The following is a 56,884-nucleotide window of genomic DNA, read 5'->3' as shown; positions in this document are numbered from 1 at the left end:
TGGTGGCGGGCAGCGACCTGGCGGCCGATGGCGACAAGACCATCGATGCCAGCGTGACCAGCACCGACGCGGCGGGCAACAGCGCCACCGCGACCGACAGCGAAGGCTACGGGGTCGACACCACGGCCACCCGTGCGCCGACCGTCGTCATAGTGGATGACTCCAACAACGACCAGCTGCTGACCAAAGGGGAGATCGGCAATGATCAGATCCAGGTGCGGGCCGGGGTCAGCAATAGTGACCTGGTTGCAGGTGGCAAGGTTACCTTGACCATCAACAATGGTGGCACCGAGAGTACGGTCGAGCTGAAGCTGGTCAATGGTGTGCTGATGTTGGCAAGCGGGCAGCCTGCAAACGGCTTTGTTTACAACAATGGGACCATTAGCTGGACGGAGACGACCCCGGCCAATGGTAAGGCGTTGGCGGTGACAGCGACCCAGACCGACAAGGCCGGCAATGAATCCCTGCCGGGCAGCGACATGGCAACCATTTTGAATGAAGCCCCAGAGACGGCGGACAAGCAAGCCAGGGGTCTGGAGGATGCTGCCAGCATCGCCATACCTGCGCTCTCTGGCAGTGACATCGATGGTACTGTCGTGAGCTTTACCATCAAGAGCTTGCCTGCCAATGGTGTCTTGCTGCTTGATGGCGTGCCAGTGACGGAAAATCAGAGTGTTCAGGCTGTGGATGCCGGCAAACTGACCTTTGTACCGAGTGCCGACTGGAATGGCGACACCAGCTTCAGTTATGTAGCCGTAGACAATGAAGGGCTGGCCGACGCAACTCCTGCCACCGTGACCATCAGGGTAGAAGCGGTCAACGATCTGCCGACTCTGGGAATTTCCAATGGTGCGATTGTGTCCGAAGAAGGCTTGCCCAACGGCATCGCCGATGACAGTGGCAACCCGGATACCACGGATGCCAAGAGCATGTCCGGCACTATCTCCGTCGGTGATGTGGACAGCAGCAGCGTGGCTGTTTCACTGGGCGGACCGGCAGGGCTGACCTCTGGTGGCGCCGAGGTGAAGTGGAGTTGGGACGCCGGTAGCAAGACGCTGGTTGGCTATACCGGTACCCTGGGAAGCGACGGCTACAAGGCGGTGGTCGAGGTCAAGCTGACCGCACCGAACGCCAGTGGCAAGGGTGATTGGGCCTATGATCTGACCCTCAAGGCGCCGCTTGACCACCCGGTCAAGGGCCAGGAGGATTCCCTGTCGTTCCAGCTGGACGTCAAGGTCTCCGATGGCAAGGGCACGACCACAGGTAAGCTGAATGTCACCGTCGAGGATGATGCGCCGATCGCTGGCGATGCCGCAGCAGTCTCTGTTGTCAAGACAAATATTCCAGATGTGCTGATCGGGGTATTTGATCTGACCAAGTTCAGTGGCAACAGGGCCCTGGTCGATTTGGCTGGCTTTACCATCACAGCTAAGGGGTTCACCTCTGCAACAAACTCAACTCTGATTGATGCCAGTGTCAATGGTTCCAATGCAGGGTTGGGGGTATCCAGCGTGGCCGGGCCGTACCACAACATCGCCAACGAGATAGACTTCCGTCACTTCGCGAACGGAACCTCTGCCTCCGAGCAGTTAATTGTGAAGCTGGATCCGGGCACCGTTGCCTATGGTGCAAACATCAAGTTCAGCCAGATGTTCGGTGGTGAGCTGGAGAGCGGCGTGGTCGAGTTCTACCGGGCTGGTGTGCTGATCGGTACTCAGACCTTCAGCTCTAATGCGACCAGTGGCGATTACGCCGAGAACTTCCAGGTGCAGCAAGGCGGCTTTGACACCATGGTGATCAAGGCTACCAATAACGGCAACACCAATACCTCGGACAACAGCGACCTGACGGTGAAGAGCATAGAGTTCCTCGGTGCCACCACGGCACCGGCCATCGCTTACGGTTCGGGCACTGTCACTCCGCAGTGGGGGGCTGATGGCAAGGGCTATATGCAGCTGCTCGGCTCCAACGAGACTGGGTTGACCACGGCCACCGGCAAGCTGATCACCACTACCATGGAGTCAACCAATACCCTGATAGGTAAGGCCAGCGATGGCACCCTGGTGTTCCGTCTGGAATTTACCCCGGCCACCGGCAAGTGGGAGTTCTTCCAGTACCAGAACATGTCCAGGCCACTGGGTGACGGTGATATCGACTTCCAGATCAAGGTGGTGGATGCGGATGGCGATTCCAGCCTGGGCTCTTTCGCGACCAAGCCGCTGTTTACTCCGATAGTGCAGTCGGTTTCCAGCGAGAGCGCAGCGGAAGGCGGCAATCTGCTGCATACGGTGGTGCTGTCTGACGCGACCCAGGAGGCGACCCAGTTTGACTTCGCCATCAGGGGCAGCGGTACCAACCCGGCTTCCAACCTTGATTGGGGCACTGCCCAATTTAGCAATGGGGTTATCTACAACAGCGCCACCGGCAAGATCACTGTACCGGCCGGGGTATCCGGCTTTACCGTGACCATACCGACAGTGAACGATCGCCTGGTCGAGGCGAACGAGACCCTGACGGTGACCGTGGGTGGCCAGAACGGCACAGGTACCATCATCGACAACGACCGTGCCCCTGTGACCACGGGTGGACACGGTGTCGGGACGGAAGACACTCCGCTGGTACTGAAATGGTCCCAGTTTGGTGCCAGTGATGATCAGGCTGCGTCTGATCTGAGCGTGCAGATCAATACCTTGCCGCAAAATGGCAAGCTGGAGTATCTCAATGCGGCCGGTCAGTGGATTGCCGTGAAGGCAGGAGATCTCATCTCCTACGCCGATATCGACAGTGGCCATCTGCGCTTTGTGCCCGGTCTCAATGAATCCAGCACCAGTACCGTCAATGGCAACAGTGCGACGACGGGCAACCAGCAAGGGGACTACGCCAGCCTGGGTTACCAGATCAGCGACGGTGCCAACCTGAGCAACTCAGGCAAGCTGGTGATTGACATCGCTGCCGTGGCTGACAAGCCGGTGGTGGATATCAGCCTGACCGGCAATGGCGTGCCGCTCTATACCCAATATCCGTCGTCCGGTATCTCGACCGGTGCGTTCCAGAGCGGCAACTTCAACAAAGGCAGCTTCGGGATCAACAATAGCCTGACCGACAGCACCGCCAGCCAGGATCAAGTGGTTGGCGGCAATGGCAACGACTACATCGTCAGTGTGAAGGGCGGCGGCGACTACTTCGTCGGTGGTCTGGGAAATGACGTACTAGTCGGTGGCAATTCTGTCTCGGGCGATACACTCGATGGCGGCGTGGGTAACGATATTCTGGTCGCCGGACTGGGTGGCGACACCCTGTATGGCGGTGCCGGTACCGACCTCGCCGTGCTGATGGGCTCGCGCGCCAACTATGTCATCGAGCGCAGAAGTGATGGTGGCTTCAACTTCCTGGTGAAGGAGAATGGCACCACCATCAGCAAGTCGCTCTACGATATCGAGCTGGTTCAGTTTGATGACGGCATCTACCAGTTCAATCAGACCGATGGCACCCTGACGGCAGTTCAGCCCAGCGTGGTGGATTATCCCCTCGAGATCAGTGCTTCCCTTACCGATCGGGATGGCAGTGAACAGCTCGACAGCCTGGTGCTGAGCGGCATGCCCAGTGGGGCGACCCTGTATCAGGGCGGCACTGTGTTGGGCACCGTTGGTGCGGATGGCAAGCTGACGCTCACCGGCCTCTGGAACCAGAGCTCACTGGACGTCAAGCTGACCGGTCTGACCCTGCGGGTGCCGGGCAGCAATGCGGGTCAGTTTGACCTCAAGGTGGAGGCCATCGCCAAGGAGGTGGTGACCGACCAGGCCAGCAGCGCATCGGATCAGGATTCGATCCGCATGAGCTACTTCCTCTCCACAGAAGGGGAGCCGGGCGATCAAAACCGTGTTTACGGCAGCGAGCACAATATCGTGGTCGGCGACCTGGACGGCAGCGTGGTGTTGTCAGGCCAGAACTACAACATCGCCTTTATGGTCGACAGCTCGGGCAGTATCGGTGCTACCGCCATGAATACCATCAAGGCCCAGTTGGCACAGGTCTTCTCGAGCCTCAAGGCGAGTGCCGGTACCGATGGCGCCGGGACGGTCAATATCTTCCTGGTGGACTTCGATACCCTGGCCAACAAGTCGGTCAGTGTGAACCTGAAAGACAGCAATGCCCTGAGCCAGCTGCAAGCCATTCTCGACAGCATGGATGGCAGCTCCAGCAATGGCGGCGGCACCAACTATGAGGACGTGTTCAAGACCACGGCCAACTGGTTCAACGGTTCGACCGCTCAGGGCAACAGCAATGCCAAGAACCTGACTTACTTCATTACCGATGGTAGGCCGACTTACTATTTGGGCAGTGAAGGCTCCAATCCGCTGGTTGATGACTACACGAACAACAGCAAGGATGTGTATCTCAATCAGCTGCTGCAAAGTGGCTATGTACCCGGTCAGGTATACAAGAGTGGTAACTTCACTGTGATTGATGCACAGGGCATCGTGTACAAGAGCGATACTTCAGGCAAGGTATCCGCGATTGGTTACATACGCCCTGATGGTCTGGGTGGTTATACCTACTCGACTCTGGACGGTGATGGCCGAAATACCTCCAGTACTACGATTACCAACTCCGTCGCCGGTTTTGCCCTGCTGACGGGGATGGGGGTCACGGTGGAGGCGATCGGCCTGGGAGCCAATATCTCCTACAACGACCTGAAGTCCTATGACTCCGATGGCGTGATTCAGACTGGGGTCAACGCCTCTGATCTGGCCAACGCCATCCTGGGTACTTCCGTCAACAACCTGCCGGGCAGTGACAGGATCGATGGCGGTGCCGGTGACGATATCCTGTTCGGTGATGCGGTTCACTTCGCGGGCGTCAACGGAGAAGGCTACGCGGCCATCAAGCAGTACGTGGCTGGCAAGCTGAGTGCCGGTTCGGTGACCGATGCCCAGGTTCATGACTACATCACGGATCACGCCAGCGAGTTCGATCAGTCCTCCACCAATGACAAGGCGGATGTGCTGATTGGCGGAGAAGGCAACGATATCCTGTTTGGTCAGGGTGGTGACGACTTCCTGTTCGGTGGTGCCGGCAACGACATCCTGTTCGGCGGTAGTGGCAACGATACCCTGTATGGTGAGAGTGGCAACGATACCCTGTACGGCGGTAGCGGCAACGATACCCTGTATGGTGGTGCCGGCAACGACACCCTGAGTGGCGGTCTGGGCAACGACATCCTGGTCGGTGGTCTGGGCAACGACATCCTCAAGGGGGATGCGGGGGCCGATATCTTCACCTGGCAGCAGGGGGATACCACGGCAGGCTCCATCGCCAAGGATTACGTGGTTGACTTCTCCAAAGCTGAGGGTGACAAGCTGGATCTGAGCGATCTGCTGGATCACGATGGTTCCCGCAACCAGAACGATCTGAAGAGCCTGCTCTCTGTGTTCCAGGACAGCGAGGGTGTGCATCTGCAGGTCAAGGAGACCAGCACGGCTTCGGTGACTCAGGAGATAGTGCTGATGAACCACACGTTCGACAGTCTCACCGGCAGCGCGGCGTCTACCTCTTCTCAGGTGATCGACTACATGCTGAGCAACAATCTGCTGGATATCGACAAGTAATCCCGTCAGGGCAGGGCAACAAGCGGCAGAGCAATCTGCCGCTTTTTTTATGTCTGGCCATGGTGGGACTGATGGCTGGGGTTTTGCCACGGATATCAAGGATGTGGCTCACACAGGCAAGCCGGGGTGCGATCGAGTGGCCAGTTTGCTATTGATAAGTGTGCAGATAGCCCAGCCTTGAGCCGAATCTCGCTTTTTTTCATCAAGTTCCGTCATCATCTTGCCGACATAGGATAAGAATACGGGTCGTGTTGGGATTCTGACCCTTCTATACTATGGCGAGACTCGGAAAACGGACGTAAGGGCTTTATATGGCGAGCATATTGGATTCAGTGGATCAACGTACCCAGCTGGTAGGGGAGAACCGTCTGGAGTTGTTGATGTTCCGTTTGGGATCCCGACAGCTGTTTGCTATCAACGTCTTCAAGGTGCGGGAAGTGGTCAAGCTGCCCCATCTCAACAAGATGCCGGGGGCGCACCATAACATCAGCGGGGTGGCCAACATCCGTGGTACCTCGATTCCGGTGATCGACCTGCGCAGCGCCATCGGCATGCGCGCCATGCCTATCGACAGCGAGTCCAACCTCATCATCACGGAGTACAACCGCACCATTCAGGGTTTCCTGGTGGGGCAGGTGGCCCATATCGTCAACATGACCTGGAAGGACATACTGCCGCCGCCGCGCTCCGCCGGGCGGGCCAACTACCTGACTGCCATCACCCGCATTCCCGAAGATGGTATCGACCAGATCGTCGAGATCATCGACGTGGAGAAGGTGCTGGCCGAGATCATCACCTACGACATCCGTATCTCTGAAGAGGTGTTGGATAGGGAGATACTGCCCGAAATGCATGGCCGCAAGGTGCTCATCGTCGATGACTCCAGCACGGCCCGCAATCTGGTGCGGGAAACCCTGGCCCAGCTGGGTCTTGAGGTAATCGAGTGCCAGGATGGCCTGCAGGCGCTCAATCTGCTCAAGGGGTGGTGCGATGCGGGCAAGAAGGTGACCGACGAGATCCTGTTGATGATCACGGATGCGGAGATGCCGGAGATGGATGGCTACCGCCTGACCCACGAGATCCGCAGTGATGCCCGCATGTCCGATCTCTTCATCACGCTCAATACTTCTCTGAGTGGCAACTTCAACGAGGCCATGGTCAAGAAAGTGGGGTGTGACCGCTTCATCTCCAAATTCCAGCCAGACCTGCTGGTCGGGGTGGCTCAGGAGCGGTTGCGCCAGATACTGGAACGCTGATGGTCATGGAAACAAAGATCCCGCCTCGGCGGGATCTTTGTTTTGGGCCGGCAGGGCCCTCTTCTGCGTATGGCTATTGGGGCGTTATTGGGTCAGCAGGGGCTCGATAAAGCTGGCGACCCGGTCGCGGATCAGCGGCTGGGCCGCGGCCGTGGGGTGGATTCCATCGTTCATCATGAGTTCAGGGCGCAGCGCAATATCATCCATGAAGAAGGGCATTAGCGGCAGCTGGTTGGCAGCCGCCAGCTCAGGGAAGATCTGCTCGAACTGGCGCAGGTAGCGGGCTCCGTAATTGCGGGGCAGCTGGATCTGGGTCAGCACGGTTTTCACCTGCTGCGCCTTGGTCAAGGCCACCATGCTGGCCAGGTTGTCACGGGTGATGGCGGGTGCGAACCCGCGCAGCCCGTCGTTACCCCCCAACTCGATCAGCACCCAGTCCGGTTGATGCTCCTTGAGCAGGGCGGGCAGGCGGGCCAGGGCCCCCTGCGTGGTCTCACCGCTGATGCTGGCGTTGACCAGCTGATGCTTGCCGCCCTGCTGCTGCCATTTCTGATTGAGCAGGGCTGGCCAGCTCTGCTCCGCTGGCATCTGATAGCCTGCGCTCAGACTGTCACCCAGCACCAGCAGGGTCTGGGCCTGTACCGATGAAACCAGGCAACACAAGGCGAACAGGAAACGTGTCATGTATTCAACTCCCATCATTCATTGTCATCAAGGGTCCGGGCAAACGGGATATGTGTGATGATGCCAACACCCAGCATGCATTGTCATTCAATGCCCGGGTGAGCAGGATATACATCATGGGTTCAATCCCCACTTTTTGGCTCGGGCAAACAGGAAACGCATCATGAGTTCAACTCCCATCATTGTCGTCAAGGGTCTGGGCAAAACCGTTCGCCTGGGCCAGGAAAGCCTCACCATCCTTGAAGGGATCGACCTGCAAGTCAATACCGGCGAGACCCTGGCGCTGGTCGGCGCCTCCGGCTCCGGCAAATCCACCCTGCTGGGGCTGCTGGCTGGGCTGGATCTGCCGAGCCAGGGGGATATAGAGATCCTCGGCCAGTCGCTGGTGCAGCTGGACGAGGAGGGCCGTGCCCGCCTGCGTGCCGAGCAGGTGGGCTTCATCTTCCAGTCCTTCCTGCTGCTGCCCACCCTGAGCGCGCTGGAGAACGTCATGTTGCCTGCCGAGCTGCGTGGCGAGACCCGCTGCGAGCCGAGGGCGCGCGAGTTGCTGGCGGCGGTGGGGCTCCGCGAGCGCCTGCACCATCTGCCGCCGCGCCTCTCCGGCGGTGAACAGCAGCGGGTCGCCATCGCCCGCGCCTTCATGACAAGGCCCAGCCTGCTGTTGGCCGATGAGCCGACCGGGAATCTGGACAGCAAGACGGGGGAGACGGTGATCGAACTCTTGTTCCAGCTCAATCGCGAGCACGGCACCACGCTCGTGGTGGTGACCCATGACCACGAGCTGGCCCAGCGTTGTCAGCGGCAACTGGTGATGGCGGCGGGACGACTGGAGACGGATACGGCGGCATCCGGTGCCGTTGCGGCCTCCCGAGTCCGGGAGCCGCTATGAGTCGGTGGCGATTGGGAGTGAAGCTGTTGCGGCGGGAAGGCTTCAATGGCGAGCTGCGCTGGTTTGTGCTGGCACTGGCATTGAGTGTGGCCTGTGTGCTCAGCGTGGCCCTGGTGGCGGATCGGCTGGATGCGGGGCTCAAGGCCTCGGGGCGTGACTTTATCGGCGCCGATCGGGCGCTGCGCTCAGCCACACCGGCACCGGCCGCCTGGCTCGAGCAGGCGGAAAAAGCGGGCCTGTCAGTGCAGACCACGGTCAGTTTCAACAGCATGCTGTTTCATGGCGATGCATTGCAGTTGGCCTCTATCCGGGCCGTACCGAGCGATTTCCCCTTCTACGGCAAGTTGGCCCTCAGCCCCCAGCGCGCGCCAGCGCCTGGCGAGATTTGGCTCTCGGCCCGGGTGATGCAGTTACTGGAGGCGAAAATTGGTGATGAACTGGAGGTGGGCAACACCCGGCTCAGTGTCGCGGGCGAACTGGGTCAGGAGCCGGATCAGGGCTTCAGTCCCTTCCTGCTGGCACCCAGGGCCCTGATCCACAGCGCTGACATAGAGGCGACCGGTGCCCTGCTGCCGGGCAGTCGCCAGCAGTGGCGCTACCTGTTCAAGGGGACACGTGAGGACGTTGCCAGCTATGAGCGTTGGCTCAGGCCCCAGCTCAAAGCGGGGCAGAAGCTGATCAAGCCGGACGATCAGGGCTCCCAGGTGGGGCGTTCGCTGGCCAATGCTGAGCGCTTCTTCCGGCTCGCCTCTCTGGCGGGGGTGTTGCTGGGGGCGCTGGCCATGGGCATAGCGGTGCGCCACTTCGCCGAGCGTCAGACCAACATGGTGGCGCTGCTCAAGACGCTGGGGGCTTCCCGTCGCACGCTCTGGCAACTTATGGGCACCCTGCTGTTCTCCCTGACGTTGGTGGGGGCGCTAATCGGTCTGGTGGCGGGCAGCGCCATGCAGTGGCTGACCCTGCATCTGCTGGGCAACTTGCTGCCAGCCGATCTGCCACTGCCGTCGTGGCGACCCTTTGCCCTCGGTCTGGCGGTCGCCTTCTTCATCACCCTGCTGCTGGCCTTTGTGCCCTTCCTGCGCCTGCTCAAGGTGCCACCGCTGCGGGTGCTGCGCCGTGAGCTGGAAGCAGGGATCCCGCCCTGGCTGGCACTGCCGGTCGCGCTGCTCGGCCTGTTTGGCCTGGTGTGGGGTTTTACCGCCGATGCGACACTGGCGTTGGGGCTGATCGGCGGCATGGGCCTGCTGATGGGGCTGCTGGCGCTGCTCGCTTCCCTGCTGCTGCGGTTTGGTCGCCGGGTCAAGGGCCCTCATGCGCTGCGCCTGGCCATCAGCCACCTCTCCCGCGAGCGCGGCAGCGGCTTGTTCCAGCTGGCCGGCTTTGCGTTGGCGCTCATGCTGTTCGGTCTGCTGTGGGCGGCGCGGGTCGACCTGCTCGACGAGTTTTCCGCTCGCCTGCCGGCGGATGCCCCCAACCGCTTCCTGGTCAACATAGCCGACCACGAGCGGGAGGGGATCCTGGCCGATTTGCGCAGTGCCGGCGCCCAGACGTCAGATTTCTATCCCATGGTGCGGGGCCGGCTGGTCAGCATCGCCAGCGAGGCGGTGCGAGACAGCGACGAGGATGGCCGTGAAGGGGTGAACCGCGAGCTCAACTTCACCACCACAACCAGCCTGCCGCCGGACAATACCCTGACCGAGGGGCGCTGGCTGGATGGCCCCGGGCAGGTGTCGGTGGACAAGGAGCTGGCCAAGCGGCTCGACATAGCGCTCGGCGACACCCTGGGCTTCACCATAGAGGGGCGTAGCTTCAAGGCGCAGGTGACCAGCTTGCGGGCCATCAAGTGGGACAACATGCGGCCCAACTTCTACATGATCTTCTCGCCGGATGTGCTGGCCTCCTTCTCCCAGACCTGGCTCGGCAGCTATCGGCTGCCGGAGCAGGGGCGGGTGGCGGAGGTGGAGTTGATCCGCAGACACCCCACAGTGAGCCTCATCGATGTGGACGATCTGATCGTGCGGCTGACGGCTGTGTCTGAACAGGTGAGCCGGGCGTTGGGGCTGATGCTGGGGCTGGTGACAGTCGCGGCCTTGCTGGTGCTGCTGACCCAGACTCAGGCCAGCATGGCCCACCGCCGCCGTGAGCTGTTGCTGATGCGTACGCTGGGGGCCAGCAGCGAGCTGCTCAAGAAGATGCTGCGCTGGGAGCTGGTCGCCAGCGGCTTGCTGGCGGGGTTGTGCGCCGCCATTGTGGTCGAGCTCTGCTCCTTGGGTCTGCAATGGTGGTGGTTTGAGGGACAGTGGCAGTTCCACTGGGCCATCTGGGGTGGTTTGCCCTTGCTGGGAGCCCTGCTGGTGACGCTGGCGGGGCAGGGCATGCAGCGCCAGTTGCTGGCGGGCACTCTGAGCGATCGGCTGCGTGGTCTGGGTCAGGGCCTGCTGTAATCACACCATGCTGCGCTGATGCAGCAAGGTGCAACAACGGATCAGCCCGGCCAATGGCCGGGCTGATTGCTATCCGGTTGTCTGACTAGCGGGGAGCGCTCAACAGATTGGCGAGGGCCTGGGGCAGGTCCGGGTAGGTGAAGTGAAAGCCGGCCTGTTGCAGGCGGGCGGGTAATACCTTCTGGCCGGTGAGCAGCAGGTCCGCCGCCTCACCCATCAGCAGTTGCAACAGGGGTGCCGGCACGAAGAAGAGGTGTGGTCGATGCAGGGTGCTGGCCAGGCTCTGGCTGAACTCGCGATTGCTGACCGGCTGTGGCGCCGTGCCGTTGAAGATGCCGTCACACTCGTCGTGTTCCAGCAGGAACAGCATGGCGCGCACCAGATCCTGAATGTGGATCCAGCTCATGATCTGCTGGCCCGTCCCCATGGGGCCGCCGAGACCGAGTCGATAGGGGGGCAGCATCTTGGGCAGTGCGCCGCCATCGGTGCCGAGCACCAGCCCGATGCGCACTATGCAGACCCGGGTGCGGTTGCTACGGGCCTCGCGGGCCAGGGTTTCCCACTGCTGGCAGAGTTGGTGAGTGAACTCGTCGTGGGGTGTCTGGCACTGCTCGTCCAGCGGCACATCCCCCTGCCTGCCATACCAGCCGATGGCGGAGGCATTGATCAGCACCTTGGGCGGCGTACTGGAGAGCTTGATGAGATCGACCAGCTGTTCGGTCAGCAGCCAGCGGCTGTCACACAGCAGCTGCTTGCGCTGCTCGCTCCAGCGTCCCGCGGCGATGGGCTCTCCCGCCAAGTTGATGACGGCATCCACGTCGTTGAGGTCGTCGAGTCCATCCAGATTGTCGAGCAGTGTGATGTCGTGGCCGAGCAGCTCATAGGCGCGGCTCCCCTGACGGGTCAGCACCACCACCTCGTGATTCACCTTGAGATGGGCCACCAGACGGCGGCCGATAAAACCGGTTCCTCCCGTGATCAGTATTTTCATGTCCAGACTCCCTGAAGCTGTTGGCTCTACTCTAGTGGGCTAGAGCAAGATGAACAAGCAACTGTTTTTGCAAAGATTATAATCTTCACAGTACAGGGGGAAGTGAGGCTTGGACCGCGCCGGGGAGTGAGGGTGGCGAGGTAAAGATGTCAGGCTCCAGAGCCGTTGATGATGCGGCTGCAAGCCCTGTTTCGACGAGGTTCGGTGCTAATCAGGCCAAGCCTTCTTGCTGTTGTTTGTGTTAGAATGACTTGTCAGGGGGCGGAGAGTCGTCGGGTTGCCCGCTTGTTCGCCGTTGCCGTGAGGATGAGCATGCCGTTTCGTCGTTTAAGGTTACGCCAGTTCTACACCCGGCTGGGGGCATCCCTGCTGGCGAGTCTACTCCCCATGTTGCTGGGGGCCTTGATCATCTCATGGCAGACCTTCTCTGGTATGAAGCAGGATGCTGAGGAGCGGCTGCTGCATGCCAAGCGCATGTTTGACCGTACCCTGGACAATGCCCACTATGCTGCGTCCAGGGTGCAGGGCTATGTGGGACGACCTTGCGCCGAGGTGGTACAGGGACTGCGGGACCAGGTGGCGACTGTGCCGGATGTGCGCACCGTCAACCTGGCCAGGGGAGAGACCCTTTATTGCTCGTCCCTCTACGGCGACTATAGCGGTGCCTTCACCCTGGCCGACTATTCCGGTGGTCAGCTCAACCTGATGCGGGGCAACCCTCTGACGCCGGATAGGCCGCTGGTTGTCTATCGGAAGGTGGTGGGGGATTACAGCGTGCTGGTCGGGGTGGATGGCTACTATCTGCACAATACTCTCGACATGCTGAGCCGCAATTCGCCGCTGGCGCTGGTGGTGGGATCACAGGTCATGCTGGCCAGCGGCATGGTCAGCGAGGAGATCCCGCCCAAAACGCGAGGCTATCTGGAGCAGGTATCGGAGAAGTATCAATACCGGGTGGTCACTGATCTGTCTCACGATGAGTACGGCAGCCACCTCTGGCACTACTCCAAGGCCAGCATCATCATCTATCCCCTGCTGGGCATACTGGTAGGGATTGGCGTGTTCTGGCTGACTGGCCGCTCGACATCCCCTTCACAAGAGCTGCGGCGCGCACTGGAACAGGGGGAGTTCATCCCCTATCTGCAACCTGTGGTGACGGGGGATGACGCGCACTGGTGTGGCTGCGAGGTGCTGATGCGCTGGCAGCACCCCCGTCAGGGGCAGATCTCGCCAGATCGCTTCATTCCGCTGGCGGAAGACAGTGGCCTGATCGTGCCCATGACCCGGTTGCTGATGGAGCAGGTGCGCGATCAGTTTGCCGGCGCTGTGCATACCTTGCCCAGGGGATTCCACTTCGGCTTCAACATCAGTGCCAATCACTGCAAGGATCTGAGCCTGGTGGCGGATTGCCGCGACTTCATCAACGCCTTCAGGGAGAACCCCATCAAGCTGGTGCTGGAGCTGACCGAGCGCGAGCTCATAGTGGCGGACGAAGTGACAGACCGGCTCTTCGCCGAGCTGCATCAGCTGGGGGTCTTCATCGCCATCGATGACTTTGGTACCGGCCACTCCAGCCTCAGCTATCTGCAGCAGTTTCAGGTCGACTTTCTCAAGATCGATAAAAGCTTCGTCGGCATGATCGGCTCGGATGCGCTCTCCAGCCACATAGTGGAGAACGTTATCGACCTGGCGACCCGGCTCGGTCTGTTGCTGGTCGCCGAGGGCGTGGAGAACGAGGTGCAGGCGGCTTATCTGCGGGCGCGTCAGGTGACCTTCCTGCAGGGCTATCTCTATGGCCGCCCCATGCCGATGAAGGAGTTCGCCAGAGCACTGAGCGCCTGAGAAGTCCGGTTTTCCCGCAGTGGGACATAAAAAAACCAGCGACAGATGTCGCTGGTTTTTTTCATGCGGTGGCTCGTCAGAGCATGCGGGTGAGGGCGCGAGTCAGTCGCTTGACCCCCTCCTCTATGGTGGCCTCGTCCACGCAAGAGAAGCTCAGCCGCAAGGTGTTCTGGATCTCGGGGCGGACATAGAAGGGGGCGCCGGGCACGAAGGCCACCTTCTCCTTGATCGCCTCGTCAAACAGCGCCATGGCGCTGACGCTGGCGGGCAGGGTCAGCCAGAGGAACATGCCCCCTTCCGGTCGCGTATAGCTGACGCCGGGCGGGCAGTGGCGGGCCAGAGCAGCCTCCATGGCGGCACGCTGGCGGCCATAGACCTCCTTGATCTTCTCCAGATGGGCATCCAGCGAGTTGTCGATCAGGAAGCGATGCAGCACCTGCTGGCTGAAGGCGTTGCTGTGCAGGTCGGTGGCTTGCTTGGCGATGGTCACCTTCTTGCGCAGCCAGTCCGGCACCAGCATCCAGCCCAGCCGGAAGGCAGGCACCACCGTCTTGGAGAAGGAACCGAGCAGTACTGTATTGTTCGGGGCCAGCTTGGCGATAGGGGGCAGGTGTTCGCCCTCGAAACGCAGCTCGCCATAGGGATCGTCTTCGACCATCAGCAGCTCGTGGCGGACCAGTCGCTCGGCCAACGCCTCGCGGTTGGCACGGCTGTAGGAGACGCCGCTCGGGTTCTGGAAGTTGGGCACGCCGTAGAGCAGCTTGGCGTTGGAGCCGCTGGCCAGCAGCGCATCCAGCGCCGCCAGATCCAGCCCCTCTTCTCCCAGCGTGATGGGCTTGAAGGCGGGCTGATAGACGGAGAAGGCCTGGATGGCGCCGAGGTAACCCGGCTCTTCGATGATGAGATCCTGACCCTCGTCGATCAGCACCTTGCCCAGCAGATCCAGCGCCTGCTGGGAGCCGCTGGTGATGAGGATGTTGTCCGGGTTGACGCGCATGCCGTGGCGGGCCAGATAGCGGTCGGCTATGTACTGGCGCAGGGGGGCGAAGCCCTCGGTGGCGGCATATTGCAGTGCGGCGGCACCCTGTTCGCGCAACACGTCCTGGCAGGCCTGGTCGATGGCCTTGACCGGGAACAGGTGCGGGTTGGGCAGGCCACCGGCAAAGGAGATGATCTCCGGATTGGCGGCGACTTTGAGGATCTCGCGAATAAAGGAAGGCTCTACCTTCTCGAAGCGCTGGGCAAAAAACGGCTGCATAGGATTCTCTCTGGCATGGTGAGCGGTCGCTCCATTCGACCGCCAAGTTATCCGTTTGTATCAGATTTAAAAAAGGAGGCAATGGCTGTAACAAAAATCAATAAAAAAGGGCAAGTTTGGCACCTGCCCGAATTTTATCGGCCGAGGGTGGCCGTGGAGCGCCAAAAGCCCTGAATTGGTCCGGGATCAGCGCGCGTCATTGACGGCTTGCCGGCGTTACAAGCCTGGCTCCTTGAGGAAGCGGATCATCAGATCCGTGTTGGCGCTGAGTTGCTGCTCCACCCGGCCCGGGAACAGCTCGGCCATCGTGTCGAGGCGGTCATACTGGGTATGCCAGATTTTGCCCCACTGGGTCTCGCTGCCCCGGTCGCAGGCACTCTTGCTGGCGTCGTCGTAGCAGTCCCACAGCGCCGGATTGGTGGTCTGGGAGTAGCCGTCATAGCCATCCGCCCCGTTGATGGTAAAGTTGGTGGCCTCCACGTAGGCGATGGGTACCCCCAGGCAGGCAAACGGAGCATGATCCGACCAGCTGCCGGTTTCCCCTGCCGGATAGCCGGCGTAGCTGGGGTGGATGGCCAACGGGGTGGCGGTCAGCTTGGAGATGGCCAGCAGGCGATCCCGCACCTTGGGATCGAAGCTATAACGGCCCGGTTCGGCGCAGTTGTACTCGGTCACGTCGGAGTGGGCGGAGTGGACGTAGACGACATCGCCACCGGCTATGGTGTCGTAGTTCACCATGGCCAGCAGGCGGGCAATGGCGGTACTGTCCAGGCTGGTCGCATAGGCCCTGGAGCCGTTGAGGCCGTTCTCTTCTGCACCGAAGAAGGCGAAGCGTACCGTGTAGGGCAAGGTCTGCCCCTTGAGCGCCTCGGCGACCGCCAGCAGGGCCGCAACGCCGGCGCCGTTGTCGGTGGCCCCTTCAGAACCTTTTTTGTCGCCCGTACTGTCGTAGTGGGCGCCGATCAGGATCACCTTGTCACTCTGCCCCTTGAGCTCGGCGATGAGGTTCTGGGAGCGTTTGCTGGCACCGCTCTTGGTGTAGGTGAACGGCTGGTTTTGCACCTCGTAACCCCAGCCGGCCAGATGATCCTGGATCCAGGCGGCGGCACGGGTCTCGGCCTCGGAGCCCGTGGGTCTGGCCCCAATCCCTTCGGCGGTCGAGCTCAACTGCACCAGATACTCATAGGCCTGCTCGGCGGCAGTGGGGGCCTGTGAATCATTGGTAGAGGTGTTGCACCCTGCCAGCAGGGCTGTGATGGCAAACGCCAATGCTGTGTGTTTCATACTGCAATCCTTTGTTGTATATGGTTTTATTTGTGCAGGCCAGCATGCGCCCGGCGCCTGGCAGATTCTGTGAACGGGGTGGCATTTGTCAATCGTGGTGGCTGAATTGGTCCGGGTCGGGGGATTTGTTTCGCGAAACACTTGCGCCTTGGGCCTATCTTGGGATAATTCGCTACCCAGTTTCGCGGATGGATGACATAACGCGCCATTCATCCACGAGATCCGTGATCCGGGGTGATGAGGTAACGAGTCATTCATGCATGTCGTCAGTGACCCTGGGTGATGAAGTAGCAAGCAATCCATTCATGTCGTCTGTGATCCAGACCGATGCAATAACGAGCAATTTGATTATGCCTGTGACCCAAGATGTATTTAAAGAAGACGGCAAGTTCATGCGCAAGATCCGCAGCTTTGTCCGTCGCGAAGGCCGCCTGACCAAAGGGCAGGAGAAGGCTCTGGAAGAGCTCTGGCCGGTCATGGGTATTGATTTCGCGCCAGCGCCCCTCGATCTGGCCGCCCTGTTTGGCCGTGAGGCCCCGGTGGTGCTGGAAATAGGCTTCGGCATGGGCGCCTCCCTGGTGGAGATGGCCAAGAATGCCCCCGAGAAAAACTTCATCGGTATCGAGGTACACTCGCCGGGCGTCGGTGCCTGTCTCGGCACAGCCGAGGAAGCGGGCGTCACCAATCTCAAGGTCATCTGCCATGACGCGGTCGAAGTGCTGGAGCACATGATCCCGAACGGCTCGCTTGCCTGCCTGCAGCTGTTCTTCCCGGATCCCTGGCACAAGAGTCGCCACCACAAGCGCCGCATCGTGCAGAGTGCGTTTGCCCAGGATATCCGCCAGAAGCTGGCCATCGGTGGCGTGTTCCACATGGCAACCGACTGGGAAAACTATGCCGAACACATGCTGGAAGTGATGAGCGTCGCCGAGGGTTACGAGAACACCTCGGCCACCGGCAACTGGGTGCCTCGTCCCGACTGGCGTCCGCTGACCAAATTCGAACAACGGGGCCATCGTCTGGGCCACGGGGTTTGGGATCTGATTTTCAAACGCGTTAACTAATTTAACGAGTCAACTAACCTAAGGAGCTATCATGGCCAATCGTAGCCGCCGTCTGCGTAAGAAACTGCGAGTCGATGAATTCCAGGAAATGGGATTCGACATCAGTTTCAACTTCCCGGTCGGCACTGCCGAAGCGACCATCGATACAGTAGTCGATGCGATGATCGATGAGGTTGTTGAACCCCGTAGACTGGCTTTCGCCGGTTCAGGCCACCTGGCCTGGGAAGGGATGATCTGCACTCAGCAACTGGGCAAATGTACCGAAGAAGACCGCGCCGTCGTCAAATCCTGGCTGGAAAGCAAGGGGATGGAAGCCGTGGTGGTCACCGAGCTGTTCGACCTCTGGTACGGTGAACCGGCCTGAGACTCGGCCGCCTGTTGCAGGCGCCTTGTTGTGGGTAGATAGACAAGTCCCGCCGCTGGCGGGATTTTTGTCAGTGGGGATGGGATCTCCACACCCGTTTTAGTCATGGAATCCTTTATGGTGTTGTCATCCGAATTACTGGCCAGCATTCTGGCAGAGGTGCGCCCGCTGCTCGGACAGGGCAAGGTGGCCGACTACATTCCCGCCCTGGCCCTGGTGCCTGCCGACCGACTCGGCATTGCCGTCTGTACTGTGGAGGGGGAGCTGTTCACCGCAGGTGATGCCTTCGAGCCCTTCTCCATCCAGAGTATCTCCAAGACCCTTAGCCTGACGCTGGCCCTCACCCTCTATCAGGAGGAGGAGATCTGGGCCCGGGTGGGCAAGGAGCCCTCCGGCCAGCCGTTCAACTCGCTGGTGCAACTGGAGTTCGAGCACGGTATTCCCCGCAATCCCTTTATCAATGCCGGTGCCCTGGTGGTGAGCGATCTGCTGGAGACCCGGCTCACGGCTCCGCGCCAACGTACTCTGGAGCTGGTGCGTCGCCTCTCTGGTAATCCGGCCATCATGGCGGATCAGGTGGTGGCACGTTCCGAATACCAGCACTCGGCCCGCAATGCGGCCATCGCCTATCTGATGAAGGCCTATGGCAACTTCGAGAATAAAGTGGACAAGGTGTTGCAGAGCTACTTCAATGCCTGTGCCATTCGTATGAGTTGCGTCGATCTGGCGCGAACCTTCCTCTATCTTGCCAATCGCGGGGTGCCGCTTGGCGAGAGCACGCCGCTCTTGCCGGCCCGCACCACCAAGCAGGTCAATGCGCTGCTCGCCACCTGCGGCCTCTATGACGAGGCCGGTGATTTTGCCTATCGGGTCGGTATGCCGGGCAAATCCGGGGTCGGAGGGGGTATCATGGCGCTCATCCCCGGCGAGCTCTGCATCTGTGTCTGGTCGCCCGAGCTCAACAAGGCGGGCAACTCGCTGGCGGGCACGGCGGCGCTGGAGCTGCTGGCCGAGCGACTGGGCCGTTCCATTTTTTAACCTTGTTCACTATGAATCGAGAAATCACCATGAAACGACATCTTCGCTTCCTGCAGGCCGTGCTGGCGACCTTACTGCTCTGGTGCGCGCTGCCCGCCTTTGCCGCCGAATTGCCGCCACTCTCGCTGGCCGATGCCAAGAGCAAGCAGGCGGTCATGTTGGACACCCGTGCCAGCCACTTCTACCAAGGCTGGCCGATGGAAGGGGAGTCGCAGGGGGGGCATGTGGCCGGTGCCGAGAGCCTCTCCGCCGACTGGAAATACAGCAATGACGAGTGGCCCAAGGCGCTCGAGAGCAAGGGCCTGACAGCCGATCGTCCGGTCGCCCTCTATGGCGCCCCGCGGGAAGTGGCCGAAGTGGCCCGTCTGCTGCGCAAGCAGGGCATCAAGCAGCTGTTCGAGCTGCAAGGCTGGCAAGCCGCGCCGCGCGAGCATCTGGTGCGCTGGCAGCAGCTGGTCTATCCGGGCTGGCTGGCGGATCTGCAGGAAGGCAAGCCGGTTGCCGCAGCGCCGAAAGGGGACTGGAAGCTGTTCGAAGTGGATTGGGGTTCACCCAAGGCCTACCTGCTGAGCCACATCCCGGGGGCTGGCTACATAGATACCAACCGTCTGGAAGAGGAGCCGCTGTGGAACAAGGTCTCTGACGAGGCGCTCAAGACGCTGCTGCTGGAGAACGGCATCCGTCACGACACCACTGTTATCCTCTATGGTCGCAACACCATGGCCGCTGCCCGCGCGGCGCATCTGATGATGTATGCCGGTGTACAGGACGTACGCCTGCTGGACGGTGGTCTGGATGCCTGGTTCGTGCAGCACCTGCGCACCGAGACGGGCCTGCCCAACAAGTTCGAGCCGGTGAAAGAGTTTGGTGTGGCCATTCCGGCCCACCCCGAGTACTACACCACACTCGATCAGGCCAAGGCGCTGCTCAAGCAGCCCGACAGTGCCCTGGTCAGCGTACGCACCTGGGACGAGTTCATCGGTAACACCTCCGGCTACAGCTACATCAAGCCGAAGGGCGATATCCCGGGGGCCAAGTGGGGTCGCGGCGGTGTGGATGCCAACAGCATGAGCGATTTCCACAACCCGGATGGCACCATGAAGCCAGCCGGGGAGATCCTCACCATGTGGGACCAATGGAATATCGAGCCGACCCAGCAGGCTGCATTTTATTGCGGTACCGGCTGGCGCGCCTCCGAGGCTTTTTTCTACGCCTGGCTGATGGACTGGAAACGGATCAGCGTCTACGACGGCGGCTGGTATGAGTGGAGTTCGGATCCCAAAAATCCGACCGTGACCGGCGAGCGTCAACCCGCCAAGTAGCAGGCAGTCACCAGAGCAAAGGCCGGACAGATGTCCGGCCTTTTTGTATCCGCATTGGGCTTTCTGCCCTACGGTTTTTTTACATGGATCCCGCTCCGGCAATCCGTTTTTCCCGGGCAATGGGGTTGCGCCAGGCGGCAGTCACCCCTTGGTGGTGAGGGTGAAGAGGGAGACGAAACAGGCGATGAGGCAACTGATGATGATCCCGGTGTGTGCAGTGGGGCTCGTGGCGTGCCGCGCTCAATACATCATGAGTACCGGGGATGGGAAGATGATCACCCCCGACAGCAGCCCAAGCGGGATGAGGGCACCGGCATGTACCGCTATGACGATACCGACGGGGGGGAGGTGATGATCAAGAAGGATGACGTCACCCAAATCATGGGTCGTTGAGGCCCCACCAAAGCACAAGGGCTGCCCGCGAGCAGCCCTTGTTATTGTCGACCTCAGGTTATCTGGGCCACCTGACGATTGACCTGGCCCACGAACAGCTGATGGAAGCGGGAGTGGGAGTTGGCCAACAGGCTGACCGGCGAGCCCTGTTCCACCACGGTTCCCGCCTCCATCACCACGACCTTGTCCACCGACAGCAGCGGCTCCAGATGGTGGGCGATCACCAGATAGCTGGCCTCGGGCCGGTAGCGATAGAGCAGTTCCGCCATCTTGCGCATGCCGCCGTGATCGAGATCTGAGGTCGCTTCGTCCAGCACGATGAGCGGACGGCGCGACAGCAGGATGCGGGCGATCACCAGCAGCTGGGTCTCGCCGGCCGACAGTTGCAGCTTGTCGAGATCCTCGTCCAGCCTGCTGGCGCAGCGCTCGGCCAGACCGACCCGTGCCAGCGCCTGCTCCAGCGCCTCGTCATCCTGCTCGGTCAGCGGCGCCAGGTTGGCGCGCAGGGTGCCGAAGAAGGTGAGGGGCGTCTGGGAGACGGTATCGTAGAGATCGCGCACCGCCTCCGGCGCCAGCGCAGAGAGCGGCTGATCGCCGTAATGGATCCCTCCCTGGGAGGCCGGGTACATGGCCTGCAGCACCCCGAGCAACGAGCTCTTGCCCGCGCCGGTACGCCCGCACACACCGACCTTCTCGCCGGGAGCCAGTTCGAAGTTCACCTTGTGCAGCGCCCACTGGCTGGCTTCCGGGTAGCGTAGCCCCAGGTTGTCGAAGCGCACGCTTGGGTGTGGCGTGGCCAGGGCTTCCCCATGCTGGCGTTCGCTCTCGATTTCGCTGTACTCGCGCACCCGCTCCACTGCGTTCATCACCTGCTCCACCTCGGCGAAGGTGCGAATGAGGGAGTTGAGCATGGCCGAGGCGGTAAAGGCGTAGGTGATGGCCACGGCCCCCAGCAGTGAGCTGTTGCCAAAGGCCACCATCAGCGCTACCGCACCCACCAGGGCGGCGGAGAGCAGGGTCTGGTGCATGCCGAGCCAGCGATTGATAGAGGTGGTGGTGTACCAGCTGCGCAGGTTGTTGTCATAGTGCAGCAGCACCTGATCCAGAGCGAAGCGCTCGGCCCCGGCGAGGCGCAGGGCGGGGGCGCCGCGAATGGTCTCGCTGATGCTGATGTAGAGTGGCGAGCGCAGCACGGATGCCTGGCGCCGCAGCTTGAGCTGCACCGCACGGTAGCGCCGCTGCAGCACGTAGAGCGCCCAGCCCACCAGGGGGGCGATGAGCAGCAGCAGTGGCATGTTGACGCCGATCACCACTACTTGTAGCAGCACCGAGATGAGCATGCCGAACAGCCCCATCAGCATGGACAGCAGTATCTCCTGTGCTTCCCCGAGATCCCGATCGAAGCGGTTGAGGATGCGCCCCTGTGGCACCTTGTCAAAGAAGGCCATGGGGGCACGGCTGATGCGGCTCAGCATGCCGTCGAACAGGGTCCAGGCCAGCTTGAGCCCCAGCTTGTAGTTGATGACCCGCACCACCATGATGCAGGTGAGCGATCCCGCCCCCAGCAGCACATAGATGCCGAGCAGCTCGCTTACTTCGGTGAGGCCGGCCTTGCCGCCGAGCCAGAGATCCGAGGCGATGCGCAGCCCCTCCTGACCCAGGGTGAGCAGCAGGGCGATCAGGATGGCGCCGGGGGCGGCGAGACGCTGCCACATGAAGCCGAACAAGCCCCAGTCCACCTTGCCTTCCACCACCTTCTCTTCATGGAACTGTTCCGCCTCCTGCGGTGCCACCATGGGGGCGGGGAGCGGATGCTGGATGAGATCGGCCAGCTGGTGGGCATCGAGCTCCACCAATTGGCCCTGCTCGATGCGGATCACCCGATCGCAGTGGGCCAGCACGTCCGGATCATGGCTCACCAGCAGCCGGGTCGGTCCCGGCTTGAAGGTGAGCCCCTGCTCCAGCACCTGGGCCGAGACGATGGGATCCAGCGCCGAGAGGGGGTTGTCCAGCAGCAGGATATCGGCCTGGGCATAGAGGGCGCGGGCCAGGGCTACCCGCTGCTGCTGGCCGCCGGAGAGACGGGTACCCAGCTCGCCTACCAGCGTCTGATCGCCATGGCTGAGCAGGGTGAGATCGGCGCTGAGGGCGCAGGCCCCCAGCACCCAGCGATAGCGTTCGCCGTGCCAGGGCTGGCCGAACAAGATGTTGTTGCGGATGGTGTCGTTCATCAGCCAGGGTTTGTGGCCCAGGTGGGCGACCCGACCGTGACGGCGGATCTCCCCCTCGAAACTGTCGTCAAAGCCGGCGATGAGGTGCAACAGGCAGCTCTTGCCGGCCCCGGTGGTGCCCGTGATCCCCACCAGTTCCCCCGGTTGTATGATGAGGTTTGCTCCCTGCAGTACCGGCTTCTACTGGTGCAGGGCGGTGACGGCCTGGATCTGCAGGCTGCCGACGGGCAGGCTGGCATCGGTGAGGTCCCTGTGCTGCTCCGGGCTGTTGAGGAACTCGCATAGCCGGTTAAAGCCGGTGTTGAAGTTTATCAGGGTACGGATAAGGTAAGGCAGCCGCATCATGGGGATCCGCAGCACGGCGAACAGGGCTATGGTGGTGAACACCTGGGGCAGGGTCAGGCTCTGGCCGGACACCAGATAGGTGGTGAAGGTTGCCAGGGTCACCAGCAGCGGCGTGCTCAGCATCAGGCTGTCGTTGATGGCATCGAGCTTGAGCACCCGACCGAGCACCCCCAACTCCTGCTGGCGCTTGTTGTTGGCCGCGCGGGTGAAGAAAGCGCCGAGTCCGTTCTGGCGTACCAGCCGCAGTTTTTTGATGTATTCCGCCAGTATGCCGTTGCGCTCGTCCTGCTGGCGCTTGAGCTGCTGCTCCTGCTGGTTCATTCGCCGCACCACCCGGGTGGAGATGAGCAGCAGCAGGGTGAGCACCGCAAAACCGACCAGGCCCGCGCTGCCCACTTGCCACACCAGCAGGGCTATGGTGCCGAGCAGTTGCAGTGCCATGGTGAACGGCATGGCCGGATCGGCCAGGATCCAGGTGATGTCCCACACATCCCGGTTGATAAGGTTCTGTACCCGGCCACCGGCCCTGTCATCGAAGCTCTTGCCTCCCAACTTCATCACCTTGGCGAGCAGGGCTTCGGCCAGCAGGCGGCGAATGGGAACGTGCATCTTGAGCGCCAGTTGCAGCGAGTGTTCCGCCAGCATGCCGGCGGCCAGCACAGAGGCAAACAGGGCGAACGCCAGCAGCAATTTTTGCTCCGTGGGGGCACCCGCGTCGAGCTGGGTCATGCTGTGGTTGAGCAACCAGGGGCTGGTCAGGGTCGCCAGCATGCCGAGCAGTTGCAACAGGGTGAGCAGGCCAATCCGACCCTTGTAATGGCGCCAGATAAAGGCGGTGATGGGCCAGGGACGCACAGGTGCGCGGGCGGTGAGTCGAAGGAAGGCATCGGCCCTGCCATCGCGTCTGTCTTCCGGCAGCAGGGGATAGAGGTCGTCGAGGCCGACCAGGGGCTCTTTCAGCCCCTTGCGTTGCAGCGGGCCCGTCCAGTGATAGAAGAGGCGGCTCAGCCAGCCGGCCGAGATTTCCGGGTGATCCAATGGGTGTCCTTATTATTGTGCGGCTTCCAAAGGGTGGGGCGACTCATGGGTCGCCCTCGATATTATGTGTATCGCGACGGGCTCGTCGCCCGGCCGGGATCAGCGATCCCGGTTCAAGCGGATGAGCCGGTCCAGGATCTGCTCGCCATCGACCCGCAGGCCGTTGTGCTCATACTCGTTGGTGATCCAGGCACGGCTGTTGCCGAGGCCCTTGAGGGTCTCGCGGCTGTAGTCGAACTCCACATACATGTCTTCGGCATAGACGGCGCAGGCCACCGGCACTGTGTTGCGGGCCAGCTGCGCCGGGTCATAGAGCGGCCCCCAATCGGCCTTCTTGGCCAGCAGGTGGGCGGCTTCCTTCAAGGGGATCAGCTCGCGGAACTGCTCAAACATCCAGGGGAAGATCATCTCGCCGGTGAAGGCGAAATCCTTGCCGGGCGCCCAGGCCAGGGCCGGGTACTCGGCTCTGACCCGCTCGGCCGCCCAGTTGCTGGCGGCCCCTTCGGCGTAGATAGATTCATGCAGTATGGCGAACACCGGATTGGTGTTGAACGGCTGCATGGCTTGTACCTGATAGAGGAAGGCCGGGTTGAGCCGCTCGCCGATGAAGGCGCCTTCCAGCAGGTAGTAGAGCTCCTCGAAGGCACCGCTGGCGCCGAGATCCAGCCCCTGCTGCTGCAACTGCTCCACTGTCAGGCGCTGGCCGTTGGGCAGGCGTACCTCGTGGCGGTGCAGGTGATTAGCCAGCCGGTTGGTGATGGCCTGGGCATGGGGGAAGCGGGCGAAGAAGGCACGATTTTTGTCCGCCACCCGTTGATAGGTAGCGCGGTAGACTTCGTCCGCGCTGCGACCTATGGGGGCTACACCGCCGGTGAGGTAGACCTCGTGCAGGCTGTCCGGGAACAGGGAGAGATAGGTGAGGCTGCAAAAGCCGCCGAAGCTCTGGCCAAGCAGGCTCCAGGGGCGAGCAGGACTCAGGATGGCGCGAACATATTCCGCATCCTATGCTGTCGGCGCGAAAGTGGCTGAGATAATCCGTCTGCTGCCGGGCCGTGAGCTGGGCCAGCGCATCGGCGCTGATGGGGGCCGAGTGACCCGTACCGCGCTGATCGAGCAGCAATACCCGAAACTCCTGCAGGGCCCGCTTGAGCCAGCCGCTGTCGGCGGTCGGGCGCGGGGCACCAAAGCCCGGGCCTCCCTGCAGGAACAGCAACCAGGGCAGCTCATCGTGCAGCCTGTCCTGGCGGCAGAGGGTGCGGCCAAACAGGGTGAGTGTCTCCTCGTCGTCCGGCTGCTGGTGGTCGAGGGGCACGGTGAAGAAGTGAGGTTCGCAATGGATGCCGTCCAGCACGTAACGCAAGGGGCTACTCATCTTGGGTCTCCCGGAGGGTAGGAAAATCGTCGGCCTCATCATAGCCCTGGCGTAGGAATGGGTCACGCCGGTTTTCCAAATTGTTAACATTGTCATGAGTCGGGGTGAGACTGGATTTCTAATGACGTGATTGTCGAAAGGGAGTTGATGCTGGCTGATGGTGACACAAAGATGGCTCGCTTGGCTAAGCCAGGCAGGGGATACGCGCCGCAACAGGGTGAGGTGGGTTTGATGAAGCCTAAGTGGATACGATTCAGGAAACGATCAGAAGAGGTGGATCCGGAAGGGGTGCTGCAAACGGGGCTGTGGCTGTTTAGCGCCACCTGCGGGGCAAGCCTGCTATTGGCGGCCTGCAACGGCAGTTGACCGGCATGAAAAAAGCCCGCTCGATGAGCGGGCTTTTCAAATTTGGCTCCTCCTGCTGGACTTGAACCAGCGACATACGGATTAACAGTCCGCCGTTCTACCGACTGAACTAAGGAGGAATTATTGGTGCCCAGAGACGGAATCGAACCGCCGACACGGGGATTTTCAATCCCCTGCTCTACCGACTGAGCTATCTGGGCAACGGCGCGCATTAAACCCTTTCTGCATTCAGGTGTCAACCACAGGGCGCAGATTGCTGCACCGTTCGCTCGATAACCGAACAATTTGCCCGCTTGTCATCCGTTTTCGCCCTCATTCGTGCTCAGTTGTGCTGTCTTGTCTTGCTACTGCCATGAAAAAGGGGGCCAGAGGCCCCCTGAATGCCAGTGTCATGATTTAATGGCGGCTGACGATGATCCGCCCCGTGCTCATGTCACGGGCCTGGCCGGTGACGCTGATCTTGAGACCATACTCGGGCAGCAGACGACCGGCATCCGGGATCTCCTTGCTCTGGTAGCTGCGAGAATCCTTGAACACCCGGTTCGGGGTGATCCAGAAGTCCTGCAGCAGTGAGCCGCTTGAGTGCTGGAGGTCGAGCGGCTTCTGGAAGCCAAGGCTAAAGGTGGCATCGTGGATTTGATAACGGGTACCGGCTACGGCGCCGTCACTCCACTTCAGGGTGCGCTGGTCTGCATCCACTACCCCGAGGAAACCCTCACCCGGATGGAGACCCACCCAGTTGTTGGCCTGGCTGTTGTCCACGTACCAGAGCAACATGCCCGGCTCGTAGCGCATCAGGTGATCGCCCACATTGATATGGGCCAGCCCGGTATCGACTCCCGCATGGTTGCGCCACTCGGCCAGATAGTAGTGATCCTTGGCCTCACTGCCGTTGCTTTTCACAAAACCGGCCAGGGTGAAGGCGGAACTGCCCTCTGCCCCGTCGCTTATCACAGTCTCACCGTCAGCCAGGATCTGGATCTCGTCCACGAACAGGCCGTCCTCGGCCGTGCCGCCATCGCTTTGGTATTGCAGGGTGAGGGTGATCTGCTGACCGGCCCAGGGGGTCAGGTCGAACTCGGCATCGGTCCAGCCATTGGAGTTGCCCGTGATGCCGACCCCGAAACCGATCCCGTTAGGATCGTCGCTGGTGGTCAGGTTGCCCGCGATGGGCTGGCCGTTGACCAGCACCCTGGCGTAGTCATATCCCTCTTCAATCTGATACCAGGCCTTGAACGTCAGGCTGGCACTCTGCCTGCTGCTCAGATCCAGTTTGAGGTTCATGCGGTTGTCCAGGTTGTTGGCCTTGCCACCGTGGTATTCGTATTGGCCGGCGTAGGGCGGGTTGAGCGGGACCTGCTTGGCGGGCAGGTTGATGCGCACCACGTCGTCGTTTCGCCCCTTGTCGTTGGCCTGATCCAGCATGTAGACGTTGCCACTGGGGCTGAGGTCGGCGAGTTGCACATTGCTGCCATGCAGCCAGTTGCCGCCGAGGGAGGCCTGCAGGAACTCCTTGGCCCAAGCGGAGAAACCGGTCGGCTCGGTGCCGCCAATCACCCCGGCCCAGGAGCCGGATGACATGATGGACCAGCTGGCGACTGGCTCACCCTTGCCGGTGTATTTGGTGTCGTACTCGTCCGGCAGCCCCAGATCGTGGCCATATTCGTGGGCACAGACCCCGGCTGCCGCATCGATGGGCTGAATGGTGTAGTCGTAGGCGGCATACTGGCCGCCGAAGTTCCCGCTCGGGCTGCTGGTGCCCGGGATGGGGTAGGGGGTGCCCAGGTTCCAGCGATGTGCCCAGATGGCATCTTCGCCAAGATCGCCACCCCCCGCCTCTTCTCCCACGCTGGAGTGGAAAATCATCAGGTGATCGATGAGACCATCCGGCTCGTTCCGGTTGCCATTGCCATTGAGGTCGTAGCGATCCTCCTGGTCAAACTCGGACAGATCGATGGAAGGGTCGTTGGCGACCTGGATCAGCGCTTCTTTCACCAATTCCCGAATGGTGGTCGGAGTGGCATTGGATCCGTAGTAGGCGGCATTCTTGTCGGCGGTATACCAGCCCGCCACTTTGCCGCGCACACTGTAGCTCTTGCCGGATTGCTGCTCGTAGAACTGGCGCATCGAGATAAAGTACTCGCCATTCGGGCCTTTATAGCCCTTGTTGGAAAAGAGCAAGTCGTTGTAGTGCTCCGGGGTGTAGTCCGGGTAGTACATCTTGGTGAGGTCAGGGGTGATGCTGTTTTTCGGGTAGTCGGGGAAGTCCACCAAGATGGCGAGGATCTTGTCCTTGCGCATCTTGCCCTGGTAGTGCTCCCTCTCGATGGATTTGAGCAGCAGAGTGGGAACCCGATCACCGGGACCGGCCATGCCGTTGAAGCGGATTTTCTTGAGGATGGTCTCCCGCACCTTGCCTTCTTTCACCGCCAGGGTGCCACTGCTGCCATTGTAGGCCCGTGACTTTTCGCGGTAGAAGCTGGCCAGGGCGGCCCGTTCCATCTCGGGAGAGGCCAGGGTCTGGATGCGGCCACTCTTTTTGAGCATCTCCAGTACCTTCACCTCATCGGCCAGGGCGGCATCGAACGGACCATGCACCGGGGCGGCCATGGCGTGGTTTCCAATCATCAGGGTTGAGCCTATTACCAGGCTCATTATTGTTTTTTTAGGCATTCTCTATGTGCTCCTTCACATGATAAAAAGGGAGCCCTGCTGGCTCCTCTTTCCGTACGGACAGTGTTTCGTCCGCGTCCCTTAATACACCCCCTTAGGATCCTTTGTCACTGTTCACAAGTTGGTTGAACGTGCTGATTTTTAAGTGACTTTCGATTGTGTTATGCCGCTGGCGATCTCTCGAGTGAAGTTCCGTATGGGTCATTTTGTGGCCGGCGGCAGATTACACTTTATTCACCTTTTGTGATGGCACCCCATTTGGGGTGGCCGTGGTGGACCCGCTATCTTGGTTTGCCGCATTGAGCCGGATGCGCTCTGCGGGTATGCTTTGCCGCAACTATGCCGCCCGGGGTGCAGCGAGTCTGAACAGGCACCCTGTGGCCGACGGCATTTGACACCAACCAAGTATCACCTGGGGTTAATATGAGTCTTGATATACAAGGGTGGCGTGCAGAGACCACCGCCATCGTCAACGAGTTGCTGGCCGATGGCAGCAACCCGGATCTGGAATATGACATTGAGCACCACTTCGCCTGCCTGGATTTCGATCAGCTGGAGAAGGCCGCCGTTGACCTGTTCAAGGCCGGTTTTGAAGTGACAGATGCCGAAGAGATGGAGCTGGATGACGGCGCCCCTATCTTCTGCTTCGATGCCACTGTCGAGTGCAAGCTGGAGATCGAGACCATAGTCGCCGACATCGAAAAAATGCTGCCGATCCTTCAGAAATATGGTGTGGACTATGACGGCTGGGGCACCTACTTCCAGGAGTAAGCGGGCTTGACGCACTGCTGATCTGTGTGCCTGACAAGCAACCGGTCACCCTCTGGGGTTAATGCAAGTCAGTGACGAGCATGTGAGTCTTAGCCCGCGAGGTATAAAGGCCAAAGAGTGAGGGAGGCATCATGCCTCCCTCTTTTTATTGGATGCCAGTCAGGGCAAAGGTGTCAGCCAGATTGACGCGTCCACCATGGCACAGTTCCTGTAATTGAACATGTCGACTATTCAGCCACAAAAATGGTTAGCTGACTGGCATTACCCTCTGGGCTGGCCTGTTGGTTGGCTGTCAGGCACAGGCAGCTGGTAGCTGCGGGCAAACTCGTCGGGAGGCAGAGGGCGGCTGAACAGGTAGCCCTGCAGCCGATCGCAACCGGCCTGCACCAGCCAGGCCTGCTGCTCGGGGGTTTCGACCCCTTCGGCGGTGATCCTGATCCCCAGCTCGTGACCGAGACCGATGACGGAACGCACTATGGCGGTGGTGGCCTGATTGGTGGTCAGCCCCTGGGTGAAGCTGCGGTCCAGCTTGAGGGTCGCTACCTGTAGCCTCGGCAGGTAGGCGAGCGAGCAGTAACCTGTGCCGAAGTCATCGATGGCGAGCTGGAATCCCGCTTCGATCAGGTTGGTCAGGTTGCTCTCAATTTCGTCGGCGTTCTCCATCAGCACGCCTTCGGTGATCTCCAGCTCCAGTTGCCAGGGGGCCAGGCCGTGGCGTTCGATGCAGGCGAAGATCTGCGGGCAGAGCTCGGGGTCGCGAAATTGCAGCGGGGAGAGGTTGATGGAGAGCACCAGATCCGGCGCCGCCGCCTGCCAGCGGGCCAGCTGGGCACAGCCTTGTTCCAGCATGCGTTGGCCGAGCTTGCCGATGAGCCCCAGCTCCTCCGCCAGCGGGATGAACTCATCCGGCGAGATCATGCCGAGCTCGGGGTGAGGCCAGCGGCAGAGCAGCTCGGCCCCGTGCAGCTCATTGGTGCGGGTGCTGATGATGGGCTGATAGACAGCGGTGAGCTGGCCCGACTTGATAGCCAGCGGCAGCTGGGCTGCGATCAGCTGACGGCGTTTGAGTTTAGCGTTTAGCTCGGGATCGAACAGGGTGCAGTGCTGCTGCTGACGCTTGCCCTGTGCCAGCGCGGCTTCGGCATGGCTCAGCAGCCGTTCGGCATCGTTGGCCTTGCCGTGGGCTATGCCGAGGAACACAGGGATTTGGATCCTGTGATCTTCGACCAGATAGGGGACCATCAGCTCCCCTTGCAGGCGGCGGCTCCAGTCGGCCAGCGGCTCGGCCAGCTCGGGCAGCAGCATGGCGAAGTCGTCGGCGGCGACCCGGCACACCAGCGACTGGGGCGGGGCCAACTGCTGCAGGCGGCGGGCCACCTGACTCAGCAGGCGATCCGCCACCCGGATGCCGAAGCGGTCATTGATCTCGCGAAAGTGCTGCAGATCGACCAGCAGCAGGCTGGCCTTGCGGGTGCCGAGATGGCGGCTGGTCTGCAGAAAATGGGAGAGCTTGAGCAGGCCGGTCAGGCTGTCGTAGTGCTGTTCCTGCTGCAGCTGGGCCTGGGTGGTGCGCAGCCCCGTGATGTCGCGGCTTAATGTCAGGATGCCGAGGGAGTTACCATCGTCATCCGGCACATCGACCCGGGTGACCTCCAGGTGGCGGCCCTGGCCGCTGGCATCCACCAGACAATACTCTCCCCGACCCATCGGCAGCTCGGTGGAGAGGCGGTGGGCAACCCGCTGGCCCAGTGCCTCGCTCGCCACCATGCCCATGAAGTCGAGAAAAGCCTGATTGCAGTCGATGAGCAGGCCCTGATGGTCTTCCAGCCGGATGGGATCCGGGATGGCGTCCAGCAGGCGGCGCTGCAGCAGCTGTTGCTGGCGGAAGGTCTGCTCCAGCTCCTTGCGCTGATCAATCTCGTTGACCATGCCAAATAGGGCTACCGGCTTGCCCTGCTCGTCATAGAGCGGGATCTTGTGGATCTCCATCCAGCTGGTGGTATCGCCGCTGTGGCAGTACAACTGCTGATAGAGCAGGGGTTTGCCCTCCGCCAGCAGCTGCTGATCCTCTTCCCGAAAGACGTCGCCCCACGGCATGTCCGTATCCGTCTTGCCGATGAGGTCTGCCGGTTGCAACAGGCCCGCTTGCTCCGTAAAGGCCTGGTTGGCAAACAGGTAGCGTCCGGCCGTATCCCGGCAGAAGATATTCATGGGTAACTGATCGATGATCTGCTGAAGCAGAGTCAGGGTGAGCAAGGAATTCACGCAGACACTCACGGGGGAAATTTCGAGCGAATCTATGATAGCAGGCTGGTTTTGTAAAGCTTGGGTTAATGTTGACGCATTTCTGCTGATCCCTGCTGACAGTCTGTGTCGTCAACGCCATAATAGCCGCCGGTTGGCCTATGGCCGGATAATATGGATGAGAGAAGCTGCATGAAAAAGATAATGGGGGTAGCCCTGGCCCTGTTGATAGGCGGTTGTGCCAGCGATAACAATGGTGGCGAGCAATACCGCTATAATCCGCCGGTTGCCAAGGCGACCAACAATACCCAGGAGATGCCGATCCCGGTGGATCTGGTGTGGGCCCGCGCTGAGAAGTGGTTTGGCGATCACGGCCTTAACATCGAAAACAGCCAGCGTGGCTCAGGCCTGATGACGGCCAACGTCGAGAACGCGGCCGATGGCCTGGAGTGGCTGGATTGCGGCACCATGGGTTCCAAAGTAGCGCTGGGCAACCCCAATCTGCAGATCAACCTGATCATCACCCAGAGTGGCAACAACAGCGTTGCGACCGTCAACGTCAAGGGCAACACCCAGCTCTACTTCGTCGAATCCTCCGGCGAGCGCGTGCTGGCACCCTCCGTCACCCCGGTCTGCGTCTCTCGCGGTAGCCTGGAACAGAGCCTGTTCTCTACCTTGAGCAACTGATCTGCCGCTGTCGGCCGCCCGCTTGCCTGGTGGCTTGCACGAAACACCCCGTTGCCTGCAACGGGGTGTTTGTTTTTGGGGATCCGCGAGCATAAAGACGGGGAATGCGCGATCCGCTCACCCAGACGGCCACTCCCGAGCGCCAGCATTGCGGCCAGCCATAAAAAACGCCCCGGCAGGAACCGGGGCGTTGTGATGACATGGGCATAGGCTGGCAATCAGAGGGCGCTGTCGCCGTGAAACAGTGCCTGCTCGCCGGATTTGAGCAGATAACCCTTCCAGAGGAAAAGTTGATAGGCACCGCCCTGCCAGGACCCGTTGCCCTCATCCCCTTGCCGGGTCAGCAAGGTCTGCTCACCGTTTGGCAGAGTCAGTTCGGCCTGGCTCTGGTCGGCATTGAACAGCAGGAAGGCGCTGCCAGTCTCATTCGCCTCGAGGGATTGCAGCCGCACCGCCTGTTCGAACAGTCGTACGCACTGGTTGGTCAGGGCGGACCACTGGTAGCCTGCGCTGCCGATGCAGTCATGGCTGTCACGATCACCACCAACCAGATGTTGCTCAGGTGTGCTGCAGGCCGCCAGCAGCAGGGAGGCGGTCATCAGAGTCAGAGTGCGCATGCTTACCCCTGCTTGTCTTCGAGATTGTCCCGCTCGATGACGATGTTGGAGAAACCCAGCTCCTTGAAGTAGTTCTCCTGATAATCTTTCACGCTCTTCTTGTCACGGCGGCAGACCTGCGCCAGCTGGGCCTCCATGGCGTGGAAGCTGGAAAGATCCAGGCCTTCAGCGGCGGCAATGGCGTCGTAGATGCTGCGGAACTTGTCGTTCGCGTAGCCGAGCTCTTTGGCCTGTTTTTTGTAGGTGTAGGTAATCTTAAACGCCATCTGGCCCTTCCTTCTTCGATTTGGCTTGCTTGCGCTGGACATAGAGATAGAGGCTCTCGACCTTCTCCCGGGCCCAGGGGGTTTTGCGCAAGAACTTCAAGCTGGACTTGATGCTGGGGTCGTCGGTGAAGCAGCGGATGTTTATCTGTTGTCCGAGCTCTTCCCAGCCATAGTGGTCGACCAGGGCGGTGACGATCGCCTCCAGGGTCAGCCCGTGCAGCGGGTTCTTTGGTTGCGAGGTGCCTGGCTGGTCACTCATGCCTTGGCCGCCAATGTGGCAAAGGGTTGACCCATGCGGGTAGTGACACCATTGGCCAGATGCGGTTCGAAGCCGGCCAACATGCCAGGTCCAAACAGGCAGACCACGGTACTTCCCAGCTTGAACAGGCCCATCTCGGCCCCTTTTTGCAGGGTGATGGCCTCATCACCGCGGTAATCCCAGCGCACCACTTCCTTCTGCTTGGTTGGTGCAATATTACCGGCCCAGATGGTCTCGATACTCGCGACGATTGTGGCACCGACCAGCACCAGCGCCATGGGGCCATGGGGAGTGCGGAAGGTGGCGACCACCCGTTCGTTGCGGGCAAACAGGTTGGGCACGTTCTCGGCGGTGAGCGGGTTGACGGAGAAGAGATCCCCCGGCACGAACACCATGCTCTCCAGCACGCCGTCCAGCGGCATATGGATGCGGTGGTAATCCTTGGGCGCCAGATAGATGGTGGCAAAGTCGCCATCCTTGAACGGCGCCACCAGATCTTCATAGCCACCCAGCAGTTCACGGGCGCTGTAGTCGTGGCCCTTGGCCTGGATGATGCGCCCCTGATGGATGGGGCCGAGCTGGCTGACAGTGCCATCCACCGGCAGCGCCAGGGTCATGGCATCCTCAACCAGCGGACGTATCTCCGGCTTGATCTCACGGGTGAAGAACTGGTTGAAGCTCTTGTAGTGGGCCGGGCTCTCGTGCAGCGCCTCGCTCATGTCGACGCCGTACTGCTTGATAAACGCCTCTATCACTTTGGTGGTGAGGTTGCCGGCTTCGGCAGCCGCAAGCTTGCCCACCAGACGGGAGAGGGCGTGTTTGGGCAGGCAGTATTGACCGGCAATTTTCAGGTTGTCAGTGATGCTCATGATCTTCATCGAAATAATAAGTTGAATGGGTCACAGTCGGGCCTGTTGGCGACCGTGGCGGGCTTCCTGCATGGTTTCCAGGATGCGGTGATAGTTGTGGAAGCGATCGGCGCTGATGTCGCCACGGTCGACCGCCGCACGCAGGGCACAGCCGGGATCGTCCTTGTGGGTGCAGTCGCGGAATCGGCAACCCCCCAGGTAGTCACGAAACTCGATGAAGCACCAGGTGATGCGATCGGCTTCCAGATGCCAGAGAGCGAACTCGCGGATCCCGGGGGAATCGATGAGATCGCCGCCGCTCGGGAAGTGATAGAGCCGCGCCGTGGTGGTGGTGTGCGTACCTAGCCCCGAGTTTTCGGAGATCTCGCCGGTCAGCACATCCAGCCCCGGCATCAGGGCATTGGTGAGCGACGATTTGCCCACCCCGGACTGGCCGACGAAGATGCTGATCTTGCCTTCGAACTGGGCCTTGAGTTCATCCAGCCCTTCGCCGCTCTCGCAACTGACCAGGATCACCTGGTAGCCCAGCTTGCGATAGGGGTCGAGCTGACTCTCGATGCGGGCGCGGGCCGCGGCATCCAGCATATCGACCTTGTTCAGCACGATGAGCGGCTGGATCTCCACATCCTCTGCGGCCACCAGATAGCGGTCGACGATATTGGTGGAGAACTCGGGCATCACCGCCGAGACGATGATGATCTGGTCTATATTGGCGGCGATGGGTTTGACCCCGTCGTAGAAGTCCGGCCTGGTCAGCACAGAGTGACGCGGATGCACCGCCTCTATAACCCCTGCGGTCGCGGCATTGAGGCCGGGACGCCAGACCACCTTGTCGCCGCACACCAGACTGCTGATGCTGCTGCGACGCAGGTTACTGCGGTGGATGGTGCCATCGACGGCTTCCACGTCCGCATGCTGACCGAAGCGGCTGATCACCACCCCTTCGATAGCCGGGCCAAACAGGGTGTCATCCACCACTGTGGTGTGATCTTTTTGCAGCCGCCGCTCGCGGTTGGCCTGGACGCGCCTTTGTTGACCCAGATTGAGTTTTGCTTTCTTTGCCACTCGATTCGCCAGTTTATGAACAGATCCAAAGCCAGTATGATACATGCAAATTGGCAAAATTCCGCCATTCCTCCCAATAGAGAGAGCAATCATGACAGTCAGCGCGCAGAACCTGGTATGGATCGACATGGAGATGACGGGTCTGGACCCCGAAGAGAACGTGGTACTGGAGATCGCCACCATCGTCACCGACAAGGATCTGAACGTGTTGGCACAAGGGCCGGTTATTGCCATCCACCAGAACGATGAAGAGCTGGCCAAGATGGATGACTGGAACGTCAATACCCATACCAAGAGCGGGTTGGTGGCCCGGGTCAAGGCGAGTCAGCACGATGAAGCCAAGGCCGTGGCCGAGACGCTCGCGTTTATCCGCCAGTGGGTACCGGAGCGTACCAGTCCGCTGTGCGGCAACAGCATAGGGCAGGATCGCCGCTTCATGGTCAAACACATGGGCGAGCTGGAAGCCTTCTTCCATTACCGCAACGTCGACGTCAGCACCATCAAGGAGCTGGTACGTCGCTGGCAGCCAGAACTGTTGGATCAGTTCACCAAGAGTGGTTCCCATCAGGCGCTGGACGACATCCGCGAATCCATTGCGGAACTGCGCTTCTATCGCAGCCATGTCTTCAAGATCTGAGTGCCAGGCAAGGGGTTACCATCGATTGGTTGCTAAAATCGACAGTTCGGCCAGCTTTTGAGCGAACGCGCGCAACCAGACGAAAAAGCCCTTGCAATTGGAAAGAGTGCTCTTATAATTCGGCTCCCGTGCAGTAGCGCAAGCAACCAAATGCTGCACGATTTGTTTTGATGCCATTTTATGGTGTGTGCGGGAATAGCTCAGTTGGTAGAGCACGACCTTGCCAAGGTCGGGGTCGCGAGTTCGAGTCTCGTTTCCCGCTCCAAATTGTGATGATGAAACTGGTTCAATCCAGCCCGATGCGGGAATAGCTCAGTTGGTAGAGCACGACCTTGCCAAGGTCGGGGTCGCGAGTTCGAGTCTCGTTTCCCGCTCCAATCATCCTCACTGACCACAAAATGACAACGCTGTTGCGGGAATAGCTCAGTTGGTAGAGCACGACCTTGCCAAGGTCGGGGTCGCGAGTTCGAGTCTCGTTTCCCGCTCCAAAGTGTGATGATGAAACTGGTTCAATCCAGCCCGATGCGGGAATAGCTCAGTTGGTAGAGCACGACCTTGCCAAGGTCGGGGTCGCGAGTTCGAGTCTCGTTTCCCGCTCCAATCATCTTCACCAGCGTAAAACGACCATTTATGTTGCGGGAATAGCTCAGTTGGTAGAGCACGACCTTGCCAAGGTCGGGGTCGCGAGTTCGAGTCTCGTTTCCCGCTCCAAATATTTGCAATGTGACATCCTGTTGCGGGAATAGCTCAGTTGGTAGAGCACGACCTTGCCAAGGTCGGGGTCGCGAGTTCGAGTCTCGTTTCCCGCTCCAACACATTTGCAAGTGACATTCTGTTGCGGGAATAGCTCAGTTGGTAGAGCACGACCTTGCCAAGGTCGGGGTCGCGAGTTCGAGTCTCGTTTCCCGCTCCAATTTCTCTCCTTGAAGTACACCAATCCAATATTTCAACTGAATCACCCCGGTTTTTCTAGACACTCAGCTGTTGAACGTTGAATTGCTCATTACATCGCGCTGCGATGCGTTGTCGTATATGGCGTTTATTCAGCGCTTCTCCCCCTCCTCCTGCAAGCAGGAACGGAAGTGCAGGCTCACACGGCGAGTTAAATAGGGAAAGCGGTTGTGACAAGAGATGGCAAATGGCGGGCAAAAAAATAGGAGGAGCAAGTCTCCTCCTACAGGCTCACTGGCGTGGCTTAGAGCAGAGTGACGTTCTCAGCCTGAGGGCCTTTGTTGCCCTGGGTCACAGTGAACTGGACTTTTTGACCTTCAGCCAGGGTTTTGAAACCTGTGCTCTGGATGGAGGAGAAGTGAACGAAAACGTCCGGTCCCTGGGATTGCTCGATAAAGCCAAAACCCTTGGTCTCATTGAACCATTTTACTTGGCCGGTGCGAATGTCAGACATGTGTTAAGTCCTATCTATAACAAAATGAAACTAAGCCTTGTTGGGCAGCATTTGCCTAGAAATCAGGGGTTGAAACATCACTGACCACGTCAATTTGTCCCAGTAGCATGTAGAACAATCCCTGTCTAAAGCACAAACGATTGTACGTGAGCGCGATCCCTTGTCAATTTGGCACTTTTCATTTTTTGAGCAAGCTAAACATATTGTGACGTCAGCGGCTTATTTCATGGCGTCAGGTCAAAAAAACGGGAGGCCAGCGCCTCCCGTTTTGTTATTCCTTGAGGGCGAACCCTTCGCCCTGCCGGTCATAACGGTAGACCGCCTGACCGTAGGAGCGGATCTCTACCCGCTGGATGCGGCGGGTGTCATCCACCAGAATGAAGATGGCGCGGCCCGATTGCAGGCGGGTCAGCGGGCGGTCCGGTCCTTCGATGGCGATCAGGCGACTGAGCTCGGCCCCCGGCAGCTCGAACTTGCGCCAGATGGAGTAGAGGGTCTCGCCGGCTTGCACCTCGTGTTGCAGCCAAGTGCCGTTGACCTTCTCTTCGACCGGTTTGGCTACAGCGGGTGCACTGCCAGCCACGCCATTGCCGACGGTAAGAGCCTGAGCAGGCACGGCCAGCGGCACTTCCAGCGAACCGGACGGGGCCGCTTTCGGGGCGGCAGGCGCAGGTTCCCAGGCCAGCAACAGCAGCCAGATGGGCACCAGTACCAGCAGGCCAATGGTGTGTTTGCGGGGCAGCGGGCTGGTCAGCTTGAATTTGCCTGCTTTGGCATCCTGACGGCGTTGGCCGAGGTTGCTCATCCCTTGGCCAAATCGTTGGCGCAGGGACAGGGTCGCGGCATTGATGCGATGAAGCAGGGATCCTTGTGATTCGTCTTGGCGACGCTGCTGGGCTCGTCTGTTATGGCCTCGTGGGCGACGGTCCGGGGTGGGCACGGCATTTACCTCTCACTACATTGCCTGCCATCAGGCAAATTCGTCGCCTATGGTAAACGGACTCGCCCCCGAGGGGGAGAGTCCTGATGCGGAAAATTATCAGCTGAGACGAAATTGACCCAATAATTGCTGCAATTTGTCGGCCGCCTGACGCAATGCCTGACTGGCTTTGGCCGTTTCGGTCGCATCCTGAGCAATGTCGTTGGCCAGTGCGTTGGTTTTTGACAGGTTGCCGGAGACGGTTTCGGAGACTGAGCTCTGCTCTTCGGCGGCGGAGGCTATCTGGTAGGTCATGTCGTTGATGGTGGAGATCGCCTTGTAGATGCTGCCGAGCGCCTCTTCTGCCAGATCCGCTTCGCTCACCGCCTGATGGGTCAGCTGCTGGCTCTGGGTGATGGCGTTGACCGCATTGGTGGAGCTCTGGCGGATCTTCTCGATCAGCTCCTGGGTGTTCTGTACCGCCTGCTGGGTGTTGCCCGCCAGTTTGCGTACCTCATCGGCCACCACCGCAAAGCCGCGCCCCTGTTCGCCTGCCCGGGCTGCCTCGATGGCGGCGTTGAGGGCGAGCAGGTTGGTCTGATCGGCAATCCCCTGAATCACGGTGAGGATGCTGGTGATCTGGGCGCTGTCGTTGGCCAGCCCTTCGACCACATCAGCCCCTTTACCGGCCTCTGCCGCGACCTTGTGCATCGACTGGATCACCTGCTGGAAGCGCTCCTTGCCCTGATCCGCCGCGCTTTGCGCCTGCTTGGCGGAGTCGGCGGTGTTGTTGGCGTGGGTGGCCACTTCCTGGCTGACATAGGACATCTCTTGCACCGCGGTCAGCATCTGCTCCATCTCCGCCTGGTGATGCTGCAGGTTGGTGTCGGTCTGACGGGCGATACGGTCGGTATCGCCAGCATGGCGGTTCACCTCGCTGGCGGTCTTGAGCACATCCCCCAGCAGCCCTTGCAGCTTGTCGATAAAGCGGTTGATGCCTTTGGCCAGATCCCCCAGCTCGTCCACCGAGCGGGTCGCGAGGCGTTTGGTGAGATCCCCCTCGCCATCGGCGATGTCATTCACCAGGCTGACCATCTGACGGATGGGCCCCGTGATACTGCGGGCTATCACCAGCATGGTGGCCAGCGCCAGCACCAGCACTATGAGTGCACCCACCAGTTGTTGGGTCATGGCGGCCCGGTTCATGTCACCCAGCTGGCTCTCCAGCTGGTCGGCTCCTGCCAGTACCACCTTGTAGGGCAGGGTGACGATGATGGCCCAGTTGCGGCTCATCCCCGGTACCATGATAGGCACAGAGATTCGGAATGATTCATCCAGCTCCTGGCGCTGCACTTCCGGTTTCAGGTATTGCTGCCACTGGTTGCCGAGCAGCTTGTCGGCCCGGCTGCCCAGCAGGCTGGTGTCGCCGCTGGTGCCGGTGATGACGCCAGCGGCGCTGACGATCAGGGTCTCGCCCTGGCCGTCATAGATGTTGCTGTTGAGGGACTGGGCCTGACGGCTGATGGAGTCCACCGCCAGATCCAGTGCGACGACGCCCTTGAATTGACCCGCCACCATGATGGGGGTGGTGATGGTGCTGACCAGCACCTGCTGGCCGTTGATGTCCACCTTGAAGGGATCGATGAGGCAGGAGCGGCCCTCCCGTTTCGGGCAGGCGTAGTAGTCGTTGGCCGGATTGCCAAACTCGTCGGCATCGCTCTTCTCGATGGAGAGCAGCAGGTCTGTGCCTATCTGCTCCTTGTCACGGTAGAAGTAGGGGACGAAACGGCCCTGGCTGTCACTGCCCAGTGCCGTTTGACCGGCGAAGGCGGCGTCCTGGTCGTCGAAGCCGTTGGGCTCGAAGCCGGCGAAGGCGCCATACAGTTGGGGTTCCAGGTTGAGCTGTGCCTTGAGCAGGTCGGTCGCCTGCTGGCGATCCAGTGGCAGCTTGCCCTGCTGCTGCAGGGCGAGGGCACTGGCCATCTGCTGGGTATAGGAGAGCCCCTTTTGCAGCAACTGGTTGATGGTGGCGGCCTCGGCGCGGGCGTTGGCACTGACCTTCTGCCAGGCCTCCTGCTGCAGGGCGGCGCGGCTGGAACTGATGGTCAGTTGCTGGGTCTGTTGACCGGAATACTGGTTGAGCAGGATCAATATGACCAGGGCTGTGGTCATGGCGATCCCGGTCATCACCAGAATGCGATTCTGGATAGAACGGAACTGCATCGTCTCTTCCTTGTGTCGTGAGAAGTAGTGTGAGAGTTATTTGACTGTCGGCCGGAGGAGGCTGCTCTCCAACATGCCCCATAGCAAATCGGAAATGCCGCTTCTGTTTTGCGATCCCCCTCAAATATCAGGTGCTAAGCGGTCACCAGACACATTTAACCCCCTACTTTAGCGTGCCACAACCTCATGGTTTTCCCATCCGGGATTCTGAGTGCTAAAATGCGACGGTTTTTTCTAACGAATTGGCCCAAGGCCCTCTACACAAGGCTTAAAGATGAAAGTCAAAACCCGTTTTGCTCCCAGCCCGACCGGCTTTTTGCATGTCGGCGGTGCCCGTACCGCACTCTATTCCTGGTTGTTTGCAAAGAGCCAGGGCGGTGAGTTCGTGCTGCGTATTGAGGATACCGACCTGGAACGTTCCACTCAGGAGGCGATCGACGCCATCATTGAGGGCATGGAATGGCTGGAGCTGAACTGGGATGAGGGTCCCTACTACCAGACCAAGCGTTTCGATCGCTACAACGGCATCATCGACGAGATGCTGGCCGATGGTCGCGCCTACAAGTGCTATTGCTCCCGTGAGCGGCTGGATGCGCTGCGCGAAGGCCAGATGGCCAACGGCGAGAAGCCCCGTTATGACGGCACGTGCCGGGATGGCGCCCACGATCACCCGGCCGATGCGCCACACGTTATTCGCTTCCGCAACCCGACCGAAGGCTCCGTGGTGTTCGACGACCACGTGCGTGGCCGCATCGAGTTCGCCAACACCGAGCTTGACGATCTCATCATCCGTCGTACCGATGGCGCGCCGACCTACAACTTCTGCGTAGTGGTCGATGACTGGGATATGGAGATCACCCATGTGGTGCGTGGTGAAGACCACATCAACAATACCCCGCGCCAGATCAACATCTACAAGGCGCTGAACGCCCCAGTGCCGGAGTTTGCCCACGTCTCCATGATCCTGGGTGACGACGGTGCCAAGCTCTCCAAGCGCCACGGTGCTGTCTCTGTGATGCAGTACCGCGATGACGGCTACCTGCCGGAAGCGCTGCTGAACTATCTGGTGCGTCTGGGCTGGTCCCACGGCGATCAGGAGATCTTCACCCTGGACGAGATGATCAAGCTGTTCAGCCTGGATGCCATCTCCAAGTCCGCCTCCGCCTTCAACACCGACAAGCTCTTGTGGCTGAACAACCACTACATGCGCAGCCTGGATCCGGCTTATGTTGCCAAGCATCTGGCCTGGCACATGGCAAACCAGCAGATCGACACCAGCAAGGGCCCGGCGTTGCCTGCGGTGGTCACCCTGCTGGCCGAGCGCTGCAACACCCTGGTGGAGATGGCCGCCCAGAGCCGCTATCTGTTCGAAGAGTACGAAGCCATCGACGAAGCGGCCGCCAAGAAGCACCTGCGCGGTGTGGCTGCCGAGCCGTTGACCCTGGCCAAGGCCAAGCTGGCCGCACTGGATAGCTGGACCACCGAAGCGCTGCACGAGCTGATTGAAGCCACTGCCGCCGAGCTGGGTCAGGGCATGGGCAAGGTTGGTATGCCGCTGCGTGTTGCCGTCACCGGTCTGGGTCAGTCCCCGGGTATCGACGCCGTGATGGCACTGGTGGGCAAGGAGCGGGTGCTGGCCCGCATCGACCGCGCTTTGGCCTATATAGAAGCGCGCATGGCCGCGGAATAAGTGCCTGTGATGGCATGCGAAAGGGCTCCCGTGAGGAGCCCTTTGTTTTTGTCCGCTAACCAGATTTGTGACATAAAACAGCGAGATAGCGGTAGTGCTGTCGGTAAAAACAGCTAACTGATTGAATTTTGACTAAACGCGCCAGTCGGCGTTATTTTTGGGTTGACAGCAAAGCGGGTGATGCCTATCATGCGCCTCCGTTGCCGGAGATAACTTCGTCAGCGCCGAGGTGAGTTGGGGTTATAGCTCAGCTGGGAGAGCGCTTGCATGGCATGCAAGAGGTCCGCGGTTCGATCCCGCGTAGCTCCACCAAATTCTCCTCGAACAATCTGGAATCAAAGGGGTTATAGCTCAGCTGGGAGAGCGCTTGCATGGCATGCAAGAGGTCCGCGGTTCGATCCCGCGTAGCTCCACCAGATTCCAAATTGGCAATTGCAGTACCCAGGGCGTGCGGTGTGTATCACCCAGGCCGACCTTTGTGGGGTTATAGCTCAGCTGGGAGAGCGCTTGCATGGCATGCAAGAGGTCCGCGGTTCGATCCCGCGTAGCTCCACCACTATTTACGGCAAATGGCCGCCAGAACCATTTGTTGAGTACGAAATTTGGGGTTATAGCTCAGCTGGGAGAGCGCTTGCATGGCATGCAAGAGGTCCGCGGTTCGATCCCGCGTAGCTCCACCACTCTTTACGACAGATGGCCGCCAGAACCATTTGTTGGGTACGAAATTTGGGGTTATAGCTCAGCTGGGAGAGCGCTTGCATGGCATGCAAGAGGTCCGCGGTTCGATCCCGCGTAGCTCCACCAATTTCTTGTAACAAGAAGCCAAAAGGCCACCGTTATCGCGATGGCCTTTTTGTTTTGGCTCATTTTTCGTCCAGCCCGTCTCTTGCCCGTAAAAAAGCCCGCATCGCAGCGGGCTTTTGGCGTGATGGCAAGGCCGCATCAGCCGCGGCGACGACGCCAGGCCAGCGGCAGCAAGGCCAGCAGCAGGGCGCCCATGGCACCGCCGCCGCCATTGCTCTCTTCTTTCAGCTTGAGATCGACGATGATGGGATCATGGTCGGAGGCGCTGAACGGGTTGCCGGACTTGATCATGTCGCCGCTGAAATCACGGCCGTACTCGAACAGGTTGCTTTCGAACGAGTTGATGTGCCAGTCGGCGACCGCGATGACCTTGCTGGCCAGCGCCGGGTTGGCGAGGGCATAGTCTAGGGTGCCAAGTTCGGCCTCGTAGCTGTAGGAGATGGCCTTCTCCTTGTTGAACTTGACGTTCATGTCGATCAGGCCGTAGCCCTTGCTCACCTCGCTGCCGGTCTGTTCATAGACTTGATCGCCGAGGAAGGTCTGGGAAGCGGAGACTATCTTGCGCTGACCCTCGGTCGGCAGATAGTCGGTCAGCACCCTGATCGCATCTTCCCTAGCGTAGGAGTTGAAATCCCCCACCAGCAGCACCTGGCCCGGCAGCGTGCTCACCGCCTCGCCCAGCACCTTGGCGGCACTGACCCGGAACTCGGTGCACTTGCCTTGCAGATCGGCCGGCTCCTTGCCATCCAGGTTCTCCAGGCAGCCGGATCCCTTTGACTTGAGGTGGTTGACCACCAGGGTCAGCGGCTCCTTGCTGCCCTCGACGGTGAAACGTTGCACCAGAGCGTCACGCTGGGAGGCCTGTTTCTCGACCCCTTTCGCGTCCTGGTATTTTTGTACCGGCAGCGCGATGACGCTGGCATCTCCCTGCGGCGTCAGCCTGGCGGGTCGGTAGATCATGGCCACCATGATGGCGTCGTCACCGAAGAAGCGCTCGTTGCCAAGCAGCGCCTTGGGCAGGGCCACGAAGGCGTACTGCTTGCTGGCATCCTTCTGCCGGGCGTTGAGGCTTTGCACCAGATCACTGATGGCGGAGTGGCTGTCGAAGCCGTTGTTCTCCATCTCCATCAGGCCGAGCAGGTCGGCATCCATCTCTGTGATGGCGTTGACTATCTTGGTGCGCTGCAGCTGGAAGTCCTCCAGGTTCTTGGCACCGCGGTTGCAGCCCTTGGCGCCGTCCGCATCCGCCTGATCCTTGCACAGTACGTTGAGTGCGCCACCCACGCTGGAGTGGCTTGTGAAGTAGTTGAGCACGTTGAAGCTGCCGATGCGCAAGTCGGTGCCATCGGCACGGGCCGGGGCGCTCTGGCGATCGTTGTCGCTGGTGCGCAGCAGATCGCCGGCGGTGATCACCTGATCCTGCGGCACTATCAGCCGGTATTCGTTGTAGCTGTAACCCACCAGTGCATCCAGATTGACCGGGGCGTCGCCGATGCGCAGGTAATCCTGCTCCGGCTCCCAGCCCGGCAGCCAGGGCAGCTTGCCATCGGCGGCCTTGAAGTCGGATTCGAGGAACACCCGGTTGTTGGCGTTGGCCTTGGCCAGTGCCTTGGCGGCCTTGCTGTCTGCCTCGTGCAGCTGGGTCGGCTTCATCAGTGGCGCCTGGTGGGAGAGCACCAGGTTGTTGCGTTTGGCGGCGTAGTCATAGCTGAAATTGCGGCTTATCTTGAGCGCGCTGTCGGCATCCAGCCGCACCCGCATCCCTTCATGACGCTCCAGCGCCCGGGCCAGGGTCTCGTTTTCCAGTACCCGCAGCGGCACGGCGGCAGGGGCCGCCCCCTGGGCGAGGACTTGCAGGCGCGGGATGCCGCTGTCAACGATCGGCTTGAGCTGGGTGTGGTTGTAGTACTCCTCGACCTTGGCCTCCAGGCAGATTTCGGCGCCCGGCTTGATGTCCGGGTACTTGCTGGCGAAGTGCTTGTCATTGAGGTAGACGAAGATGCCGTCCGAGGTCTGGGGGTTGCCATCACCCTGCACATCTTGCAGGTAGAACCCCTTGTTGAGGCTTTCGCCAAGCGCGGAGACCACCGCCTTGACCATGACGCTCTGGGGGCTTTCGAACTTGTCGCTGGGAATGAGCGGACTCTTGTTGCCACTGCCCTGAATGACGGGAATGGGGGTGAGGAGACTGTCAGCCGGGCAGCTGAAGCTGGCGGCATGGAGGGATGGGGAGGCGATCGCAATCCCCACGGCCAGCGACAGCAGGGTACGTGTTCCTTTCATAAGGGTTCCTTTTTTATTTTTTGCCAGTGTTTCCATCGCCTTGGCTCATCGGCCAAGGGCGCGCATTGTCACATTTCTGGCATGCCATACCAGTGAGCCAACGCACATTACGGGGATGCAAATGAGAGCGCTCTCGTTTTTTTGACTTGGCTAACAGTATGAAATTAATGATAAAAAAGTTAATTAAACCCAGGCAGCAACTGTGATCTGGCTGGCATCCACATATTTTTCTTCGAGAATGAAGATTGAGGCCCGGTTGCTTGATTTCTATACTCATCTTGTTCCTCACGGAACCCAGATAAAGGGCAATCCGGCCGGGATGCCGGGACGCAATGCCTCCGGTCTCCAGCTCAGTCGAGTTCGAGCGCGGGGGCTTCCCGGGGGGATGGTGGAGTCTGTGGCAGGTCCATTGCCAGTTGTCTGCCCCCATGGCGCAGGTTGCGATTGTTCTTTGTCCTGGTGACCAATGCCAAGACAAAACAAGGAAGAAACAATATGCAACAGACCTTTAGGTCCAGCAGGCTTGCCATGCTGGTGGCCCTGGCTGCCATGCCCGCCGGGGCACAAGCCGTGTCTTATCCCGCCTATCAGGCTGGCACCGCCTACAAGAGTGGCGATGTGGTCAGCAATGCAGGCTCCCTCTACGAATGCAAAGAATTTCCCTACTCCGGCTGGTGTGGGGCCTCGCCCTATCACTATGCCCCCGGGGTGGGGGTGGTCTGGGCCGATGCCTGGAAGCTCTATGGCGGCGAGGTGCCACCACCGGCGCTCGGACTGGCAATCAGTTCGCCCGCCTCTGGTAGCGCTTTCAACGAGGGCGCCCCCGTGGCTTTGGCGGTGACCTTGAGCGGCAACAGTAGTGCCTTGGTCAAGGTCGAGTATCTGGTCGATGGCAAGCAGGTCGCATTGAGCAGTGCATTCCCCTGGTCAGCCAGCTGGGTCGCCACCGGTGTTGGCCCCCATCAACTCACATCTCGTGGGTTGGACAAGGATGGCAAGCTGCTGAGCGAGGCAAATGCCAGTTTCAACGTCAACGCCGTGGTCGCGCCGGAGGCGCCCAGGGTGAGCATCAGCAGCCCGGCCAATGGCGCCAAGGTGACCCTGGGTCGCAGCGGGGCGGTCAGTGGCAAGGTCACCGATGCCAACAATGACGTGGCCAGAGTCGAGCTCTATGTGGATGGCAAGAAGGTGGGCGAGGACGTCAGCGCCCCCTGGCAGGTGAGCTGGACGCCCCAGAGCAAGGGGGCTGCCGGCCTCAAGCTGGTAGCGACCGACAAGGAAAATCTGGTAGGCGAGTCGGCCCAGGTCGATGTGCAGGTGGAAGAGGCGGCTCTGCCGCCCACAGGGGGCAACCTCTCCTGCGATATCCGTCAGATCTATCGCCCGGACGGTTACGAGTGCATGGGGGATGACCATGCCCGCCGGGTCATCGGCTACTTCACCTCCTGGCGCACCGGCAAGAATGGCCTGCCCGCCTATCTGGTGAGCGACATCCCCTGGGACAAGATCACCCACATCAACTATGCCTTCGCGGCCGTGGATGAGCAGAGCCACCTGATCAAGGTAGACGACGCGGCCACCAAGATGACCTGGAGCGGGGTGCCGGGTGCCGAGATGGATCCTGAATTTGCCTACCAGGGCCACTTCAACCTGCTGTCGAAGTACAAGAAGCAGTATCCGGACGTGAAGACCCTCATCTCCGTTGGGGGCTGGGCCGATACCCGCGGCTTCTACACCGCCACCACCCAGGGCGACTGCTCGGTCAATACTGCCGGTATCAACACCCTGGCCGACTCGGCGGTGAGCTTTATCCGCCAATACGGCTTTGACGGGGTCGATATCGACTACGAATACCCCACCTCCATGAAGGATGCGGGCAACCCCAACGACTTCCCGCTCTCCAATCAGTGCCGGGCCAAGCTGTTTGCCAACTACGAGGTGCTGATGAAGACCTTGCGGGCGCGGCTCGACAACGCTGGTAACGAAGATGGCCGCAAGTACATGCTGACCATCGCCTCACCGGCATCGGCCTATCTGCTGCGCGGGATGGAGAACTTCCAGGTCACCCGGTACCTCGATTACGTCAACCTGATGACCTATGACTTCCACGGCGCCTGGAACCATTTTGTCGGTCACAACGCGGCGCTGTTCGACAACAATGCCGACCCCGAGCTCTCCCACTGGGGCGTCTATAACCAGACCCAGTTTGGTGGCATCGGTTACCTCAACGCCGCCTGGTCTGCCCACTATTTCCGTGGTGCGCTGGCGGCCGGCAAGATCAACGTGGGTGTGCCCTATTACACCCGCGGCTGGCAGGGGGTGAGCGGTGGCAGCCATGGCTTCGGCGGCAAGGCGGCCCTGCCGAGCCAGAACCAGTGTCAGCCAGGCACTGGCGGCAGCACCATTCCGTGTGGCAACGGGGCGGTCGGCATCGACAACATCTGGCACGATCTCGACAAGAACGGCAAAGAGATCGGCGGCGGCGCCGTGCCCATGTGGCATGCCAAGAACCTGGAGCACGCGGCCAGCCTCGGTATCACCACGCTGCCGAGTTACGGCATCGCCTGGGGTCTGGATCCCAACAATCCGGCGCACGTGATGCAGGGCACGTATGTGCGTTACTACGATGACAAGGCCCACGCGCCCTGGTTGTGGAACGCAGAGAAGAAGGTGTTCCTCTCCACCGAAGATGAAGAGTCCATGGGCCACAAGCTGGACTACATCATCAAGCGCGAGTTGGGCGGTGTCATGTTCTGGGAGATGGCGGGCGACTACGCCTTCGATCCGGCCAAGAACGAGTACGGCATGGGCAGCACTCTGACCACCCTGGCCTATGAGAAGTTTGCCAAGGCAACCCCGTACAACGCCAAGCAGAATGATCTGGCCGCGCCGAGCGCCCAACTCGACATCCAGGTCAGCCTCTCCGGCTTCAAGGAAGGGGACTCCAACTACCCGATCAACCCGACACTCAAGCTGGTCAACAAGTCGACCCAGACTATTGTGGGCGGCGCGCGCATCGAGTTTCTGGTGCCCACTTCCACCTCTGACACCATCACGGATCAGAGTGGCATGGGGTTGAAAGTGGTAGAGAGCGGTGGCAACGACAACTCGGAAGGCATTGCGGGCGAGAAGGACTTCCACAAGGTCGCCATGACCCTGCCGGGCTGGCAGACCCTGGCACCGGGGGCCGAAATTGAAGTCGCCATGACTTACTACCTGCCAGCCGCCGGTGTGCCGAGCGGCATGCGCCTCATCAGTGGCAGCCAGACCATAGGGCTCAAGGCCGAGTTCCCGACCCTGCCGGAGGCGGTACTGGGCTCCGGCGGCGAGACCAGCTGCAGCAGCCAAAACATCAATCCGGCGGCCTACAAGGCCTATCCGAGCTGGCCGCAGGGGGATCACGCCAATGGTGGCGATCGCATGACCCATAACAAGGTGGTGTGGCAGGCGAACTGGTGGACCAGCAGCGAACCCAAGGCCACCGATGGCAGCTGGAAGCTGGTATGTAGTTACTGATCTGATAACTCCTGTGTTGACGCCATGGGTGGCAAGGCAGTACCAGTAGGATCAATCCGGAGCCCAGGCTCCGGATTTTTTATGGCGGAATATATAAAAAGAGGGGGATAAAAAAGACCGCTCCGAAGAGCGGCCAATTGCCACCAAGGCAACCTGTGGGGCGGTCCCTTGTTATGTGCCGCGGGCGGGGCCAAACCGTGACCTTGTTTATTGGGTGACGGCGCCGCCCTGTTGCTCCTTGAGGAAGTTTATCCAGGGAGAGGCACGGCCACTGACGTTGCCATTCTGGGCGGCCTGGGTGAAGGCGGAGAGCGCCTCCTTCGGTTTTTGCTGCTCAAAATAGGCGACCCCGGTCAGGAATTTCAGATCGGCGCGTTGTTCACCATTGGCATTGGCCGCAGGCTTGGCGGCCAGGGCCACCAGATCCTGATAGCGTTTGCTCTGGATCATCATGCGCGCCATCTTCAATTGCAGTTCGGCATCCGGAGCCAGCTTGTAGGATCTCGCCAGGGTATCGATGGCGGGATCCAGCTCCTTGGCCTGATGCCAGTAGTTGGCCAGTGCCTTGAAGTTGGTTGCGCTGTTCTCTATGGTGCCCTCCTTCATCGCCTTCTCCATCACGCGTGCCGCCCGGTGAGGAATACCGGCGAAGGCCAGGTAGTTGGCCAGCCGCTGCAATTCGGCCGGCTCGGTCAGCATACCGAGGTGGTAGGCTGATTCGAGCGCCGCCAGCGCCTTGCCATCGTTGCCCGCCTGCATGTGCATGGCCGAGAGCTGGGTCCAGTACTTTTTCTTGGCCGGGTACATGTCGACCAGGGTCGTCAGCACTTCGGTGGCCGGTTTGTACTGTTTCAGCTCGTAATGAGCCCCCATCTTCAGCAGATACCAGGACTCCGGCGCTTTACCTGCCGAGAGCTTGATCGCCTGATCTACCGCCGGGATAGCTTCCCGGTACTGCTTGAGTTGTACGTGGGCGTTGGCCAGCGTGATGTAGGCGTGCGGGGTCGGTTTCTCATCCTTGCCGAGACTCGCAAACCACTGGTTCATGGTACTGATGGAGGCCTTGAAGTTGCCCTCCGCCATGTAGAGCTGGGCCAGGTTGTAGCGCACCTGCTGGGCCACGGGTTGCGGCAGGCCGCCAGTGGCGATGGCATCGGCAAAGTATGTGGTCGCCTGACCGTACTTCTCCTGCTGCGCCGCCACGAAGCCGAGGGTCTGCAGTATCACCCCCTTGTCGTAGACCCGCTCACCGGCGCCGGACAGCGCCTCCTGCAGCTTGGCATTGGCCTCGCCGTATTTCTTCTCGGTGATCAACGCCTGTGCCTTGTTGACCGCGCGATAGGCGCGGTCAGAGAGGGCCGGCTGCTCGGCGGCCCAGCTGGCTGTGCTGAGTAGCACCGCCATGGCAACCGGGGCGAGGATCAGGGTGTGTAACTTTTTCATCGCCACCTTCCTTAGTTGACCGCAAACTCGATTTCTTGCTGCATGCGGGTGGCCTGCGCCTTGCCATCGACCATGGCCGGTTTAAACGTCCATTTGGCGATGGTCTTGCGCGCCTCCTTGCCGAGGTCATAGCTGCGGGGCTCTTCTTTCACGATCCGCACGTTGCTGACGGTGCCACGTTCGGTCACGGTGAACTCTACCAGCACCTTGCCGGAGGCGAGTCCCGCCAGCGCCGCCTTGCGGGGCATCATGGGTTCGAAGGTCGCCATCGGAATGGCGCCGTTGTTGCCACCCATGCCGCCCCCCCCCCCGCCTGTGCTGTAGGCGCCGAGGGCGTTGCCACCACCTATGTTGACCGGGAGGTCGAGCTTGGGCATGTCCATCGGCGAGCTTTCCATCTGCGGCCGATCCGTGCTGGCCACTTCCATCTCGGGAGGGGGAGGTGGCCGGTTCGGCGGCGGCGGTTTGGGCAGCTCGCGTTGTCTCTCTTGCAGGGTTTCCTGAGGGCGAACCCGAATGAAGTCGGTCATGCTGACGTCTTCGGATTCCACCAACTCCCGGTGATCCGGTGTGATGAGCTTGTTCATTCCCAGAAACAGGAAGAACACCACCACACAGGAGACAGCCAACGATATCAGGTATCTCATAGGTCTATCTCCGGCATCAGCTGCTCTTGTCTGCCGCGATGGAGATGTTCTGGACACCGGCCATGCGGATCTGATCCATGACCTGGACCACCAGACCTGAACGGGATTCGTTATCGGCCTGGATCACCACGGCGCTCTCCGGATTCTCGGCCCGCAGCCGCTCTATGTTGGCCCGTACTGCCCCCACTTCGACGATACGCTTGTCGACCCAAACCTGACCGTTCTCGCGCACCGCGACCATGATGTTCCCCTTCTTCACTGTCTCGGCCGTGCTGGCGCTCGGGCGGTTGATCTCCACGCCGGACTCCTTGACGAACGAAGTGGTGACGATGAAGAAGATCAGCATGATGAACACTATGTCCAGCATGGGGGTCAAATCGATGGCCGCCTCATCAGCACTGCTGTCGCTGTGACGTTTTCTCATGGCAAAAACTCCTTGCTTGTTCTGTGCCCCCGCCAGGCTCGCGTCCGGCGGGGGAGTGCATCCTGCATCAACCGTGTTTCAGGTTGTCTTCCAGCTTCTCGACCGCCAGCTTGGCCTTGTGATCGAGCTGGTTGACAAAAAACAGGCCGGAAAGGGCGGCAATCATGCCCGCCATGGTCGGTACCGTCGCCTTGGAAATGCCCGAGGCCATCGCCCTAGGGGAGCCGGTGCCGGTGATGGCCAGGGTGTCAAACACCTGCACCATACCCACCACGGTTCCCAGCAGCCCCATCAGTGGACAGAGGGCGATCAGCACCTTGATGACCGGCATTCCCTTGTCTACCGCCATGGCAACCCGAGAGACCAGCTCGCGCCGGATCTGCTTGGCAGACCACGAAAGATGGTCGCTGCGGGCCTGCCAGGTTGCCTTGGTCTGTTTCACCTGCTTGGGGTAGACCGCTATGAAGTAGAACCTGCGCTCCAGTAGCAGGGCCCACATCATCAGGGTCAGGAAGAACAGGGCGACCAGTACGTCGCCCCCCAATCCCAGAAACCGGCGGACCGACTCGACTTCTTCAATCAACCAGAACCACATGGGTGACTCCTTACGCTGCGGCTTTGGAGGCGTGCAGACGTTCCTGATAACGGGCGACGAAACCGGCGCTCTGCTCTTCCAGCACCTGGATGAGACGACGGCTCTGGGTCTGCACTATGGTGTAGAGGAACAGCATGGGCACGGCCACGACCAGACCCTGCATGGTGGTCACCAGCGCCTCCGAGATACCACCCGCCATCAGCTTGGGATCACCGGTACCGAACAGGGTAATGGCCTGGAAGGTAGCGATCATCCCCACCACGGTACCGAGCAGACCCAGCAGCGGTGCGACTGAGGCGATCAGCTTGATGATGCTGATGCCCTTCTCGAATTTGGGCACATTGCGCAGAATGATCTCGTCCAGTTTGGATTCCAGATCCTCTATGTTGTCACCGCTATGGCTCTGGTAAGCCCCCAACATCTCGCCGATGGGGTTGCCCTTGATGATCTGATCGGATTTCAGCTGCTTGCGCATGGCGCCGCCGATGAGGGAGAGGCGGGCGCCGCAGAACAGGGCCAGCAGGGTGCCGATGACCCCCAATGCCAGGATCACATAACCCACGGAACCACCCTGATCGATACGCTCCTTGAGGGTCGGTGACTGCACCAGCAGGGAGAGGATCACGCCGCGGGACGGGTCGACGAAGATGGGCTTGACGCCACCACCACCCTGTTCAAACTCGGCGATAGGTGCCAGTACGCTCTTCTCCGGCTGACGGGAGAGTTGTTCGAACTTGCCGGTCTCCGGCACGAAGGTGAGGTACTTGCCCTCGGAGACGGTGTTGAATTCACCGATCTGGGTCACTGTCTTCTCGGCCTGGTTGCCCTCGCCGTACACCACGGTCGCCGGCATCTGACTCACCTTGCCACCGTCAACCATGCGGCTGAGGGTGGTGGTCCAGAAGGCAGTCAGATCATCGCTGGAGGGGAGCTCCTTGCTCTCTGCCAGACGGGTCAGCAGCGCCGCCTGCTCAGGGTGCTCGACCCGGCGGGCGGAGGCATTGAAGATCCCCTTGAACTCACCGGCAAACTGACGCAGCACCCCGAACATCTCGCCCATGTTGCCGGAACGCTGGCGCAGGGTGTCAGTCAGCTCGGTCAGCTGCTTGTCGTTGGCATCGAAGGTCGCCTTGAGCTGTTCGCCCTTGGCGGTTTCGGCAGCCAGCTCGGCCTTGGCCTTGGCCAGCAATGCCCCTTGCTCGTTTTTGTAAGCCAGGAAGCGGGCTTCCCGCTCCTTGTTGAGCTGGGATTCGCTCAGGCTGGAGGCCTTGACCTGATTGAGCAGCGCGTTCAGATCTACCGGTTTCTCGGCGGCGGTCACCGGCAGGATGATCAGGGTGGCTCCCGCCATCAGGGAGGCAATAGCAAGTTTGATTCCTTTCATGATGCTTTCTCCGCAGTTTGAACCGGCAGCTTGATGAGCGCGGGGGGCGCCTGCTTCTTGGCGATACGCAAGCCCTGTTCGACTGCACTGCGATACTCCTGGGGCAGCTCTTCCCATTGACGGGTCTTCTTGTTCCACATGCCGGTCTCATTGCCATCCGGGGATTGGTAGAGCAGGGCGATGCGGCCGACGCGCAGGAACTCGTAGGTCTTCTCGGTGCCAGCCTTGTCCAGACTGGCCTTGTAGGACTCGATGGTGCGGCTGAAGCCCTCCTCGATCTGGTAGGCTTCCAGGATCTTGCGGTACTTCTCGGAGATGGTGACATCGGCCCGGTTCATCAGGTCCGTCAGGGCTGCCACGCGGTCCTCCCGCTCGACTTTCTGGAACGGCAGATCCAGAGAGACGAACTGCTCGAGGGAGTCGATCATCTTGAGCATCAGGGGGACGACTTCGGTGCTGGTCTGATCGATCTGGGCGATCTGGCGCTGCATCGAGGCCAGCTCTGTGGTCTGGGAGTCGACCATCTTGCCCACCTGCTCGTTGTAGGTGCGCAGACTGTCGACCTGGCGCAGGGCGGCCTTGTACTGCGCCAGGGCAGACTCGGCAGACTCGGCGTAGTTGTCGATCTTCTGCTGGGACACTTTGGATGCATTGTTGGTGGCGGCTTGAGCGTCCACTGCCTGACCGGCAGAGGCGGCACTCAGAGTGAAGCTGGTCAGCAAGGCAGCAGAAACCAGGCTGCCGAGGAGCGCTTTCTTCATTGTAATTGTCCTTGTCTTCATAGGTTTACCCTATCTCCGTAACTTCCTTGGACGTTGGGCAAAGCCGGCCCGACCGGGCCGGCTTGGGTTGTATATCAACGAGGTTGATTAGAACTTCTGGGTGTAGTCGAGGTAGACGACGCGCCCGTCGATGTTGTAGAGGTCTTCGTCATAGGTGAAGCCGTCGCTGGAGAGCGAGGGGTCTACGTTGAACATGTTCCTCACACCGGCTTGCAGCTTGCCATTCCAGGGGGTGTCAACCGCGACGTTCAGGTTCCAGGTGGTCTGGGACGCAATATGCCCCTCTTTCTGACCATCTACGTAATCCTGGCTCTGGGAGTCGATGTAGTTGGCACTCAGGTAGGTATCCATGTTCCACCACTGCGGCACATTGACCCCGACGCCGGAGTTGAAGCGCAGTTCCGGCTTGGCGTTCCAGCCCTTCTTGTCGACCATGGGACCACCGGCGAACAGACCCTCTTCGTATTTCAGAATGTAGGTGCTGCCGAAGTCGTAGCGTACTGTCACGACGTCGAAGTCGTACTTGTAATCCGCCTTGAAATCCAGACCGCTGGTCTTGAGCTGACCCAGGTTGACCATGCCAGCATAGACCTGCTCCACATCGCCATTGGCATCGCGGATGACGTTCGGGTTGCTGCCGGTATTCAGCTCCTGATAGAACTGGGTCTGGGTGGTCGCCAGCTGGATCACGTCATCTATCTTGATGTAGTAGTAATCCAGCGAGAGGTTGAGATCGTCGATCGGGCTATACGCAGTGCCTATGCCGAAGGTGTCAGCCGTCTCTTCCTTCAGCTTCTTGTTGGATTGGCGAATCGTGGTGAACTGCTCTTCCGGGCAGTTGGCCACCCCGTTTGCCCGGCAGGAGACATAGTCCTTGGCAAAGTCGGCGGAGTCGGCATCGGCGGCATAGAGATCATCCAGACCCGGAGCACGGAAGGATTGTGACCAGGAGGTACGGAACAACAGATTGTCCAGCGGCTGATAACGCAGGCTCGCCTTGGGCGAGAAGGCGCTGCCAAAGTCGCTGTACTTGTCGTAACGACCGGCCAGGTTCAACTCGATCTGCTCGGTGATGGGGATCAAGCTCTCGATGTAGGTGGCGAAGACGTCGCGTACACCGCCACCCGAGTTGCCGGCAGAGCCGATGACGTTGCCAGCTTCGGACTGGCTGTCGTAGGTGTCAGAGTAGGTCCAATCGTTGTATTCTGCGCCCAGAAACCAGCCGATGGGGCCGGCCGGCAGCTCGCCCATGCTCCAGCCCAGGCCGCCGTACCACTGGAAGAAATCCATCTTGGAAGTACGGCTGATGTCGTAGGAGAGGCTGTTGGTCGCCGCGTTGGAGAACTCGCCGTTCTTGAAGTTGCCCGCATCGACCTGTTGCTGGACCGCCGGGTTCAGCACATAACCTGTTCCACGGTTCTTGTTGTCAGTCTTGGAATACATGTAGCCTGCACTCCACTCCACATCGCCCACCGCTTCGGTCGGCAGCGCGCCTTCAAAGCCCAGGTTGATGCTGCCGGTCATGTCGGTGACGTCGTTGTCACGGGGGCCGACGTTGTTGAAGCGGTAGTAGACGGTGGCCTTCTCGCCGATGAAGCCGTTGTCGGCCAGCAGCTGGGCACCGCCCGGGGTGGTGCCGTCGATGCTGAAGGGGCCAGGAGCCGGGGCGGAGCGGCCAAAGCTGGTGATGCGCGAGCCGATCAGCTGGGGCACGAAGTCGACGCTGTCATTGACGTGATAGCGCCCGTTGACGTAGACGGTGTCGCGGTTGCGAGAGGCGGTCTTGGCGGCAACCTGGGCGAAGTCGAAGCGGCAAGTCGAGTCGACAGGCACGAACCCGGTGCCAGTATTGGCACAGTCGACGCCTTTCAGTGTGCGGGTGACCGTCTTGCCGGTGGCGGCATCGACCCCCTTGATGTTGCGGCCATACAGGCTGGGAGCGGAGGCGCCCTGTAATGCCAGATAATCGCGATCCTTGTAGTAGATCTCGTCTTTGACATCGTGTTCATAGACCATCATCAGGGCGCCCTTCTCCCCTGTGATACCGCTGACAATGGAGCCATTCTTCTCGTCGCCACCCTCTTTGGTGGGCGAGCCAATACGCCCCTGGAAGGCCAGCCCTTCGTAGTCTTGCTTCAAGATGACGTTGATGACACCGCCGATGGCATCAGAGCCATACAGCGCGGAACCGCCATCCAGGTTCACTTCCACCCGTTCAACGGCCGCCATGGGAATGGTGTTCAGGTTGATGGCGCTGCCACCTATGGAAGGGGAGCCCGCGACCCGCTTGCCATTGAGCAGCACCAGAGTGCGCTCTGAGCCCAGACCACGCAGACCAACGGTCGACTGGGATTGAGCGGAGTTACCAGATGCGGGGGATAAACCACCAAAGGAGTTGAAGGAGGCTTGTTTCAGGTAGTCAGCCACTGTCTGCTGACCGGATTGCTCGATCCTGGCTCTGCTTATGGCGATAACCGGGGTGGCGCCTTCCACATCGACACGGGAGATGCGGGAGCCGGTCACCTTGATTTTCTGCAGTTTTTCAACGTTTTGGCCTTCTTCGGCCATAGCGGGGGTGGCTACCACTGCCGCGCTCGCCAAGGCAAACGCAACGGCAGCAGAGAGTCTGCTTTTCCTAAGCATCGCTTATATCCTTCCTGGTTGTTTTTTTGTTTGCTTCCATACCGCCCTCGTTGGAGCGATGCGTAAGGCTTATCAAGCTTTCGATGTGGACGTCAATTGAGGTGGTGCGGATGGGGTGGGGGCTGACTCTTATACACAAATATTGTGAACTGATTGGCACTTTTCCCGATTTCCAGGATCTGATCTCCTATGTGACTCCCGAACATGGTAACGATCATGCTAACTTTTGCTCTTCATCGTGCGGCCGA

At 60.4% G+C, this 56,884-nt stretch carries 37 protein-coding genes, 14 tRNA genes, 2 pseudogenes and 1 riboswitch; of the genes and pseudogenes, 27 read left to right on the top strand and 26 right to left on the bottom strand.

Features of this window, described 5'->3' with window-relative positions:
* Nucleotides 1-5,609 (top strand): type I secretion C-terminal target domain-containing protein (locus GWQ22_RS09495; protein ID WP_275930137.1); only part of this gene is annotated, 5,609 nt, incomplete at its 5' end.
* Between the two features lie 311 nt (nucleotides 5,610-5,920).
* Nucleotides 5,921-6,865 carry a chemotaxis protein CheV gene (locus GWQ22_RS09490; RefSeq protein WP_275930136.1) on the top strand — a complete coding sequence of 315 codons (945 nt, stop codon included), beginning with the start codon at nucleotides 5,921-5,923 and terminating at the stop codon, nucleotides 6,863-6,865.
* 84 nt (nucleotides 6,866-6,949) lie between these two features.
* On the opposite strand, the gene GWQ22_RS09485 is transcribed toward GWQ22_RS09490, so the two are convergent.
* Nucleotides 6,950-7,549, bottom strand: a complete 600-nt coding sequence (locus GWQ22_RS09485) for an arylesterase (protein ID WP_108537916.1) — start codon at nucleotides 7,547-7,549, stop codon at nucleotides 6,950-6,952.
* 163 nt (nucleotides 7,550-7,712) lie between these two features.
* Between GWQ22_RS09485 and GWQ22_RS09480 the strand changes: the two genes are divergently transcribed.
* Both GWQ22_RS09480 and GWQ22_RS09475 read left to right on the top strand, forming a co-directional pair.
* Nucleotides 7,713-8,438, top strand: a complete 726-nt coding sequence (locus GWQ22_RS09480; protein WP_275930135.1) for an ABC transporter ATP-binding protein — start codon at nucleotides 7,713-7,715, stop codon at nucleotides 8,436-8,438.
* On the top strand, nucleotides 8,435-10,882 hold the full coding sequence (locus GWQ22_RS09475) for an FtsX-like permease family protein (protein WP_275930134.1): 2,448 nt from the start codon (nucleotides 8,435-8,437) through the stop codon (nucleotides 10,880-10,882). The genes GWQ22_RS09480 and GWQ22_RS09475 overlap by 4 nt, the downstream gene beginning before the upstream one ends.
* Nucleotides 10,883-10,967: 85 nt before the next feature.
* Here the strand turns inward: GWQ22_RS09475 and GWQ22_RS09470 are convergent, their stop codons facing one another.
* On the bottom strand, nucleotides 10,968-11,873 hold the full coding sequence (locus GWQ22_RS09470) for a TIGR01777 family oxidoreductase (protein WP_275930133.1): 906 nt from the start codon (nucleotides 11,871-11,873) through the stop codon (nucleotides 10,968-10,970).
* Between the two features lie 312 nt (nucleotides 11,874-12,185).
* Between GWQ22_RS09470 and GWQ22_RS09465 the strand changes: the two genes are divergently transcribed.
* The gene (locus GWQ22_RS09465; protein ID WP_275930132.1) at nucleotides 12,186-13,715 is read left to right on the top strand and encodes a cyclic diguanylate phosphodiesterase; all 1,530 of its coding nucleotides are present in this window, start codon (nucleotides 12,186-12,188) and stop codon (nucleotides 13,713-13,715) included.
* Nucleotides 13,716-13,791: 76 nt separating this feature from the next.
* Here GWQ22_RS09465 and GWQ22_RS09460 read toward each other — a convergent pair whose 3' ends face one another.
* Nucleotides 13,792-14,973, bottom strand: coding sequence for a PLP-dependent aminotransferase family protein (locus GWQ22_RS09460; RefSeq protein WP_042037562.1), 1,182 nt, complete (start codon nucleotides 14,971-14,973; stop codon nucleotides 13,792-13,794).
* 216 nt (nucleotides 14,974-15,189) lie between these two features.
* Nucleotides 15,190-16,257 (bottom strand): M20/M25/M40 family metallo-hydrolase, encoded by a 1,068-nt coding sequence (locus GWQ22_RS09455; protein ID WP_275930131.1) that lies wholly within the window; start codon nucleotides 16,255-16,257, stop codon nucleotides 15,190-15,192.
* A 350-nt stretch (nucleotides 16,258-16,607) separates the two neighbouring features.
* On the opposite strand from GWQ22_RS09455, the gene trmB reads away from it, so the two are divergent.
* From trmB to GWQ22_RS09430, 5 genes are all read left to right on the top strand, one after another.
* A complete protein-coding gene (gene trmB, locus GWQ22_RS09450; RefSeq protein ID WP_275930130.1) occupies nucleotides 16,608-17,321 on the top strand; it encodes a tRNA (guanosine(46)-N7)-methyltransferase TrmB in 714 nt (237 codons plus the stop codon).
* A gap of 31 nt (nucleotides 17,322-17,352) precedes the next feature.
* Nucleotides 17,353-17,685 carry a YggL family protein gene (locus GWQ22_RS09445; protein WP_042037566.1) on the top strand — a complete coding sequence of 111 codons (333 nt, stop codon included), beginning with the start codon at nucleotides 17,353-17,355 and terminating at the stop codon, nucleotides 17,683-17,685.
* A 117-nt stretch (nucleotides 17,686-17,802) separates the two neighbouring features.
* A complete protein-coding gene (glsB, locus tag GWQ22_RS09440) occupies nucleotides 17,803-18,723 on the top strand; it encodes a glutaminase B (protein WP_042037567.1) in 921 nt (306 codons plus the stop codon).
* Nucleotides 18,724-18,752: 29 nt separating this feature from the next.
* On the top strand, nucleotides 18,753-20,045 hold the full coding sequence (locus tag GWQ22_RS09435; protein ID WP_042037568.1) for a sulfurtransferase: 1,293 nt from the start codon (nucleotides 18,753-18,755) through the stop codon (nucleotides 20,043-20,045).
* A 231-nt stretch (nucleotides 20,046-20,276) separates the two neighbouring features.
* Nucleotides 20,277-20,438, top strand: coding sequence for a YgdI/YgdR family lipoprotein (locus GWQ22_RS09430; RefSeq protein ID WP_275930129.1), 162 nt, complete (start codon nucleotides 20,277-20,279; stop codon nucleotides 20,436-20,438).
* A gap of 53 nt (nucleotides 20,439-20,491) precedes the next feature.
* On the opposite strand, the pseudogene GWQ22_RS09425 reads toward GWQ22_RS09430, so the two are convergent.
* The 5 genes and pseudogenes from GWQ22_RS09425 to GWQ22_RS09405 form a co-directional block, all read right to left on the bottom strand.
* A pseudogene (locus GWQ22_RS09425) lies at nucleotides 20,492-24,052 on the bottom strand (ATP-binding cassette domain-containing protein).
* A gap of 99 nt (nucleotides 24,053-24,151) precedes the next feature.
* A pseudogene (locus GWQ22_RS09420) lies at nucleotides 24,152-25,424 on the bottom strand (alpha/beta fold hydrolase).
* A gap of 409 nt (nucleotides 25,425-25,833) precedes the next feature.
* Nucleotides 25,834-25,909, bottom strand: a tRNA-Asn gene (locus GWQ22_RS09415).
* 5 nt (nucleotides 25,910-25,914) lie between these two features.
* A tRNA-Phe gene (locus GWQ22_RS09410) sits at nucleotides 25,915-25,990 on the bottom strand.
* A 196-nt stretch (nucleotides 25,991-26,186) separates the two neighbouring features.
* Nucleotides 26,187-28,463, bottom strand: coding sequence for an immune inhibitor A domain-containing protein (locus GWQ22_RS09405; RefSeq protein WP_345893633.1), 2,277 nt, complete (start codon nucleotides 28,461-28,463; stop codon nucleotides 26,187-26,189).
* A gap of 423 nt (nucleotides 28,464-28,886) precedes the next feature.
* On the opposite strand from GWQ22_RS09405, the gene rraB reads away from it, so the two are divergent.
* Complete coding sequence (rraB, locus tag GWQ22_RS09400; RefSeq protein ID WP_275930127.1) at nucleotides 28,887-29,234, top strand: ribonuclease E inhibitor RraB; 348 nt, start codon at nucleotides 28,887-28,889, stop codon at nucleotides 29,232-29,234.
* Nucleotides 29,235-29,495: 261 nt separating this feature from the next.
* Here the strand turns inward: rraB and GWQ22_RS09395 are convergent, their stop codons facing one another.
* Nucleotides 29,496-31,499 carry an EAL domain-containing protein gene (locus GWQ22_RS09395; RefSeq protein WP_275930126.1) on the bottom strand — a complete coding sequence of 668 codons (2,004 nt, stop codon included), beginning with the start codon at nucleotides 31,497-31,499 and terminating at the stop codon, nucleotides 29,496-29,498.
* A 171-nt stretch (nucleotides 31,500-31,670) separates the two neighbouring features.
* Between GWQ22_RS09395 and GWQ22_RS09390 the strand changes: the two genes are divergently transcribed.
* The gene (locus GWQ22_RS09390) at nucleotides 31,671-32,165 is read left to right on the top strand and encodes a hypothetical protein (RefSeq protein ID WP_042035785.1); all 495 of its coding nucleotides are present in this window, start codon (nucleotides 31,671-31,673) and stop codon (nucleotides 32,163-32,165) included.
* Between the two features lie 218 nt (nucleotides 32,166-32,383).
* Here GWQ22_RS09390 and GWQ22_RS09385 read toward each other — a convergent pair whose 3' ends face one another.
* Genes GWQ22_RS09385 through rsgA form a run of 5 tightly spaced genes read right to left on the bottom strand, consistent with a single transcriptional unit; the run spans nucleotide 32,384 to nucleotide 35,241 of the window.
* Entirely contained in the window at nucleotides 32,384-32,782 is a 399-nt protein-coding gene (locus GWQ22_RS09385) for a hypothetical protein (RefSeq protein ID WP_042035784.1), read from the bottom strand.
* 2 nt (nucleotides 32,783-32,784) lie between these two features.
* Entirely contained in the window at nucleotides 32,785-33,048 is a 264-nt protein-coding gene (locus GWQ22_RS09380; RefSeq protein WP_042035783.1) for a DUF2960 domain-containing protein, read from the bottom strand.
* Nucleotides 33,038-33,307, bottom strand: coding sequence for a VF530 family protein (locus GWQ22_RS09375; RefSeq protein WP_275930125.1), 270 nt, complete (start codon nucleotides 33,305-33,307; stop codon nucleotides 33,038-33,040). Before GWQ22_RS09375 ends, GWQ22_RS09380 begins: the two co-directional genes overlap by 11 nt.
* A complete protein-coding gene (gene asd / locus GWQ22_RS09370) occupies nucleotides 33,304-34,176 on the bottom strand; it encodes an archaetidylserine decarboxylase (RefSeq protein ID WP_275930124.1) in 873 nt (290 codons plus the stop codon). The genes GWQ22_RS09375 and asd overlap by 4 nt, the downstream gene beginning before the upstream one ends.
* A gap of 30 nt (nucleotides 34,177-34,206) precedes the next feature.
* Nucleotides 34,207-35,241: a small ribosomal subunit biogenesis GTPase RsgA gene (gene rsgA, locus GWQ22_RS09365; RefSeq protein ID WP_042035781.1), complete on the bottom strand. Its 1,035-nt coding sequence runs from the start codon at nucleotides 35,239-35,241 to the stop codon at nucleotides 34,207-34,209.
* Nucleotides 35,242-35,332: 91 nt separating this feature from the next.
* Here rsgA and orn point away from each other — a divergent pair, with 91 nt between their 5' ends.
* The 8 genes from orn (at nucleotide 35,333) to GWQ22_RS09325 (ending at nucleotide 36,791) form a co-directional block, all read left to right on the top strand.
* On the top strand, nucleotides 35,333-35,878 hold the full coding sequence (gene orn / locus GWQ22_RS09360) for an oligoribonuclease (RefSeq protein ID WP_108537750.1): 546 nt from the start codon (nucleotides 35,333-35,335) through the stop codon (nucleotides 35,876-35,878).
* A gap of 189 nt (nucleotides 35,879-36,067) precedes the next feature.
* Nucleotides 36,068-36,143: transfer RNA gene (locus tag GWQ22_RS09355), tRNA-Gly, on the top strand.
* Between the two features lie 36 nt (nucleotides 36,144-36,179).
* Nucleotides 36,180-36,255: transfer RNA gene (locus tag GWQ22_RS09350), tRNA-Gly, on the top strand.
* Nucleotides 36,256-36,290: 35 nt separating this feature from the next.
* Nucleotides 36,291-36,366: transfer RNA gene (locus GWQ22_RS09345), tRNA-Gly, on the top strand.
* A gap of 36 nt (nucleotides 36,367-36,402) precedes the next feature.
* A tRNA-Gly gene (locus GWQ22_RS09340) sits at nucleotides 36,403-36,478 on the top strand.
* A 35-nt stretch (nucleotides 36,479-36,513) separates the two neighbouring features.
* A tRNA-Gly gene (locus tag GWQ22_RS09335) sits at nucleotides 36,514-36,589 on the top strand.
* A gap of 25 nt (nucleotides 36,590-36,614) precedes the next feature.
* Nucleotides 36,615-36,690: transfer RNA gene (locus GWQ22_RS09330), tRNA-Gly, on the top strand.
* A gap of 25 nt (nucleotides 36,691-36,715) precedes the next feature.
* A tRNA-Gly gene (locus GWQ22_RS09325) sits at nucleotides 36,716-36,791 on the top strand.
* Between the two features lie 282 nt (nucleotides 36,792-37,073).
* Here GWQ22_RS09325 and GWQ22_RS09320 read toward each other — a convergent pair.
* The 3 genes from GWQ22_RS09320 to GWQ22_RS09310 all read right to left on the bottom strand — a co-directional run bounded on the left by GWQ22_RS09320 (nucleotide 37,074) and on the right by GWQ22_RS09310 (nucleotide 40,425).
* Complete coding sequence (locus GWQ22_RS09320; RefSeq protein WP_042035779.1) at nucleotides 37,074-37,283, bottom strand: cold-shock protein; 210 nt, start codon at nucleotides 37,281-37,283, stop codon at nucleotides 37,074-37,076.
* Between the two features lie 271 nt (nucleotides 37,284-37,554).
* Nucleotides 37,555-38,223 carry a LysM-like peptidoglycan-binding domain-containing protein gene (locus tag GWQ22_RS09315; protein WP_275930123.1) on the bottom strand — a complete coding sequence of 223 codons (669 nt, stop codon included), beginning with the start codon at nucleotides 38,221-38,223 and terminating at the stop codon, nucleotides 37,555-37,557.
* Between the two features lie 99 nt (nucleotides 38,224-38,322).
* Complete coding sequence (locus tag GWQ22_RS09310; protein WP_275930122.1) at nucleotides 38,323-40,425, bottom strand: methyl-accepting chemotaxis protein; 2,103 nt, start codon at nucleotides 40,423-40,425, stop codon at nucleotides 38,323-38,325.
* Nucleotides 40,426-40,699: 274 nt separating this feature from the next.
* Between GWQ22_RS09310 and gltX the strand changes: the two genes are divergently transcribed.
* From gltX to GWQ22_RS09280, 6 genes are all read left to right on the top strand, one after another.
* Nucleotides 40,700-42,115, top strand: coding sequence for a glutamate--tRNA ligase (gltX, locus tag GWQ22_RS09305; RefSeq protein ID WP_275930121.1), 1,416 nt, complete (start codon nucleotides 40,700-40,702; stop codon nucleotides 42,113-42,115).
* A 236-nt stretch (nucleotides 42,116-42,351) separates the two neighbouring features.
* Nucleotides 42,352-42,427, top strand: a tRNA-Ala gene (locus tag GWQ22_RS09300).
* A gap of 28 nt (nucleotides 42,428-42,455) precedes the next feature.
* Nucleotides 42,456-42,531, top strand: a tRNA-Ala gene (locus tag GWQ22_RS09295).
* Between the two features lie 64 nt (nucleotides 42,532-42,595).
* A tRNA-Ala gene (locus GWQ22_RS09290) sits at nucleotides 42,596-42,671 on the top strand.
* 48 nt (nucleotides 42,672-42,719) lie between these two features.
* Nucleotides 42,720-42,795: transfer RNA gene (locus GWQ22_RS09285), tRNA-Ala, on the top strand.
* Between the two features lie 48 nt (nucleotides 42,796-42,843).
* A tRNA-Ala gene (locus GWQ22_RS09280) sits at nucleotides 42,844-42,919 on the top strand.
* A gap of 138 nt (nucleotides 42,920-43,057) precedes the next feature.
* Here the strand turns inward: GWQ22_RS09280 and GWQ22_RS09275 are convergent.
* A complete protein-coding gene (locus GWQ22_RS09275; RefSeq protein ID WP_275930120.1) occupies nucleotides 43,058-45,202 on the bottom strand; it encodes an ExeM/NucH family extracellular endonuclease in 2,145 nt (714 codons plus the stop codon).
* A gap of 294 nt (nucleotides 45,203-45,496) precedes the next feature.
* Nucleotides 45,497-45,583, top strand: a riboswitch (cyclic di-GMP riboswitch).
* Nucleotides 45,584-45,730: 147 nt separating this feature from the next.
* Here GWQ22_RS09275 and GWQ22_RS09270 point away from each other — a divergent pair.
* Nucleotides 45,731-48,718 (top strand): glycosyl hydrolase family 18 protein, encoded by a 2,988-nt coding sequence (locus GWQ22_RS09270; protein WP_275930138.1) that lies wholly within the window; start codon nucleotides 45,731-45,733, stop codon nucleotides 48,716-48,718.
* A gap of 207 nt (nucleotides 48,719-48,925) precedes the next feature.
* Here the strand turns inward: GWQ22_RS09270 and GWQ22_RS09265 are convergent, their stop codons facing one another.
* From GWQ22_RS09265 to GWQ22_RS09235, 7 genes are all read right to left on the bottom strand, one after another.
* Nucleotides 48,926-50,161: a tetratricopeptide repeat protein gene (locus GWQ22_RS09265; protein ID WP_275930119.1), complete on the bottom strand. Its 1,236-nt coding sequence runs from the start codon at nucleotides 50,159-50,161 to the stop codon at nucleotides 48,926-48,928.
* A gap of 11 nt (nucleotides 50,162-50,172) precedes the next feature.
* On the bottom strand, nucleotides 50,173-50,808 hold the full coding sequence (locus GWQ22_RS09260; RefSeq protein WP_042035771.1) for an energy transducer TonB: 636 nt from the start codon (nucleotides 50,806-50,808) through the stop codon (nucleotides 50,173-50,175).
* A gap of 16 nt (nucleotides 50,809-50,824) precedes the next feature.
* Nucleotides 50,825-51,232, bottom strand: a complete 408-nt coding sequence (locus tag GWQ22_RS09255; protein ID WP_212514744.1) for a biopolymer transporter ExbD — start codon at nucleotides 51,230-51,232, stop codon at nucleotides 50,825-50,827.
* A 67-nt stretch (nucleotides 51,233-51,299) separates the two neighbouring features.
* Entirely contained in the window at nucleotides 51,300-51,827 is a 528-nt protein-coding gene (locus GWQ22_RS09250; RefSeq protein WP_275930118.1) for a MotA/TolQ/ExbB proton channel family protein, read from the bottom strand.
* A gap of 10 nt (nucleotides 51,828-51,837) precedes the next feature.
* Nucleotides 51,838-53,211, bottom strand: a complete 1,374-nt coding sequence (locus tag GWQ22_RS09245) for a MotA/TolQ/ExbB proton channel family protein (protein ID WP_275930117.1) — start codon at nucleotides 53,209-53,211, stop codon at nucleotides 51,838-51,840.
* Entirely contained in the window at nucleotides 53,208-53,972 is a 765-nt protein-coding gene (locus GWQ22_RS09240) for a DUF3450 domain-containing protein (RefSeq protein WP_108537263.1), read from the bottom strand. The genes GWQ22_RS09245 and GWQ22_RS09240 overlap by 4 nt, the downstream gene beginning before the upstream one ends.
* Nucleotides 53,973-54,080: 108 nt before the next feature.
* On the bottom strand, nucleotides 54,081-56,636 hold the full coding sequence (locus tag GWQ22_RS09235) for a TonB-dependent receptor (RefSeq protein ID WP_275930116.1): 2,556 nt from the start codon (nucleotides 56,634-56,636) through the stop codon (nucleotides 54,081-54,083).
* Nucleotides 56,637-56,884: the final 248 nt, after the last annotated feature.

The organism is Aeromonas sp. 1HA1, from assembly GCF_029237385.1.
GTDB classification, from domain to species: Bacteria; Pseudomonadota; Gammaproteobacteria; order Enterobacterales; family Aeromonadaceae; genus Aeromonas; species Aeromonas popoffii.
Note: the sequence above shows the minus strand (reverse complement) of the source record. Positions and strands in the feature narration are given on the sequence as shown.

Bases quoted from the DNA above. Each gene is read 5' to 3' on its own strand.
- GWQ22_RS09245 (WP_275930117.1), bottom strand. From the start codon at position 53,211: ATGAAAGGAATCAAACTTGCTATTGCCTCCCTGATGGCGGGAGCCACC.
- gltX (WP_275930121.1), top strand. From the start codon at position 40,700: ATGAAAGTCAAAACCCGTTTTGCTCCCAGCCCGACCGGCTTTTTGCAT.
- GWQ22_RS09480 (WP_275930135.1), top strand. From the start codon at position 7,713: ATGAGTTCAACTCCCATCATTGTCGTCAAGGGTCTGGGCAAAACCGTT.
- GWQ22_RS09455 (WP_275930131.1), bottom strand. From the start codon at position 16,257: ATGAAACACACAGCATTGGCGTTTGCCATCACAGCCCTGCTGGCAGGG.
- GWQ22_RS09320 (WP_042035779.1), bottom strand. From the start codon at position 37,283: ATGTCTGACATTCGCACCGGCCAAGTAAAATGGTTCAATGAGACCAAG.
- GWQ22_RS09435 (WP_042037568.1), top strand. From the start codon at position 18,753: ATGAAACGACATCTTCGCTTCCTGCAGGCCGTGCTGGCGACCTTACTG.
- GWQ22_RS09475 (WP_275930134.1), top strand. From the start codon at position 8,435: ATGAGTCGGTGGCGATTGGGAGTGAAGCTGTTGCGGCGGGAAGGCTTC.
- GWQ22_RS09445 (WP_042037566.1), top strand. From the start codon at position 17,353: ATGGCCAATCGTAGCCGCCGTCTGCGTAAGAAACTGCGAGTCGATGAA.
- GWQ22_RS09310 (WP_275930122.1), bottom strand. From the start codon at position 40,425: ATGCAGTTCCGTTCTATCCAGAATCGCATTCTGGTGATGACCGGGATC.
- GWQ22_RS09405 (WP_345893633.1), bottom strand. From the start codon at position 28,463: ATGCCTAAAAAAACAATAATGAGCCTGGTAATAGGCTCAACCCTGATG.
- GWQ22_RS09265 (WP_275930119.1), bottom strand. From the start codon at position 50,161: ATGAAAAAGTTACACACCCTGATCCTCGCCCCGGTTGCCATGGCGGTG.
- GWQ22_RS09270 (WP_275930138.1), top strand. From the start codon at position 45,731: ATGCTGGTGGCCCTGGCTGCCATGCCCGCCGGGGCACAAGCCGTGTCT.
- rraB (WP_275930127.1), top strand. From the start codon at position 28,887: ATGAGTCTTGATATACAAGGGTGGCGTGCAGAGACCACCGCCATCGTC.
- GWQ22_RS09490 (WP_275930136.1), top strand. From the start codon at position 5,921: ATGGCGAGCATATTGGATTCAGTGGATCAACGTACCCAGCTGGTAGGG.
- GWQ22_RS09460 (WP_042037562.1), bottom strand. From the start codon at position 14,973: ATGCAGCCGTTTTTTGCCCAGCGCTTCGAGAAGGTAGAGCCTTCCTTT.
- trmB (WP_275930130.1), top strand. From the start codon at position 16,608: ATGCCTGTGACCCAAGATGTATTTAAAGAAGACGGCAAGTTCATGCGC.
- glsB (WP_042037567.1), top strand. From the start codon at position 17,803: ATGGTGTTGTCATCCGAATTACTGGCCAGCATTCTGGCAGAGGTGCGC.
- GWQ22_RS09240 (WP_108537263.1), bottom strand. From the start codon at position 53,972: ATGAAGAAAGCGCTCCTCGGCAGCCTGGTTTCTGCTGCCTTGCTGACC.
- GWQ22_RS09250 (WP_275930118.1), bottom strand. From the start codon at position 51,827: ATGTGGTTCTGGTTGATTGAAGAAGTCGAGTCGGTCCGCCGGTTTCTG.
- GWQ22_RS09235 (WP_275930116.1), bottom strand. From the start codon at position 56,636: ATGCTTAGGAAAAGCAGACTCTCTGCTGCCGTTGCGTTTGCCTTGGCG.
- GWQ22_RS09385 (WP_042035784.1), bottom strand. From the start codon at position 32,782: ATGCGCACTCTGACTCTGATGACCGCCTCCCTGCTGCTGGCGGCCTGC.
- GWQ22_RS09380 (WP_042035783.1), bottom strand. From the start codon at position 33,048: ATGGCGTTTAAGATTACCTACACCTACAAAAAACAGGCCAAAGAGCTC.
- asd (WP_275930124.1), bottom strand. From the start codon at position 34,176: ATGAGCATCACTGACAACCTGAAAATTGCCGGTCAATACTGCCTGCCC.
- GWQ22_RS09470 (WP_275930133.1), bottom strand. From the start codon at position 11,873: ATGAAAATACTGATCACGGGAGGAACCGGTTTTATCGGCCGCCGTCTG.
- GWQ22_RS09465 (WP_275930132.1), top strand. From the start codon at position 12,186: ATGCCGTTTCGTCGTTTAAGGTTACGCCAGTTCTACACCCGGCTGGGG.
- GWQ22_RS09260 (WP_042035771.1), bottom strand. From the start codon at position 50,808: ATGAGATACCTGATATCGTTGGCTGTCTCCTGTGTGGTGGTGTTCTTC.
- GWQ22_RS09255 (WP_212514744.1), bottom strand. From the start codon at position 51,232: ATGAGAAAACGTCACAGCGACAGCAGTGCTGATGAGGCGGCCATCGAT.
- GWQ22_RS09390 (WP_042035785.1), top strand. From the start codon at position 31,671: ATGAAAAAGATAATGGGGGTAGCCCTGGCCCTGTTGATAGGCGGTTGT.
- orn (WP_108537750.1), top strand. From the start codon at position 35,333: ATGACAGTCAGCGCGCAGAACCTGGTATGGATCGACATGGAGATGACG.
- GWQ22_RS09375 (WP_275930125.1), bottom strand. From the start codon at position 33,307: ATGAGTGACCAGCCAGGCACCTCGCAACCAAAGAACCCGCTGCACGGG.
- GWQ22_RS09275 (WP_275930120.1), bottom strand. From the start codon at position 45,202: ATGAAAGGAACACGTACCCTGCTGTCGCTGGCCGTGGGGATTGCGATC.
- GWQ22_RS09485 (WP_108537916.1), bottom strand. From the start codon at position 7,549: ATGACACGTTTCCTGTTCGCCTTGTGTTGCCTGGTTTCATCGGTACAG.